The sequence below is a fragment of the Curtobacterium sp. PhB172 genome (assembly GCF_003752545.1).
Classification (GTDB): domain Bacteria; phylum Actinomycetota; class Actinomycetes; order Actinomycetales; family Microbacteriaceae; genus Curtobacterium.
On record NZ_RKIF01000012.1, the window covers coordinates 1 to 57,390 of the forward strand.

Annotated in this window: 54 protein-coding genes and 1 rRNA gene (1 of these 55 only partly in view); 27 read left to right on the plus strand and 28 right to left on the minus strand. The window is 69.1% G+C overall.

Annotation, left to right across the window (positions count from 1 at the left end):
• From rrf to EDF42_RS16970, 11 genes are all read left to right on the plus strand, one after another.
• Positions 1-87: ribosomal RNA gene (rrf, locus tag EDF42_RS16930) — 5S ribosomal RNA — on the plus strand; the annotation flags it as partial.
• 1,451 nt (positions 88-1,538) lie between these two features.
• Positions 1,539-2,348: a hypothetical protein gene (locus tag EDF42_RS19290; protein WP_132100937.1), complete on the plus strand. Its 810-nt coding sequence runs from the start codon at positions 1,539-1,541 to the stop codon at positions 2,346-2,348.
• A gap of 31 nt (positions 2,349-2,379) precedes the next feature.
• Positions 2,380-3,351 (plus strand): HAD-IIA family hydrolase, encoded by a 972-nt coding sequence (locus EDF42_RS16935; RefSeq protein ID WP_260235550.1) that lies wholly within the window; start codon positions 2,380-2,382, stop codon positions 3,349-3,351.
• A gap of 10 nt (positions 3,352-3,361) precedes the next feature.
• A complete protein-coding gene (locus EDF42_RS19085) occupies positions 3,362-3,529 on the plus strand; it encodes a hypothetical protein (RefSeq protein ID WP_159572718.1) in 168 nt (55 codons plus the stop codon).
• Positions 3,530-3,542: 13 nt separating this feature from the next.
• On the plus strand, positions 3,543-4,355 hold the full coding sequence (locus EDF42_RS16940; protein ID WP_260235551.1) for a TlyA family RNA methyltransferase: 813 nt from the start codon (positions 3,543-3,545) through the stop codon (positions 4,353-4,355).
• The gene (locus tag EDF42_RS16945; protein ID WP_111086586.1) at positions 4,352-5,281 is read left to right on the plus strand and encodes an NAD kinase; all 930 of its coding nucleotides are present in this window, start codon (positions 4,352-4,354) and stop codon (positions 5,279-5,281) included. Before EDF42_RS16940 ends, EDF42_RS16945 begins: the two co-directional genes overlap by 4 nt.
• Before the next feature lie 25 nt (positions 5,282-5,306).
• Complete coding sequence (gene recN / locus EDF42_RS16950) at positions 5,307-7,001, plus strand: DNA repair protein RecN (protein WP_123341250.1); 1,695 nt, start codon at positions 5,307-5,309, stop codon at positions 6,999-7,001.
• 197 nt (positions 7,002-7,198) lie between these two features.
• Complete coding sequence (locus EDF42_RS16955; RefSeq protein ID WP_173170571.1) at positions 7,199-8,914, plus strand: CTP synthase; 1,716 nt, start codon at positions 7,199-7,201, stop codon at positions 8,912-8,914.
• 227 nt (positions 8,915-9,141) lie between these two features.
• A complete protein-coding gene (locus tag EDF42_RS16960; RefSeq protein WP_185003234.1) occupies positions 9,142-9,717 on the plus strand; it encodes an NUDIX domain-containing protein in 576 nt (191 codons plus the stop codon).
• On the plus strand, positions 9,714-10,295 hold the full coding sequence (locus EDF42_RS16965) for a DUF1349 domain-containing protein (RefSeq protein ID WP_123341249.1): 582 nt from the start codon (positions 9,714-9,716) through the stop codon (positions 10,293-10,295). The genes EDF42_RS16960 and EDF42_RS16965 overlap by 4 nt, the downstream gene beginning before the upstream one ends.
• A gap of 19 nt (positions 10,296-10,314) precedes the next feature.
• Positions 10,315-11,367: a site-specific tyrosine recombinase XerD gene (locus EDF42_RS16970; protein ID WP_123341268.1), complete on the plus strand. Its 1,053-nt coding sequence runs from the start codon at positions 10,315-10,317 to the stop codon at positions 11,365-11,367.
• Positions 11,368-11,481: 114 nt separating this feature from the next.
• On the opposite strand, the gene EDF42_RS16975 is transcribed toward EDF42_RS16970, so the two are convergent.
• On the minus strand, positions 11,482-11,928 hold the full coding sequence (locus tag EDF42_RS16975) for a DUF2510 domain-containing protein (protein ID WP_221181043.1): 447 nt from the start codon (positions 11,926-11,928) through the stop codon (positions 11,482-11,484).
• A gap of 123 nt (positions 11,929-12,051) precedes the next feature.
• On the opposite strand from EDF42_RS16975, the gene EDF42_RS16980 reads away from it, so the two are divergent.
• Complete coding sequence (locus tag EDF42_RS16980; RefSeq protein ID WP_123673780.1) at positions 12,052-12,534, plus strand: ASCH domain-containing protein; 483 nt, start codon at positions 12,052-12,054, stop codon at positions 12,532-12,534.
• 9 nt (positions 12,535-12,543) lie between these two features.
• On the opposite strand, the gene EDF42_RS16985 is transcribed toward EDF42_RS16980, so the two are convergent.
• On the minus strand, positions 12,544-13,575 hold the full coding sequence (locus tag EDF42_RS16985) for an LLM class flavin-dependent oxidoreductase (protein ID WP_260096152.1): 1,032 nt from the start codon (positions 13,573-13,575) through the stop codon (positions 12,544-12,546).
• Positions 13,576-13,631: 56 nt separating this feature from the next.
• Here EDF42_RS16985 and EDF42_RS16990 point away from each other — a divergent pair, with 56 nt between their 5' ends.
• Complete coding sequence (locus tag EDF42_RS16990; protein WP_111086578.1) at positions 13,632-13,964, plus strand: TraR/DksA C4-type zinc finger protein; 333 nt, start codon at positions 13,632-13,634, stop codon at positions 13,962-13,964.
• 131 nt (positions 13,965-14,095) lie between these two features.
• Positions 14,096-14,551 (plus strand): TIGR02611 family protein, encoded by a 456-nt coding sequence (locus EDF42_RS16995; protein WP_260213618.1) that lies wholly within the window; start codon positions 14,096-14,098, stop codon positions 14,549-14,551.
• Positions 14,552-14,712: 161 nt separating this feature from the next.
• Here EDF42_RS16995 and EDF42_RS17000 read toward each other — a convergent pair whose 3' ends face one another.
• Positions 14,713-15,966 carry an MFS transporter gene (locus EDF42_RS17000; protein ID WP_123673782.1) on the minus strand — a complete coding sequence of 418 codons (1,254 nt, stop codon included), beginning with the start codon at positions 15,964-15,966 and terminating at the stop codon, positions 14,713-14,715.
• Between the two features lie 100 nt (positions 15,967-16,066).
• On the opposite strand from EDF42_RS17000, the gene EDF42_RS17005 reads away from it, so the two are divergent.
• Together EDF42_RS17005 and EDF42_RS17010 are read left to right on the plus strand one after the other, a co-directional pair.
• Complete coding sequence (locus EDF42_RS17005; RefSeq protein ID WP_123673599.1) at positions 16,067-16,432, plus strand: helix-turn-helix transcriptional regulator; 366 nt, start codon at positions 16,067-16,069, stop codon at positions 16,430-16,432.
• Between the two features lie 38 nt (positions 16,433-16,470).
• Entirely contained in the window at positions 16,471-18,048 is a 1,578-nt protein-coding gene (locus EDF42_RS17010) for a methyltransferase (RefSeq protein WP_395865880.1), read from the plus strand.
• Between the two features lie 22 nt (positions 18,049-18,070).
• On the opposite strand, the gene EDF42_RS17015 is transcribed toward EDF42_RS17010, so the two are convergent.
• Positions 18,071-18,931, minus strand: a complete 861-nt coding sequence (locus tag EDF42_RS17015) for an NAD(P)-dependent oxidoreductase (protein ID WP_111086594.1) — start codon at positions 18,929-18,931, stop codon at positions 18,071-18,073.
• A 110-nt stretch (positions 18,932-19,041) separates the two neighbouring features.
• A complete protein-coding gene (locus EDF42_RS17020; RefSeq protein ID WP_123341243.1) occupies positions 19,042-19,632 on the minus strand; it encodes a TetR/AcrR family transcriptional regulator in 591 nt (196 codons plus the stop codon).
• Between the two features lie 131 nt (positions 19,633-19,763).
• Here EDF42_RS17020 and EDF42_RS17025 point away from each other — a divergent pair, with 131 nt between their 5' ends.
• Both EDF42_RS17025 and EDF42_RS17030 read left to right on the plus strand, forming a co-directional pair.
• On the plus strand, positions 19,764-21,032 hold the full coding sequence (locus EDF42_RS17025) for an MFS transporter (RefSeq protein ID WP_260235552.1): 1,269 nt from the start codon (positions 19,764-19,766) through the stop codon (positions 21,030-21,032).
• 48 nt (positions 21,033-21,080) lie between these two features.
• Positions 21,081-23,147 (plus strand): glycoside hydrolase family 3 C-terminal domain-containing protein, encoded by a 2,067-nt coding sequence (locus EDF42_RS17030; protein WP_260235562.1) that lies wholly within the window; start codon positions 21,081-21,083, stop codon positions 23,145-23,147.
• A 324-nt stretch (positions 23,148-23,471) separates the two neighbouring features.
• Here the strand turns inward: EDF42_RS17030 and EDF42_RS17035 are convergent, their stop codons facing one another.
• Positions 23,472-24,488, minus strand: coding sequence for an LLM class flavin-dependent oxidoreductase (locus EDF42_RS17035; RefSeq protein ID WP_123673601.1), 1,017 nt, complete (start codon positions 24,486-24,488; stop codon positions 23,472-23,474).
• Between the two features lie 87 nt (positions 24,489-24,575).
• Here EDF42_RS17035 and EDF42_RS17040 point away from each other — a divergent pair, with 87 nt between their 5' ends.
• A complete protein-coding gene (locus tag EDF42_RS17040) occupies positions 24,576-27,200 on the plus strand; it encodes an RNA helicase (RefSeq protein ID WP_123673788.1) in 2,625 nt (874 codons plus the stop codon).
• On the plus strand, positions 27,200-27,712 hold the full coding sequence (locus tag EDF42_RS17045) for a GNAT family N-acetyltransferase (protein WP_123673603.1): 513 nt from the start codon (positions 27,200-27,202) through the stop codon (positions 27,710-27,712). The genes EDF42_RS17040 and EDF42_RS17045 overlap by 1 nt, the downstream gene beginning before the upstream one ends.
• A gap of 22 nt (positions 27,713-27,734) precedes the next feature.
• Here the strand turns inward: EDF42_RS17045 and EDF42_RS17050 are convergent, their stop codons facing one another.
• The 5 genes from EDF42_RS17050 to EDF42_RS18710 all read right to left on the minus strand — a co-directional run bounded on the left by EDF42_RS17050 (position 27,735) and on the right by EDF42_RS18710 (position 31,058).
• Positions 27,735-28,139: a PIN domain-containing protein gene (locus EDF42_RS17050; RefSeq protein ID WP_123673604.1), complete on the minus strand. Its 405-nt coding sequence runs from the start codon at positions 28,137-28,139 to the stop codon at positions 27,735-27,737.
• Positions 28,139-28,360 (minus strand): type II toxin-antitoxin system VapB family antitoxin, encoded by a 222-nt coding sequence (locus tag EDF42_RS17055; RefSeq protein ID WP_148067845.1) that lies wholly within the window; start codon positions 28,358-28,360, stop codon positions 28,139-28,141. Before EDF42_RS17055 ends, EDF42_RS17050 begins: the two co-directional genes overlap by 1 nt.
• A 4-nt stretch (positions 28,361-28,364) precedes the next feature.
• Positions 28,365-29,426 (minus strand): NAD-dependent epimerase/dehydratase family protein, encoded by a 1,062-nt coding sequence (locus EDF42_RS17060; RefSeq protein WP_123673606.1) that lies wholly within the window; start codon positions 29,424-29,426, stop codon positions 28,365-28,367.
• Positions 29,427-29,635: 209 nt separating this feature from the next.
• Positions 29,636-30,157, minus strand: coding sequence for a ribonuclease H (locus EDF42_RS17065; RefSeq protein ID WP_123294960.1), 522 nt, complete (start codon positions 30,155-30,157; stop codon positions 29,636-29,638).
• A 70-nt stretch (positions 30,158-30,227) separates the two neighbouring features.
• The gene (locus tag EDF42_RS18710; RefSeq protein ID WP_148067847.1) at positions 30,228-31,058 is read right to left on the minus strand and encodes a LysM peptidoglycan-binding domain-containing protein; all 831 of its coding nucleotides are present in this window, start codon (positions 31,056-31,058) and stop codon (positions 30,228-30,230) included.
• Positions 31,059-31,163: 105 nt separating this feature from the next.
• Between EDF42_RS18710 and EDF42_RS17080 the strand changes: the two genes are divergently transcribed.
• The gene (locus EDF42_RS17080; RefSeq protein WP_123294958.1) at positions 31,164-31,415 is read left to right on the plus strand and encodes a hypothetical protein; all 252 of its coding nucleotides are present in this window, start codon (positions 31,164-31,166) and stop codon (positions 31,413-31,415) included.
• Between the two features lie 22 nt (positions 31,416-31,437).
• Here the strand turns inward: EDF42_RS17080 and EDF42_RS17085 are convergent, their stop codons facing one another.
• Positions 31,438-32,256: an aldo/keto reductase gene (locus tag EDF42_RS17085; protein WP_123673612.1), complete on the minus strand. Its 819-nt coding sequence runs from the start codon at positions 32,254-32,256 to the stop codon at positions 31,438-31,440.
• Between the two features lie 185 nt (positions 32,257-32,441).
• Positions 32,442-33,647, minus strand: a complete 1,206-nt coding sequence (locus tag EDF42_RS17090) for an MFS transporter (RefSeq protein ID WP_123673613.1) — start codon at positions 33,645-33,647, stop codon at positions 32,442-32,444.
• A 333-nt stretch (positions 33,648-33,980) separates the two neighbouring features.
• Here EDF42_RS17090 and nrdH point away from each other — a divergent pair, with 333 nt between their 5' ends.
• The 4 genes from nrdH (at position 33,981) to nrdF (ending at position 37,958) form a co-directional block, all read left to right on the plus strand.
• Entirely contained in the window at positions 33,981-34,214 is a 234-nt protein-coding gene (nrdH, locus tag EDF42_RS17095) for a glutaredoxin-like protein NrdH (RefSeq protein WP_017886897.1), read from the plus strand.
• A gap of 108 nt (positions 34,215-34,322) precedes the next feature.
• Positions 34,323-34,739: a class Ib ribonucleoside-diphosphate reductase assembly flavoprotein NrdI gene (gene nrdI / locus EDF42_RS17100; protein WP_071291227.1), complete on the plus strand. Its 417-nt coding sequence runs from the start codon at positions 34,323-34,325 to the stop codon at positions 34,737-34,739.
• 17 nt (positions 34,740-34,756) lie between these two features.
• Positions 34,757-36,862: a class 1b ribonucleoside-diphosphate reductase subunit alpha gene (nrdE, locus tag EDF42_RS17105; RefSeq protein WP_123673615.1), complete on the plus strand. Its 2,106-nt coding sequence runs from the start codon at positions 34,757-34,759 to the stop codon at positions 36,860-36,862.
• Between the two features lie 94 nt (positions 36,863-36,956).
• Positions 36,957-37,958 carry a class 1b ribonucleoside-diphosphate reductase subunit beta gene (gene nrdF / locus EDF42_RS17110; RefSeq protein WP_111086559.1) on the plus strand — a complete coding sequence of 334 codons (1,002 nt, stop codon included), beginning with the start codon at positions 36,957-36,959 and terminating at the stop codon, positions 37,956-37,958.
• A 103-nt stretch (positions 37,959-38,061) separates the two neighbouring features.
• Here the strand turns inward: nrdF and EDF42_RS17115 are convergent, their stop codons facing one another.
• The 9 genes from EDF42_RS17115 to EDF42_RS17165 all read right to left on the minus strand — a co-directional run bounded on the left by EDF42_RS17115 (position 38,062) and on the right by EDF42_RS17165 (position 47,588).
• Positions 38,062-39,849, minus strand: a complete 1,788-nt coding sequence (locus EDF42_RS17115) for an AIPR family protein (protein ID WP_148067849.1) — start codon at positions 39,847-39,849, stop codon at positions 38,062-38,064.
• An 819-nt stretch (positions 39,850-40,668) separates the two neighbouring features.
• A complete protein-coding gene (locus EDF42_RS17125; protein ID WP_123673621.1) occupies positions 40,669-41,094 on the minus strand; it encodes a hypothetical protein in 426 nt (141 codons plus the stop codon).
• Between the two features lie 125 nt (positions 41,095-41,219).
• Positions 41,220-42,212 (minus strand): CPBP family intramembrane glutamic endopeptidase, encoded by a 993-nt coding sequence (locus EDF42_RS17130; RefSeq protein WP_123673623.1) that lies wholly within the window; start codon positions 42,210-42,212, stop codon positions 41,220-41,222.
• A gap of 421 nt (positions 42,213-42,633) precedes the next feature.
• A complete protein-coding gene (locus EDF42_RS17140; protein WP_123673627.1) occupies positions 42,634-43,596 on the minus strand; it encodes a sporulation-delaying protein SdpB family protein in 963 nt (320 codons plus the stop codon).
• Positions 43,587-44,141, minus strand: a complete 555-nt coding sequence (locus tag EDF42_RS17145; RefSeq protein ID WP_148067851.1) for an SdpA family antimicrobial peptide system protein — start codon at positions 44,139-44,141, stop codon at positions 43,587-43,589. The genes EDF42_RS17140 and EDF42_RS17145 overlap by 10 nt, the downstream gene beginning before the upstream one ends.
• Positions 44,141-44,686, minus strand: coding sequence for a hypothetical protein (locus EDF42_RS17150; RefSeq protein ID WP_123673632.1), 546 nt, complete (start codon positions 44,684-44,686; stop codon positions 44,141-44,143). Before EDF42_RS17150 ends, EDF42_RS17145 begins: the two co-directional genes overlap by 1 nt.
• Before the next feature lie 27 nt (positions 44,687-44,713).
• Positions 44,714-45,271 carry a hypothetical protein gene (locus tag EDF42_RS17155; RefSeq protein ID WP_123673634.1) on the minus strand — a complete coding sequence of 186 codons (558 nt, stop codon included), beginning with the start codon at positions 45,269-45,271 and terminating at the stop codon, positions 44,714-44,716.
• A 275-nt stretch (positions 45,272-45,546) separates the two neighbouring features.
• Complete coding sequence (locus EDF42_RS17160; protein ID WP_123673636.1) at positions 45,547-46,596, minus strand: methionine synthase; 1,050 nt, start codon at positions 46,594-46,596, stop codon at positions 45,547-45,549.
• A gap of 32 nt (positions 46,597-46,628) precedes the next feature.
• Positions 46,629-47,588 (minus strand): putative oxygenase MesX, encoded by a 960-nt coding sequence (locus tag EDF42_RS17165; RefSeq protein ID WP_123673638.1) that lies wholly within the window; start codon positions 47,586-47,588, stop codon positions 46,629-46,631.
• Positions 47,589-47,707: 119 nt separating this feature from the next.
• Between EDF42_RS17165 and EDF42_RS17170 the strand changes: the two genes are divergently transcribed.
• Entirely contained in the window at positions 47,708-48,649 is a 942-nt protein-coding gene (locus EDF42_RS17170; RefSeq protein ID WP_123673640.1) for a LysR family transcriptional regulator, read from the plus strand.
• Positions 48,650-48,723: 74 nt separating this feature from the next.
• Here the strand turns inward: EDF42_RS17170 and EDF42_RS17175 are convergent, their stop codons facing one another.
• Positions 48,724-50,211 carry a family 20 glycosylhydrolase gene (locus EDF42_RS17175; protein WP_148067853.1) on the minus strand — a complete coding sequence of 496 codons (1,488 nt, stop codon included), beginning with the start codon at positions 50,209-50,211 and terminating at the stop codon, positions 48,724-48,726.
• 89 nt (positions 50,212-50,300) lie between these two features.
• Between EDF42_RS17175 and EDF42_RS17180 the strand changes: the two genes are divergently transcribed.
• Complete coding sequence (locus tag EDF42_RS17180; protein WP_185041034.1) at positions 50,301-51,479, plus strand: GDSL-type esterase/lipase family protein; 1,179 nt, start codon at positions 50,301-50,303, stop codon at positions 51,477-51,479.
• A gap of 66 nt (positions 51,480-51,545) precedes the next feature.
• Here EDF42_RS17180 and EDF42_RS17185 read toward each other — a convergent pair whose 3' ends face one another.
• From EDF42_RS17185 to EDF42_RS17205, 5 genes are all read right to left on the minus strand, one after another.
• A complete protein-coding gene (locus EDF42_RS17185) occupies positions 51,546-51,773 on the minus strand; it encodes an SDR family oxidoreductase (RefSeq protein WP_123341215.1) in 228 nt (75 codons plus the stop codon).
• Positions 51,774-51,936: 163 nt separating this feature from the next.
• Positions 51,937-52,773 (minus strand): alpha/beta fold hydrolase, encoded by an 837-nt coding sequence (locus EDF42_RS17190; protein ID WP_123341214.1) that lies wholly within the window; start codon positions 52,771-52,773, stop codon positions 51,937-51,939.
• Between the two features lie 43 nt (positions 52,774-52,816).
• A complete protein-coding gene (locus EDF42_RS17195) occupies positions 52,817-53,533 on the minus strand; it encodes an alpha/beta fold hydrolase (protein WP_123341213.1) in 717 nt (238 codons plus the stop codon).
• A gap of 138 nt (positions 53,534-53,671) precedes the next feature.
• On the minus strand, positions 53,672-56,404 hold the full coding sequence (locus tag EDF42_RS17200; RefSeq protein ID WP_123341212.1) for a LuxR family transcriptional regulator: 2,733 nt from the start codon (positions 56,402-56,404) through the stop codon (positions 53,672-53,674).
• A gap of 55 nt (positions 56,405-56,459) precedes the next feature.
• Positions 56,460-57,390, minus strand: the 3' portion of a protein-coding gene (locus tag EDF42_RS17205; RefSeq protein WP_123673646.1) for an SDR family NAD(P)-dependent oxidoreductase. 536 nt of this gene lie beyond the right edge of the window; the window shows 931 of its 1,467 coding nt (coding positions 537-1,467); the start codon falls outside the window, past its right edge; the stop codon is at positions 56,460-56,462.

Genomic DNA, 57,390 nt, shown 5'->3' on the forward strand with positions numbered 1-57,390 from the left:
GGTCACATTCCGAACCCGGAAGCTAAGCCTCTCAGCGCCGATGGTACTGCAAGGGGGACCTTGTGGGAGAGTAGGACGCCGCCGGACTTAACGTAAGAAGATGTGGCCATCGGCCCTCCATCGTGAATTCGCAGGGGAGACCCTCGTTCACGGTGGTGGCCGGTGGCCATTTCTGTTTTGCCGCTCGTCGCTCGACGTCGGCTCCGGTTCATGATGGACTGGAGTTCGAACGTCGGTCCGACCGACGCGGCACCCAACACAACGACACAGCGGACGAACGCCCGGCCTTCGGCCCGGGCACGCGATGAGGAGCAACGGTGGCGAACGACGACGAGCGGCGGAACGACGGCGACCGGGGAGACCGACCCCGACGGGACGACCGAGCCCCTCGACGCGACGGGGGTCCGCGCGGAGACGCTGCGAGCGGAGGCCGTTGGTCGTCCGGTCCACGTGACTTCGAGCGCCGTGAGGGCGACCGCCGTGACCGTCCTGAGCGCTCCGACCGTCCGTTCCGCGACGGCGCTGCACGTCGCGACAGTGCGCCGCGGAGCGGTGGTGACCGTCCGTTCCGCTCCGGAGCCCGTGACGATCGTCCGTCGTGGCGGAGCGATCGCGGCGACTCCGGCCGTCCGCCGCGCGGCGACGGCCCCCGCGGTGCTGAGCGTCCGCGCCGCGACGGGGACCGTCCGTTCCGGTCAGACCGCCCCGCGCGTGACGGCGACCGTCCCGCCTACCGTGGTGGTTCGGATCGTCCGCGTCGCGATGGGGACCGCCCCTACCAGGGTGGTTCGGATCGTCCGCGTCGTGATGGGGACCGCCCCTACCAGGGTGGTTCGGATCGTCCGCGTCGTGATGGCGACCGTCCCGCGTACCGCGGTGGCTCGGACCGTCCCGACCGTCCCGCCCGTGATGGCGACCGTCCGGCCTACCGCGGTGGCTCGGACCGTCCCGCCCGTGACGGCGACCGTCCGGCCTACCGCGGTGGTTCGGATCGTCCGCGTCGTGATGGTGACCGCCCGTACCAGGGCGGCTCGGATCGTCCCCGTCGTGATGGCGACCGTCCCGCGTACCGCGGTGGTTCCGACCGTCCCGCTCGCGATGGAGACCGCCCGTACCGCGGCGGCTCTGACCGCCCGGCTCGTGATGGCGACCGTCCGTCGTACCGTGACGGTTCATCGGACCGTCCGCGTCGTGACGGCGACCGTCCCGCGTACCGCGGTGGTTCCGACCGTCCGGCCCGCGACAGCGACCGTCCGGCCCGCGACGGCGACCGTCCGCGCCGCGACGGTGACCGTCCGTCCTTCCGGGGTGCTTCGGACCGTCCGGCCCGCGGTGGCGACCGCTCGCGTCAGGACGGTGGCGACGATCGACGCCGTTTCGGCGACGGGACGCGTCACGCCGGCGCACGGTTCGGCGAGGCAGCCCGCGACGACTGGGAAGACCGCGACCCGTACGGCACGAAGTCGATCCGTCCGCGTCACGACGACCCGGACATCCCCGACGAGATCGATGCGCGCGACCTCGACCCCGCAGCGCGCATGGAGCTGAAGACGCTCAGCAAGGACAACGCCGACTGGGTCGCCCGGCACCTCGTGGCCGCGGCGCTGTTCGTCGACGAGGATCCCGCTCTGGCGAACGAGCACGCTCTGAGCGCCGCCCGCCGTGCCGGCCGCGTCGGTGTCGTCCGCGAGACCGCTGCGATCACGGCGTACCGCCTGGGCGATTTCGCGACCGCGCTGCGCGAGCTCCGCACCTACCGGCGCATCTCCGGCCGCAACGACCAGCTCCCGATGATGGTGGACTGCGAACGAGGCCTCGGCCGCCCGGAGCGCGCGCTCGAACTCGGCCGTTCGGTGGAGCGTGCCGCGCTCGACACCGCCGTGCAGGTCGAACTCGCGATCGCGATGTCCGGCGCACGCATCGACCTCGGAAACCCCACAGCTGCCCTGGGCGAGCTGGAGATTCCACAGCTGGACCCGTCGACGGCCTACACGTGGTCACCGGCGCTCTACAGTGCTTACGCGGCCACGCTCGAAGAGCTCGGCCGCCAGGACGAGGCCGACGAGTGGTGGGCCCGTGTCGACCGTGCGGCAACGGCTCTCGCCGAAGCCGCCGACGAGAACGCTTGGGAGACAGTTGATGTGGTCGAGGAAACGCTCGAAGTCGAAGAACACGGAGACGCCGGCGAGCTCGACGACACCGACCAGCTCGACGACGATGCCGACCTCGACGACGACGAGCCAGCCCTCGCCGAGCCCGACGTCGTCGGCGAACCCGGCGACGCCGACGAGCCCGGCGAGCTCGACGACGACAACCCCCGCGACGTCGACGGCTCCGCAGCCGACTGACGTCCCGACCGCGCCGACGGACGGCGTCGACGTGGTCCTCACGGACCTCGACGGCGTCGTCTACCGGGGGCGGAACGCCATCCCGCACGCGGTCGAGGCACTCACACGGGCCTCGCTGACCGCACGGGTCGGGTACATCACCAACAACGCGTCCCGACGACCGGTCGACGTCGCCGAGCACCTCGAGCGATACGGGCTCGAGGTGTCCGAGGACGACGTCGTCACGTCGTCGCAGGCGGGCGTGCAGCTCCTGTCGACGCTGGTTCCGGCAGGCGCGACGGTGCTCGTCACCGGTGGGCTGGGACTGTCGAGCATCGTCGAGGCCGCCGGCTTCAGGGTGACGACCAGTGCCGAGGACTCCCCGGCCGCGGTCATCCAGGGCTTCTCCCCGGACCTCGGGTGGAAGGAACTGGCCGAGGCGTCGTTCGCGTTGGCCGACCCGGCGATCCCGTGGGTCGCCACGAACATGGACTGGTCGATCCCGGTCGAGCGCGGCATCGCGCCCGGCAACGGCACGCTCGTGTCTGCGGTCCACCAGGCCGTGGGGCGGATGCCCGTGGTCGCCGGCAAGCCGGAGCGCCCGATCTTCGATGCCGCGGTCGAGCGGTTCGGCGGCGGGAGGACACTGTTCATCGGTGATCGTCTCGACACCGACATCAAGGGCGCGAACGACGTCGGGATCCCGAGCGTCCTCGTGCTCACCGGCATCGACCAGGCGAAGCAGGTGCTCGCGGCCGATCAGCGTTCCCGTCCGGTGTTCGTGCTCGAGGACCTCCGTGGTCTGTCCGAGCCCTACCCGGTGACCGTCCGTCGGCAGGACGACGACGGCACGCGGTACGTCACCGTCGGCAGCGCCACCGTGGCGATGCGGGGGCACGTGGTGCGGGTCCTCGACGCCGGCAGCGACATCGATCGACTCCGCGCCGGCGCAGCGCTAATCTGGGAGTCCGGGCTGGCCATCTACGGCCTCGACGTGGACCCGCAGCTCTACGGCGGCGAGTAGCGTGTCGGACGTGCCGAACCCCGAGCAGCCGTCCGCCGACCTGGAACCACAGGACGAGTTCGCCGCGCGCACCTCGGCGGCCGAGACCCTTCCGCTCGTCGAACGTGCAGACGCGTTCTCGGCACTCCACGACGAGCTGCGCACGCGGCTCGAGAGCGGCGGCACCGCGAGTGCCTGAACCGGACGGAGCCGTGCCCGACGCGACCCCGGTCCGCCTCGACGCCCTGCTCGCGACACGTGGCCTCGCGCGCTCGCGCACCGCTGCCACCAAGCTCATCCAGGACGGCCGGGTGACGGTCGAGGGTCGTCCTGTCGTGAAGCCCTCGACCCCGACCTCGCCGGCTGCCGACATCGTGGTCGACGCGGCCGACGAATGGGTCTCCCGCGCTGCCCAGAAGCTGGTCGGAGCGCTCGATGCGTTCGGCGTCGACCCGTCCGGCCGTGTGGTGCTCGACGTCGGTGCGAGCACGGGTGGCTTCACGCAGGTGCTCCTGGCCCGAGGTGCTCGCCGGGTCATCGCGCTCGACGTCGGGCACGGGCAACTGCACCCCACGATCGCCGTCGACGAGCGTGTCGCGGTGGTCGAGGGCACCAACGCCCGCAGCCTGACCCGGTCGGACTACCTCGCGCTCGACGGCGCCGCAGCCGAGACGACCCTGGTGGTCGGCGACCTGTCCTTCATCTCGCTCCGGCTCGTGCTGCCCGCCCTGGCCGAGGCCGTCCCCGCCGACGACTTCGTCCTGTTGGTGAAGCCGCAGTTCGAGGTCGGCCGCGGTGGGGTGCGCGAGGGCATCGTGCACGATGCGGCACTCCGCGACGACGCCCTGATGAACGTCCTGTGGGCCGCATGGGACCTGGGCTTCGGGACCACCGGGCTCGCCGCGTCTCCGATCATCGGGACGCACGGGAACCACGAGTACCTCGCGCGCTTCCAGCGTGGTGTCGGTGGCAATCCGACAGAATGGAGAGTCCGGGCAACCGAACTCACAGAGGGGACCGCATGAGCGACGACCGGCACATCCTGCTCGTCTCCCACACGGGTCGCCGTGACTCGATCGACGCTGCGGTCGAGGTCTGCGACCTCCTGCACGCCGCCGGTCTGATCCCGGTGATGCCGTTCGACGAGTACGCCGACATCCGGCGAGCCGAAGCCTCAGTGGGGCAGGTCGACATCCTGGGCGTCGACGTCCAGGCGGACCAGCTCGAGATCGTCATCGTGCTCGGCGGCGACGGCACGATCCTGCGCGCGGCCGAACTCGTGCGCGAGACGCGGGCACCGATCGTCGGCGTGAACCTCGGGCACGTGGGCTTCCTGGCGGAGAGCGAGCGGGACGCCCTCGCCGAGACCGTCGAGCGCGCCCTGTCGGGTGAGTACCACGTCGAGGAGCGCGTCACCCTGCAGGTCGACGTGGTCGTCGGCAACCAGATCGTCTACTCGAGTTGGGCGCTCAACGAGGCCACCATCGAGAAGGCCTCGCGCGAGCGCATGCTCGAGGTGGTGACCGAAGTCGACGGTCGTCCGCTGTCCTCGTTCGGGTGCGACGGCGTCGTCGTGTCGACCCCCACCGGGTCCACGGCGTACTCGTTCTCCGGCGGCGGTCCGATCGTCTGGCCGGACGTCGACGCCCTGCTGATGGTGCCGCTCAGCGCGCACGCCCTGTTCGCCCGCCCGATCGTGGTGGGCCCGGACTGCACGCTCGCGATCGAGGTCCTGCGGCGCACGAGCGGTGTCGGGGTGCTGTGGTGCGACGGCCGCCGGACGCACGACCTGCCGCCGGGGGCTCGGGTCGAGGTCCGTCGGTCGCCGGACCCCGTGCGGGTCGCGCGCCTCAAGGACGCTCCGTTCACCGACCGGTTGGTCGCGAAGTTCCGGCTCCCGGTCACCGGGTGGCGCGGGCCGCAGACCGACGAGGACGAGGACCACCTGTGACCGGCCGAGGCGAGGAGCACCACCGATGATCGAGGAGATCGCGATCCGTGACCTCGGGGTCATCGGCGAGACCACGCTCGAACTCGGTCCCGGGTTCACCGTCGTCACGGGCGAGACCGGTGCCGGCAAGACCATGATCGTCACAGCCCTCGGGCTGTTGCTCGGTGCTCGGGCGGACGCCGGCTCGGTCCGCCGTGGTGCCTCGAGCGCCGTGGTCGAGGGCCGCTGGAACGTCCCCGAGCACGCTGCCGTCGCCGAACGCGTCGAGGACGCCGGCGGCGCGGTGGAGGACGGCGAACTGATCCTCACGCGCACGGTCTCGGCCGAGGGGCGCAGCCGTGCGACCGTCGGGGGCCGCAGCGCTCCCGTCGCGGTGCTCGGTGAACTCGCTGACCAGCTCGTGACGGTGCACGGCCAGTCCGACCAGATCCGACTGACCTCGTCGACCGCGCAGCGTGCGGCGCTCGACGGCTTCGGTGGGGTGGCCCTCGAGAAGGCCCTGAACCGGTACGTCGCCGCGTACGACGCGTGGCAGCAGCACACGGGCGAACTCGAGACACTGACGCGCGACCGCGACGAGCGGGTGGCCGAAGCGGACCGGATCCGCGCTGCCTCGGACGAGATCGAAGCGGCCGACCCGCAGCCCGGCGAGGACGTCGAGCTCGCCGAGCGCGCTGACCGGCTCGGCAACCTCGAGGAACTCCGGCTGTCCGCGGCCCTCGCGCACGAGGCCCTGTCCAGCGAGTCCCTCGACGGCGTCTCCGACGTCGTCGGCCTGGTCGAGTCCGCCCGACGCGCCGTCGAGCGGGTCGCCGACTCCGACGCCGCCCTGCAGCCCGTGCTCGAACAGCTCACGGAGCTCGGCATCCAGGCGGCCGAGGCCTCGGCGAGCATCTCGAGCTACCTCGGCTCGCTCGAGCCCGAGGCCGGTCACGACCTCGAGCTCATCAACGAACGGCGCGCCCTGCTCGCCGGCCTCACCCGCAAGTACGGCGAGACCGTCGACGACGTCATCGACTACGGGCAGCGGGCGAGCGACCGCCTGCTCGAGCTGGACGGCGACGACGACCGCATCGCGGCGCTCCAGCAGTCCGTCGAACAGGACGAGCAGGCCCTCGGGGCGGCAGCGGCCGCGTTGACCGCTGCCCGCACGAAGGCAGCAGCGGACCTCGCGAAGCGCGTCACGACCGAGCTGAAGACGCTCGCGATGGCCGGCGCCACCCTGGTGGTCGAGGTCACCGACGCGGGCGAGTACCGCCGACACGGACGCGACCAGGTGTCGATCCTGCTGCAGCCGCACTCCGGCACCGACCCCCGACCGATCGGCAAGGGGGCATCGGGCGGCGAGCTCTCGCGCGTGATGCTCGCGATCGAGGTCGTGATGGCCGGCAGCACGACCGTGCCGACGTTCGTCTTCGACGAGGTCGACGCCGGCGTGGGCGGTGCGGCGGCGATCGAGATCGGCCGTCGGCTGGCGAAGCTCGCCGAGCGCACGCAGGTCATCGTCGTCACGCACCTGGCGCAGGTCGCGGCGTTCGCGAACAACCACCTCAACGTGGTGAAGGACGCCAGCGGCGCCGTGACCTCGTCGAGTGTGCGACGGCTCGAGGGCGAGGACCGCCTGCAGGAGATGGCGCGGTTGCTCTCGGGGCTCGGCGACAGCGCGAGCGGCGTGGAACACGCCCGCGAACTGCTCGACGTGGCCGGCCAGACGGCCTGACTTGCCACGCGGCCGCAAGGAAGCAAGCACGCACGCACGCACGCACGCACGCACGCACGCACGCACGCAAGCAAGCAAGCAAGCAAGCACGCGCGCCCACGCGCGCACGGCCCGAAGACCCGGCCGCCCACCCCGCGCAACGCCCACGGCGAACCGAGGTCGCGCCTCCCGGCAGTTCTGACGTACGATGGAATCCCGTGGCGGACACTCTCAGCAGCGGTACCCAGGCAAACACCCCGACCCCGAAGGTGACGAAGCAGATCTTCGTGACCGGCGGGGTCGTCTCGTCTCTCGGCAAGGGCCTGACGGCAGCCAGCCTCGGCAATCTCCTGACGGCTCGCGGCCTCAAGGTCGTCATGCAGAAGCTCGACCCGTACCTCAACGTGGACCCGGGCACCATGAACCCGTTCCAGCACGGCGAGGTCTTCGTGACCGACGACGGTGCAGAGACGGACCTCGACATCGGGCACTACGAGCGTTTCCTCGACATCAACCTGGCGCAGTCGGCGAACGTCACGACCGGCCAGGTGTACTCGACGGTCATCGCCAAGGAGCGTCGCGGCGAGTACCTCGGTGACACCGTGCAGGTCATCCCGCACATCACCGACGAGATCAAGCGTCGGATGCGCGAGCAGGCGGAGAACGACCCGCAGCCCGACGTCATCATCACCGAGGTCGGCGGCACCGTCGGCGACATCGAGTCGCAGCCGTTCATCGAGTCGGCGCGCCAGGTGCGCCACGAGCTCGGCCGCAACAACGTGTTCTTCGTGCACGTGTCGCTCGTGCCGTTCATGAACGCCTCGGGTGAGCAGAAGACGAAGCCGACGCAGCACTCGGTCGCCGCGCTCCGCTCGATCGGCATCCAGCCCGACGCCCTCGTGCTGCGGTCGGACCGCCCGGTGTCGGACTCGAACAAGAAGAAGATCGCCCTGATGTGCGATGTCGACGAGGACGCCGTGGTGAACGCCGTGGACGTCCCGTCGATCTACGACCTGCCGACGCTGCTGAACAACCAGGGCCTCGACCAGGTCATCGTCGACGCGCTCAAGCTCGAGGCCGGCCCGGTCGACTGGACCGCGTGGACTCCGGTGCTCCGTGCCGTGCACGAGCCGAAGAAGGACGTCACTATCGCCCTCGTCGGCAAGTACATCGACCTGCCGGACGCGTACCTGTCGGTCACCGAGGCGCTCCGTGCCGGTGGCTTCGCGCACGACGCGAAGGTGACGCTGAAGTGGGTCGTCTCCGACGACTGCACCACGCCCGAGGGCGCTGCGAAGCAGCTCGGCGACGTCGACGGCATCTGCATCCCCGGCGGGTTCGGCGTGCGCGGCATCGAGGGCAAGCTCGGCGCGCTGCGCTTCGCCCGTGAGCAGGGCATCCCGACGCTCGGCCTGTGCCTCGGCCTGCAGTGCATGGTCATCGAGTACGCCCGCCACGAGGCCGGCCTGACCGACGCGTCGAGCACGGAGTTCGACCCGGAGACCTCGACGCCGGTCATCGCGACCATGGCGGAGCAGGTGGACATCATCGCCGGCGGCGACCTGGGCGGCACCATGCGCCTCGGCCTGTACCCGGCGACGTTCAGCTCCGGGTCGTTGGCGGAGTCGCTCTACGGTGCGCCCGAGGCGTCCGAGCGCCACCGTCACCGCTACGAGGTCAACAACACGTACCGGCAGCAGATCGCGGACGCCGGCCTGGTGTTCTCGGGCACGTCGCCCGACGGCAGCCTGGTCGAGTACGTCGAGCTGCCGCGCGACGTGCACCCGTTCTACATCGCGACGCAGGCGCACCCGGAGCTGCGCTCGCGTCCGACGAACGCGCACCCGCTGTTCGCGGGGCTCGTCGCGGCCGCGATCGAGCGCCACGAGGCGTCCAGCCTGTTCGACCCGCAGAACGAGGAGCAGGTCGCGTAAGCGCAGCCCAGCCACGAGCGGACGGGAGGTGGGCCCCGCCAGCCGGTACCGGCGCACCGCGCCAGCGGGGTGACGGCCGTGCCTGGAGGGACGGTGCCAGCTGGCACCGCGCCTCCCGTCCGTCTGTGGTCGCGTTCACGGCACCTGGTTCCGACACGCAACCGCGGAACGACGCGGCGCTGTGTCCGGAGCCTTGTTCCGCGACGGGCGCGTGCTTGGATGGTTCCGTGACTGACGCACCCATCGCTGACGAAGCCGCCTCGTTCGAGGTCACCGAGTCCACCGTCGTGTACGAGGGCGCCGTCTGGGACGTGCGCCGCGACGCGATCGCGTACCACGACGAGACGATGGTGCGGGAGTACATCGACCACACCGGTGCCGTCGCGGTCTACGCCGAGGACGACGAGGGCCGTGTCCTCGTGATCCAGCAGTACCGCCACCCGGTGCAGGTGCGCGACTGGGAGCTGCCGGCCGGGCTGCTCGACGTCGAGGGCGAGGACCTCCAGGTCGCTGCCGCCCGAGAGCTGGCAGAAGAGGCCGACCTCGAAGCGGACACCTGGAAGCCGCTGGTCCGGTACAACACGTCGTCCGGCGGGAGCAACGAGTTCCTGCAGGTCTACCGCGCCCGGGGCGTGCGGCCCACGACGACGGCGTTCGAGCGCGAGGCCGAGGAAGCCGACATCGTGAAGCGGTGGGTGCCGCGGGCCGAGCTGGTGGAGGCGATCCTCGATGGTCGGCTGCACAACTCCGGGCTGGTCGTGGCCGTGCTCGCGGTGGATGCGCTCGAGCGAGGCCGCGCATGAGCCTGCGAGAACTGGTCGACGCGGCGACGTGGACGCACGAGCCCGAGGCCGTGGAGCTCGACGGCGATGTGCTGCGGGTCACGGCGGCCCGGGGCAGCGACGCCTGGCGGACCACGTCGTACGGGTTCGTCCACGACTCCGAGCACGCGCTGGTGCAGCCCCTCGACGGGTCGTTCTCGGTCGAGGCATCGTTCGTCCTCGACTACACGGAGCAGTTCGACCAGGCCGGCGTGTTCCTGCGCGTCGACGAGCGGAACTGGATCAAGGCCGGTGTCGAGGTCTCCGACGGGACGCCGCAGCTCGGCGCCGTGGTGACCCGTGACTCCTCGGACTGGTCGGTGGCGCCCGTGCCGGAGTGGGTGGGACGCGTGGTGACGGTCCGGGCCAGCCGCGAAGGTGATGCCGTGACCGTCCGGGCCTGGGCCGAGGACGAGCAACCCCGGCTGGTGCGGGTCGCGTACCTCGATCCCGATGCCGCCGTGTCGGCGGGACTGCTGTGCGCTGCTCCGACGCGTGCCGGCCTGACCGTGACGTTCACCGGGTACCGGGTCGGAGCGCCTGACGAGGCGCTGCACTGACCGTGCGCCTGCTGTCGTGATTCCCCTGGACCGTGCCACGGAGACGTACCTGCGGCACGTCGCGATCGAGCGCGGGCTGTCGCAGCACACGCTGTCGGCGTACCGGCGTGACCTGGCGGTGTTCACCTCGTGGCTGGCGACGGCTCCGGTCGTCGAGTCCGACGGTGCTGACCGAGCCGGTGGGGCGTCTGCGATCGACGACGTCGGGCGGCTCGCTCGGGCAGACGTCTCGGAGTTCGTGACCTACCTGGCGACGAAGCCGGACGGTCCGCTGGCACCGAGGTCGATCGCCCGGATGCTCAGTTCGGTGCGCTCGTTCACGGCCTTCGCGGCGGGCGAGGGCTGGCTGCCGCTCGACCCCGGCACCGCCGTCCGGCCACCGAAGGCCCCGATGCGGCTGCCGAAGGCGATCTCGGTCGAGGACATGGAGCGGCTGCTCGGCGCGGTGTCGACGGGCGGCTCTGCTGACGGCCCCGCGGGTGGCTCCGCGGATGGCTCCGCGGGCGGCTCCGCCGGTGTGGACGACCCCGTCCGGCTGCGGGACAAGGCGTTGCTCGAGCTGCTCTACGCCACCGGCGCGCGGATCTCCGAGGCGGTGGGGTTGTCGGTGGACGACGTGACCACGCTGTCCGATGGCTCGGCCCCCGACGCCGATGGCCTCGCCGTCGTGAAGGTCACCGGCAAGGGGAACAAGCAGCGGGTCGTGCCGCTCGGCAGTTTCGCGCGGGCGGCGATCGACGCCTACCTGGTGCGGGCGCGGCCGGTGTTCGCGGCACGAGGGACCTCGACGCCGGCGCTGTTCCTCGGCGCACGCGGTGCCCGGCTGTCACGACAGAGTGCGTGGCTCGTGATCCAGTCGGCTGCCGAGGCGGCGGGCCTCGAGGCGCACGTGTCGCCGCACACCTTCCGGCACTCGTTCGCCACGCACCTGCTCGAGGGCGGTGCCGATGTGCGTGTGGTGCAGGAGTTGCTCGGGCACGCGAGCGTCGCGACGACCCAGATCTACACGATGGTCACGGCGGACATGCTGCGGGACGTGTACCAGACGGCGCATCCGCGGGCGCGGCGGTAGGGCTCGTCGTTCGGCGGGTGCGGGCGTGCACTTCGTGAGCAGAAATGGTCGGGTCGCTGGTCGGCACCCGACCATTTCTGCTCACGAAGTCGGACGGTGACGGCCCCCGTCGGGTCAGAAGAGGTGGAACTGGGCCGACGCCGCCACCGCGCCCGTCGCGACTGCCACCACCACGGCGCTCGCGGACGCGCTCCGCGCCAGGACCGCCCAGCCGCCGGTCGCACCGGGGTGGATGGCGCCGACGAGCCCGCACACGAGAGCGAGCGCGCTGCAGACACCCAGCGGGTTGATGAGGATCGATGTCAGGGCCAGCAGCACCGCGAGCACCGTGAACACGCACAGCCGTCGATCGCGACCGCCGCCGGATGCCCACGCTCGGGTCCGGATCGATGCCGTGTGCACCGAGAACGCTGGGCCCACGGGTGCGACGACGATTGGCACGACCGGTTCCGGGGCACTCGGCAGGACACGGGTCGCGGCGCCCCAGGCGTGACCGTCCCACCAGCGGAGACGACTGGCGTCCTGCGGGTCCGGGAACCAGCCTGCGGCCGGCAGTGTCACGGGGACTCCTCGAGGTGCGGGGGACGGTGCTCCTCGAAAGTAGGGGACGCCGCCCCGCCGCCACAGTCCCAAGGCGGGTGTCGGCACAAGTGCGGACACACGGCGGTGCGCTACGGTCGGCTGATGACCACGACCCTCGACGGCTTCTGGAACGCACGGCGAGACGAGGCTCCGGAACTGCCGGCCGAGGTGCCGGAGGCGTGGTCGTTCGGTGCCACTCCGGAGCAGGCCGACGAGTTGCTCGGCCTGGTGCTCCGCGGGGTCAAGGACGGCACAGCGTCATCGCTCTGGGACTACGAGTCGACGGGTGACCCGCTCCCCGCGACCGGTGAGCGCAGCATCGTGACCGACGGCGCCGGTGTTCCCCGGGCCGTCATCGAGACGACGGACGTCCGGATCGTCCCGTTCGACACCGTCGGGGCCGAGCACGCGCGCGCCGAAGGCGAGGGCGACCGGAGCCTCGAGCACTGGCGGACGGTGCACGAGGCGTACTGGCGTGAGCACTCCGAGAACCCGCGCGGCTTCGAACCGGACATGCCGGTGGTCTGCGAGCGCTTCCGGCTGATCTGGCCGACGCCGACGACACCGCCGACCGTCAGCGCCTGACCGAGCAGATCAGGCCGGCACGGGCGCCGCGTCGACCTCGGTGAACACGTCCTTCACCGCGGCGAGCAGCCGCGCGTTGAAGTCGACGCCGAGCTGGTTCGGCACCGTGACGAGCACGGTGTCGGCAGCGCGGACCGCCTGGTCGGCCGCCAGCTCCGCGACGAGGTCCTCGGGCGAGCCGATGTACGAGCGGCCGAAGCGTGCGAGCCCGCCGTCGAGGTGCCCGACCTGGTCCTGTCCCTCGACCTGTGCGCGCACGCCGAAGTAGTGCCGCGACTCGTCGTCGATGATCGGGATGATGCTCCGCGAGACCGACACCCGAGGGGTCCGGTCCCAGCCCGACTCCGCCCAGACCCGTCGGAAGCGCTCGATCTGTTCGGCCTGCAGTTCGTCGAACGGCACGCCGGTGTCCTCGGTGAGCAGGGTCGACGACATCAGGTTCATGCCCTGCTCGGCGGTCCACTCGGCGGTGGCTCGTGTGCCGGCGCCCCACCAGATGCGGTCGCCGAGCGAGTCGGAGAGCGGGGAGATCGGCAGCGATCCGACCGAGCCGGTCATCTGCGGGTTGGCGTTCGCCATCGGTTCGCCGGCGACGGCGCGGCGGAACACGCTGGTGTGCGCGCGGGCCATGTCGCCACCGTTCTCGTCGGACGCGTCCGGCACGTAGCCGAACTGCTGGTAACCGGCGAGGGCGGTCTCGGGTGAGCCACGGGAGACGCCGAGCTGCAGTCGTCCGCCGGAGATCAGGTCGGTCGCCGCGGCCTCCTCGGCCATGTAGAGCGGGTTCTCGTAGCGCATGTCGATCACGCCGGTCCCGATCTCGATGCGGCTGGTCTTCGCGGCGATCGCGGACAGCAGGGGGAACGGTGCCGCCTGCTGCGGTGCGAAGTGGTGCACGCGGAAGTAGGCGCCGTCGACGCCGGCCTCTTCGGCAGCGACCGCGAGGTCGATCGCCTGCACCAGGGACTCACGCCCGCTGCGCACCTTCGACCCCGGCACGTCGCGCCAGTGTCCGAACGACAGGAACCCGATCTTCGTCATGTCGATGCGAACGCATCCGGAGAGTCGGGCATTCCGTCACGACTACGGTGTCCGCCATGGACGACCCCCGCACCGCGCTCGACACGGAACGCGCTCGCAACGAACGGCTGCTCGCCGACGTCGAGCGGAGCATGCGCGACGTCAGTGACGCCCGCCAGGACGCCAACTCCGACGACGAGCACGATCCCGAGGGCGCGACCCTCGCGTGGGAGCGCGGCTCGCTCGGCGCCGTCCGCGACGCGGCCCGGCAGCGGATCGAGCAGGTGGACGCCGCGCTCGCGCGGCTCGACGCCGGCACCTACGGAACCTGTGCGGTCGGCGGCGAACCGATCCCAGCGGCCCGATTGGCCGCCGTCCCGTGGGCCGCGACGTGCGTCGCCCACGCGTGACGGGCCTCCCGGCTGACACCCGCTGACGGACGGGAGGCACGGCGCATCCCCGCCACGCGTCGTCCGTCACGCGCACCGCGCGTCCACCGCGTGCGCCGCGGATTCCCAGCCGCACGCCCTACGTTTTCGGCATGGACGGCGACGCGAACGACGGACCCGGCGAGAGCCGGACCGACGGTGCGCCGCGTCAGCGCTTCCAGTGGTTCCACGACATGCGGACCTGGATCCACGCCAGGCCGCACCTGCACCTGTTCTACAAGGTCCTCGTCGGCATCGTCGGCGGGCTGGTCGTCATCATCGGACTCATCCTGGTGCCGCTGCCCGGGCCGGGGTGGCTCGTGGTGTTCATCGGCCTCACGGTGCTGGCGAGCGAGTTCCACTTCTTCCACAAGATCATCGTGTGGCTCAAGGCGCAGCTGCACCGCTTCTGGGACTGGGCCAAGCGGCACGGACCGAAGCGCCTGCGCGATGCTGCCGACCGGGGCAAGGCCGACGTCGACGCAGCCCACACGGGTGCCGCTCGGACGGTCGGGGTGCGCGGTCGTGGACGGGCGCGCGGCGCGAACTCGGCGCACCCGGGCCACTGAGTCGGCCCGGCGTGTCCGGCACCGTGCCGTGTTGGTCACTGCGTGCGAGGTTGATGGCTCCGTGCGGCGCTGTACGCGCGCACTGAGCGAGCAACCTTGCACGGGATGACCAACCTCGCACCGTGCGCCTGGCGCGCGCCGCCCGCCGGGCGGACGGCCCGCTACTCCGCAGCGACGCGGATCGAGCCGGTGGCGGTGCGCTCGATGACCTCGGCGGCCTGCTCCTCGACGGCGGCCGCGTCCTTCGACGTCAGCTGCAGCACGAGCGCGACGACGGCCGCGAGGACGATGAACCCGCCGTACCCGGCGATGACCGGGACGAGTCCGATCGACGGTTCGAGCAGCCCACCGATCACGGCGGGGACCCCGAACGCCAGGTAGCTGACGACGTAGATCGTCGAGAGCAGTCCGGCGCGGTGGGTCGGTGCCGCGGTCGCGAGCAGCATCCGCAGCGGCGCCTGGAACCCGGCACCGAAGCCGACGCCGGCGATCGCACTGCCGACGACGAGGCCGGGCAGGGAGTGGGCCATCACGAACGCCACGGTCACGATCGGGCCGAGCACCAGGGCGACGAGCCCGACGAGCACGGCGCGACGAGCGTCCATCCGCTGCGTCGCGAGTCCGGTCAGCGCGCCGACGCCCGTGACGACGGCGATGAGTGCGCCGGCCGCGAAGTGGTTCGTGATGCCGAACACGGCACCGAGGGCCGAGGGGACGAGTGAGAGGAACATGCCGCCGAGGGCCCAGCTGGCGACGAGCGAACCGACGACCCCGCGGAACAAGCGACGCGAGCTCCGCGGCACGCTGATCGTCGGGCGCAGCGAACGGAGTGCTCCGGGGCGCCGTTGGACCTGCTCGGGCACCACGAACAGCGCCAGCACGAGGAGCACGAGCAGTGCGCCGAAGACCAGGTAGACGAGCTGCTCCGGCGCCGGACCCCACTGCACGAGTGCACCGCTCGACATCGCACCGGTGGCGAGTGCGATCGGCGGGATGACACCGTTCAGCACGCCGGCCAGGGTCGGGTGCCGCTCGAGCGAGTTGTCGATGAGGGCCGCCCCGAGCGCACCGATCAGGAGTCCGACGGAGACGCCCTGCACGATGCGGTCGACGATGAGCGCGCCGACGCCGTCCGCGATCGCGAACAGTCCGAGCGACAGGGCGACGCCCAGACCGCCGGCGACGAGCACGGGTTTGCGGCCGACGTGGTCCGACAGCCGTCCGGCGATCAGCAGGCTCGCGAGCAGCCCGGCGACGTAGATGGCGAAGACGCCGGTCAGCATGAGCGGCGTGAGGTGCCACTCGGCGGCGTAGACCGGGTAGATCGGCGAGGGGACCGCGGACGACGCGACCGACACCAGGAGCATCGCCGCGAGGATCCAGAACCCGGCGACCGAGCGAGCTGACTGCTGCATGAGCATCCTTCCGATGGTCCGTTGTACGACTGCATTCGTACCGCAGTCCGCAGTACGACGCAAGTCGTACAGCAAGCCGAACGGTGGTAGCGTCCCGTCCATGCCCGCGCACGTCGATGCCCCCGAGCGGCTGCCCCAGCCGTCCGTGGCCGAGATGGACCTCCCCGTCGTCCTCGATGCCCTGAGCGACCCGATCCGGTTGGCGATCCTGCACCGCTACCTCGTCGACGCCGCCGGTGGTGAACGGAGCTGCGGCTGGGTCGGCATCGACCGACCGAAGTCCACGCTCACCCATCACTTCCGGGTCCTGCGCGAGGCCGGACTGCTCGAACAGCACCTCGAGGGCCTGACCCGCATCAGCCGGGTCCGCATCGAGGACGTGCAGCAGCGGTTCCCGGGGCTGCTCGACCTGGTGCTCGACTGGCAGGTGCCCGCGGCGCTGCTCCGCGAGGGGATCGAGTCGTGAGCGCGGTGCCCGGCGCGGGTGCCGACGCCGGCGCCGAGGTGGCCGTGCACACGCTCCCCGACATCGGTGCTGACCCGGCCGTGACGACGGCGCTCGCCGCGGACCTCGACGCCGCCGGCTTCACCGTCGACCGGGTCGACGCACTCTGGGGGACCGAAGCGGCCGCATCGCTGCACCGGGGGTCGCGAGTGGCGGCCCTCCGTGCCCTGGCTGCTCGTGAGACATCCCCGCTCGGCACCCTCGCCACCCTGTTCGTGCTCGGGCTGCCGACGTCCCGCGCGGACGCAGCTGCCGCGTTCCCGACCGCCGGGCTCGACGCCGTGGTCGCGGCAGGCCTGCTGCGGGTCTGTGGCACTGACACCGACACCGACACCGACACCGACGCCGCAGTCGTGGAGCCGACGGTGGACCTGCGTCCCTACGCCTTCGTCGACGACCTCGGTGCCGGCAGCTGGTGGATCGTCTCGGACCTCGGCGAGCTCGCCCTCGGTCACGCGATCAGCGAGGAGCACGTCCTCGGCATCGGCGGTGCCACCACCACGCTGAGCGGTCTGCAGGTGCCCGTTCCCGTCCGCACGGTGCTCGACCTCGGCACCGGGTGCGGGATCCAGGCCATGCACGCCCGACGCTTCGCCGAGCACGTCGTGGCCACCGACATCTCGCGCCGCGCCCTCGACATCGCCCGCTTCAACGCGCAGCTCAACGGCATCGACGGCATCGACTTCCGGTACGGCTCGCTGTTCGAACCCGTCGCCGGTGAGCGGTTCGACCGCATCGTGTCGAACCCGCCGTTCGTCATCACACCCCGCCGGCCGGGCGTCCCCTCGTACGAGTACCGCGACGGCGGCATGGTCGGCGATGCGCTGGTCGAGACCGTGCTCCGTGGCCTGTCCGAGCACCTCGAGCCCGGTGGGACCGCGCAGTTGCTCGGCAACTGGGAGTACCACTGGGGCGTCGACGGCCTCGACCGCGTGCGCAGCTGGTTCGCGGACACCGACCTCGACGCGTGGGTCATCGAGCGTGAGCGCCAGGATCCGACGTCGTACGCCGAGACCTGGATCCGCGACGGCGGCACGAAGCCCGGGACGCCCGCGTTCGACACGCTCATGGGCGCCTGGCTCGACGACTTCGCGGACCGCCGCGTCACCGGCGTCGGTTTCGGCTACGTCGTGGTGCGTCGAGCTCTGCCAGGAGGAACGGCGAGCCTCCGCCGGTTCGAGCGCGTCCCCGAGACGCTCGGCTCCAACCCCGCCGGGCTCGGCGCCACGGTCGCTCGCGTCCTGGACGCGGCCGCGTGGCTCGCCGCGCACGACGACGCCGCGCTCGCCACGGCGCACCTGACGGTGGCGGGCGACGTCACCGAGGAGCGCTACTACTGGCCGGGCAACGACGACCCCACGGTGATGACACTCGTGCAGGGCGGCGGACTCGGACGGCGGGTGGACGCGGACACGGCGCTCGCCGCGTTCGTCGGAGCCTGCGACGGGGACTTGTCCGTCGCGGCGATCGTCGGCGCGCTCGCGCAGATCACGGGTGTCGACGAGCAGGTGCTCGCCGCCGACCTGTTGCCGGCGGCGCGCGACCTGGTGCTCGACGGGCTGCTGCTGCCGGCCTAGCGAACGGACGGCGCCGGCGCTGTCAGCGGCCGTCGCGCCAGCTGTGCTCCGGGGCGTAGCCGAGCAGCTCGCGAGCCTTCTCGGACGACAGCAGCGAGCTGACGCCGTCGATGTCCGCGCGACGCTCGATGTCGGGCACGTAGCGCTCGACGAGCTCGATCGTCGGGGTGTCCATCACGGTGTCGGGGCTCGCGATGACGAACGCCTCGAACCCGGTGAGCTCGGCCTCGACGGCCTTGCGGACCGCCTGGGCACCGTCACGCGAGTCGATGTAGGACCACAGGTTGAAGGTCTTCGCCTCGGGGGTGGCGTCCCACGGGAACGCCGGGTAGTCGGTCTCGTCCATCACGTTCGAGAACCGCAGGCCGATCATCTTGAGCTCCGGGTCCCAGCGGGTGAAGTGGCGGGCCATCTCCTCTTCGACCGCCTTGCCGAGCGAGTACGACGACTGCGGGCGGACCGCGAACTCCTCGTCGACGGGCAGGTAGGGCGGGTGGTGCTCGCCCATCGGGATGCCGAGCAAGGTCTCGCTCGACGCCCACACCAGGTTCTTGATCTTCGCGGCGCGTGCGGCGTGGAAGACGTTGATCGACGCCGTCACGTTGTTCGTGATGAGCGCCACGTCGGGGACCTGCCCCGGAGCGGGCACGGCCGCGAGGTGCACGACGGCGTCCACGTGGTCGTACCGGTCGTCGATGCCGAGCAGGGCGTTCAGCACCTGGCCGTAGTCGGTCAGGTCGATCCGGACGAACTGCACGCCCTCGGGCTGGTCGGGGGAGGGCACGCGGTCGAGCAGCACCACGTCGTACCCGTGCGCATCGAGGTCGCGCACCACCGCTCGTCCGAGCTTGCCGCTGCCGCCGGTCACCACTACACGCGTCATCGCGTCACTCCACATCGTCGTCGGGTCGCCCTCCGGGCACGCCCCATCCTGCCCGGCGCCGCCTGACCCGACCAGGCCCTGTCCGTACCCCGCTGTCCGGCGGGGGAGCGTCAGGCGGTGGGGGCGACCTGGGCGATCGCGAGCCGGGCGACGAGCTCGACGTGCTGCGCCATGTCCCGCGACGGGTCGAACAGCCACTGGATCTGCATGCCGTCGGACACCGCGAGCAGCACGCTCGTCAGTTCTTCGGCATCGACGTCGGCGCGGAGCCGTCCGTCCTGCTGCATGGTGCGGAAGTCGGCTGACAGGTCGCGACGGCTGCGCTCGTAGCGCTCCTGGAAGTACGCGTGCGCGGGGTGCTCGGGGTCGGTCGCAGCGGCGGCGGAGAGGTTGACGAACATCTGCACCAGGCCCGGGACCTCGGCGTTGTGCCGGACGATCGCGGCGAGCAGTGCAGCGGGGTCGGGTGCCTGCCAGTCGTGGGCGAGGTCGAGCTCGTCGCGTCGTCGCAGGATCTCGACCCAGAGCTCGTCCTTGGAGTCGAAGTAGTGCAGCAGGCCGGCCTGGGTCAGCCCGACGGCGTCGGCGATGTCCTTGATGCTGGTGCGGCGGAACCCCTGCGAAGCGACGAGGTCGAGCGCGACCGTGAGGATCTCCTCGCGCTTCGCGATGCCCTTCGCGTACGAACCCCGTCGTGCCATGGCAGGACTGTACCGCTCGGAGTGCACACAGAAAACCTAGCCGCACTTGGTTTTGGTGTTACCGTGGTCGGAGCCGCCGACGAAGGCGTGCGAGTCACCGGTGCAGGTGGCGTCCCCGAGAAGAGGTTGCAGTGGCCAACGACGCCCTGACCGTCAACGACACCCCGACCGCAGTCGCACCCACGCGCGGCCGAGGTGCCCCGCTCATGTACACGCTCGGCATGCCGATCGCGATGCTCGGCCTGTACATCGCGCTGCTGCCGCCGGTGTTGGTCGCCATGGCGCTCAAGGTCGCCGAGATCGCGCCGGACAACCAAGCGGGCGTGCTCGGCCTGGCGCTCGGTGTCGGCGCGTTCGCCGCGATGGTCGCCAACCCCCTGGCCGGTCGCTTCAGCGATCGGACTGCCGGGAGGCTCGGCATGCGTCGTCCGTGGATCATCGGTGGCACCGTGGTCGGCTTCGCGGGCCTCGTGGTCGTCGCGACGACGACCTCGACCGTCGTGCTGGTGATCGCGTGGGGCGTCACGCAGATCGCCTACAACGCCACGATCGCCGCCATGACCGCGGTCCTGCCGGACCACGTCACGCGGTCCCAGCGCGGCCGGGTCGCGGCGCTGCTCGGGCTCTCCCAGAACCTCGCGCTCGTCGGCGGCACGTTCCTCGTGCAGCTCTTCTCGACCTCGGCGACGCAGATGATCATCCCCGGTGCGATCGGGTCGATCGTCGTCGTGCTCTACGCGCTCGTGTTCCGCGACCGCGTGCTCACCCACCGGCCGACGTCGAAGCTCGGCATCGGGCAGGTCTTCGGCTCGTTCGTCTTCAACCCCGTGAAGCACCCGGACCTCGGCTGGGCCTGGCTCACCCGGTTCCTGATGGTCGCCGCGCAGTACACCGCGGTGAGCTACCTGACGTACTTCCTGCGGGACGACATCGGCGTGGACCCGGACCACGTCGCGAACGCGGTGTTCCAGGGAACGCTGTGGAACGTCGTCGGCATCGTGCTCACCTCGCTCATCGCCGGCTGGCTGTCGGACAAGCTCGGCCGTCGCAAGCTGTTCGTCGCGATCGCGGGCATCGTCGGCGTGGTCGGGCTCGTGATCATCGCGCTCGCGCCGTCGCTCGGCATGGTCCTGGTCGGCGAGTTCGTGATGGGTGCCGGCATGGGCGTCTTCTACGCCGTCGACCTGGCGCTCATCACCGACGTGCTGCCGTCCGACGAGGACAACGCGAAGGACCTCGGCGTCGTCAACATCGCGCAGGCCCTGCCCCAGTCGATCGTGCCCGCGGCGGCCCCGGGCGTCATCGCCCTGACCGGCGGGTACAGCGGCTTCTTCATCACCGGCGCCGTCGTCGGACTGCTCGGCATCGTCTCGGTGTCACGCATCCGCGGCGTGCGCTGACCACGCTTCCCCAGGCTCTGAACGAAAGGACCGACCATCGTGACTACCGTGAACGACGTGACCGCTGCCTCCAGTACGGCCGAGCGCATCGACGCGCTCGTCGACCAACTGACCACCGACGAGAAGGTGCAGCTCCTGACCGGGCGCGACTTCTGGACCACCTGGCCCATCGAGAAGATCGGGCTGCGCCGGATCCTGATGTCGGACGGCCCCTCGGGCGTCCGTGGTGAGGTCTGGGACGAGCGCGACCCGTCGCTGAACCTGCCCTCGGCGACCGCGCTGAGCGCGTCGTGGGACCGCGCGATCGCGAAGCGCTACGGCGCCGCAGCAGCCGTCGAGGCACGCCGCAAGGGCGTCGACGTCGTCCTCGGCCCGACCATCAACCTGCACCGCTCGCCGCTCGGCGGCCGGCACTTCGAGGCGTTCAGCGAGGACCCGGTCCTGACCGGTGACCTGGCTGCGTCGTACGTCGACGGTGTGCAGGAGAACGGCGTGGCCGCGACCCCGAAGCACTACATCGCGAACGACTACGAGACCGACCGCTTCACCGCGTCGACCGAGGTCTCCGACCGGGCCCTGCGCGAGCTGTACCTGCTCGCGTTCGAGAAGGCCGTGACCGAGGCGCACGCCTGGGCGATCATGTCGTCGTACAACTCCATCAACGGCGTCACCGCGTCGGAGCACGACCTGCTCGAGACGCCGCTGAGCTCCGAGTGGGGCTTCGACGGCATCGTCGTGTCCGACTGGACCGGCGTGCGCTCGGTCGACTCGGCGAAGGCGTCGCAGGACGTCGCGATGCCCGGCCCGAACCAGTGGTGGAGCGAGGGTCCGCTGCTCGCCGCCGTGCAGTCCGGTGACGTGCCGATCGAGGCGATCGACCGCAAGGTCCGCCGCATCCTGACCCTGGCCGCCCGCGTCGGCGCACTCGAGGGCTTCGAGCCCGTGGCCGCGCAGCCGGTCCACGTCGAGGACGGCGTCGCCTTCGTCCGCGAAGCCGAGGCCGAGGGCACCGTCCTCGTCCGCAACACCGGCGTGCTGCCGCTCGACGCGCCCGCAGTCTCCCGCATCGCCGTCATCGGCCACAACGCCGACCAGGCCCGCACGCAGGGCGGTGGCTCGGCCACGGTCGTGCCGTCGCAGGTCGTCTCGCCGCTGGACGGCATCCGCTCGGCGTTCCCGGGCGCCACGGTCGACTACGCGATCGGTGCCGTCGTGCAGGAGGGCATCGCGGAGTTCCCGCTGTCCACGATCACGAACCCCGGCACCGGCGAGCCCGGCGCCCGCGTCGCCTTCGTCAAGGACGGCGAGGAGCTGTACGTCGAGGACCGCCGCGCCACGGCACTGTTCTGGTTCGGCGGCGACGCCCCCACACGCGAGGCCGACCGGCTCGACATCACCACGACCTACACCGCGCCGTCCACCGGCACCGTGCGGATCGGCATCGGGGCGGCCGGCCGGTCGCGGATGTGGATCGATGGGGAGCTCGTGCTCGACGAGGACGTGCCGTTCGAGGGCGACCAGCTCGGCGCGGCGTTCCTCAACCCGCCGGCGCGGTCGGTGCCCGTGTCGGTGACCTCCGGGCAGCAGGTCGCGATCCGCATCGAGTACGACGTCATCCAGGACGAGACCCTCGGCGGGGTGCTCGCGTACCAGTTCGGCACCGAGCCGTCCGACGAGGACCCGTCGGTGCTCATCGATGCCGCCGTCGAGGCTGCCCGCACGGCTGACGTCGCCGTGGTGGTCGTCGGCACGAACTCGAAGGTCGAGTCCGAGGGGTACGACCGCTCGTCGCTCGCGCTGCCAGGCCACCAGGACGACCTGGTGCGCGCGGTCGTGGCGGCGAACCCGAACACGGTCGTCGTCGTGAACGCCGGCTCGCCCGTGGAGATGCCGTGGCGGAACGACGTCGCCGCGGTCCTGCTCACCTGGTTCGGTGGCCAGGAGTACGGCAACGCGCTCGCCGACGTCCTGACCGGCGCGCAGGAGCCCGGCGGTCGACTGCCCACCACCTGGCCGGTCGCGATGGCCGACGTGCCCGTGCTCGACGTCACCCCCGTCGACGGCAAGGTGTCGTACGACCTACGGGGTCGCTGGTTGTGCGACTCAGCCTCCTGATCCGGCTGACGATGCCCCAGCTTCCCCGGTGCGTCCAGAATGCGTCCCCGCGTCCGCGCGGGGGCGCATTCGTTCGTCCCGACTGTTTCCGTCCTGGAAGGGGTTCGGCGAACCGGTTGACGGACTTCGTGCGATCCGGGCAAAACGGGTGACGGATGATCAACTTTCTCGTCCTGAGGGCGCAACTCAGTGTGACAAACCGCTCGGTAGGTGGAACGATGGTCCCACCATCCCGTGCGGATCAGGGACGAGATGGTCATCCGGCAGGGTTCTCGAGCATCACCGACTCGATCTGAGCCCCGCCGGATGTCCTGATCCGCTCTCTCAGGCCCGCAGTGTCGGCGCGATCTCCTCGGCGACGATGCGCAGGATCCGCTCGTGGGCGGCCACGTCCCCGTTCGCGGGCAGGGTGATCACGAGCTCGTCCGTGGCGGTGACGGCGGGGTCGGCGAGCAGGGCGTCGACGATGGCGGCCGGCTCGCCGGACAGCACCTTGCTGAACCGGAACGGCGGACCGGAGAGCGGTCGGCCCTCGTCGTCCATGCCCGAGGCGTACCCGGTCAGGAACTCCTCGTGGACCGCGCGGTCGTGGTCGTCGAGCAGCGGGACCACGATGCGGCCCACCGCGACCTTCGCCGTGCGGCCGGTCCCGCCGTGCAGCTCGGTGAACCGCTCCCGGTACGCCGTGATCTGGTCGGCCTGTGCCTGGGCGAAGGGCGCACCGGTGTCCTCGGTGTTCAGGGTCGAGCAGTGCAGGAGCAGTCCCTTCTCGGCCGTGCGCACCGCCGTGCCCATGCTGCCGCCGCCCCACCAGACGCGGTCGCGCAGGCCGGGGCTGAGCGGCTGCAGGGTCAGGTCCGCACCGGCCGGGATGCTCTCGTAGCCAGAGCCGGCGCTGCCGAGTGCGTCGCCGTCGAGCACCTCGAGCAGTCGGGCGGCCCGGGCCTCGGCCTCGTCGCGGAACGAGCGGTCGACGGCGCCGAACACCGGGTCGAGGATCGGCCCGTACCCGGCGATGCCCGTGCTGATGCCGAGCTGCACCCGCCCGCCGCTCAGCAGGTCGACCGTGCTGGCGTCCTCGGCGAGGCGCACCGGGTCCTCGTAGCGCATGCCGAGCACCGCGGTGCCGAAGGCGATGGTGCTCGTGCGCTGGGCCGCGGCGGCGAAGAAGGTCATCGGGCTCGTCAGGAAGGGCTCGAAGTGGCGACCGCGGACCCAGCCCGTGCCGTAGCCGAGGGTCTCGGCCGTCTCGAACAGCCGCAGTCCGTCCTGCAGGGCGCTCGCCGCACCCGCAGTGCCGCCGTGGTTCGGGACGAAGGTGAGGAAGCCGAGTTCGCGCATGACGCGAGTCTATGCGCGCGTATGGAGCCGGGCCTCCCGGTCGTCCGTACCGACCACCTCGTCACCGCAGCCTGGGAGGATGGGGCCATGACCGACGTCACCACCGTGCCCCCGCTCGTCGCCGCGATCCCGGCGGCGGTGGACGGCGTCGTCGACGCCGACGAGGTCTACGAGGCCTTCGCGGCCTGGGCCGAGGAAGGCGGCCGGCCCCTGTACCCGGCACAGGACGAAGCGGTCATCGAGCTCGTCTCCGGCGCGAACGTCGTGCTGAGCACCCCGACCGGCACCGGCAAGTCGCTCGTCGCGGCCGGCGCGCACTTCGCCGCGCTCGCCGAGGGCAAGCGGAGCTACTACACGGCACCGATCAAGGCGCTCGTCTCCGAGAAGTTCTTCCAGCTCGTCGAGCTGTTCGGCGCGCAGAACGTCGGCATGGTCACCGGCGACTCCAGCGTGAACGGCGACGCCCCCATCGTCTGCTGCACGGCCGAGATCCTGGCGAACCTGGCCCTGCGCGAAGGACCCGACGCCGACGTCGACGTCGTCGTCATGGACGAGTTCCACTTCTACGGCGACCCCGACCGCGGGTGGGCCTGGCAGGTGCCGCTGCTCGTGCTCGAACGTGCGCAGTTCCTGCTGATGTCCGCCACCCTCGGCGACGTCACGACCATCGCCGATGACCTGTCCCGGCGGACCGGCCGACCCACCGCCCGCGTGACCGGCGTCAGCCGACCGGTGCCGCTCGAGTACGAGTACGTGATGACGCCCGTGCAGGAGACCGTCGAACGGCTGCTGGAGGAGGGCAAGGCGCCGATCTACATCGTGCACTTCGCCCAGGCGGCTGCGCTCGAGCGGGCGCAGTCGCTGATGTCGGCGAAGGTCGCTGATCGGGCGCGTCGAGACCAGATCGCGGAAGCGATCGCGGGCTTCCGCTTCAGCGCCGGCTTCGGACAGACCCTGTCCCGCCTGATCCGCGCCGGCATCGGCGTGCACCACGCCGGCATGCTGCCCAAGTACCGACGGCTCGTCGAACAGCTCGCACAGCGCGGACTGCTGCCCGTCATCTGCGGCACCGACACCCTGGGCGTCGGCATCAACGTGCCGATCCGCTCCGTGCTGTTCACCGGGCTGACGAAGTTCGACGGCACGAAGATGCGACAGCTGTCCGCACGCGAGTTCCACCAGATCGCCGGCCGCGCCGGACGCGCCGGGTACGACACCGAGGGTGACGTCGTCGCCGAGGCCCCCGAGCACGACGTCGAGAACGCCCGCGCGGTCGCCAAGGCCGGGGACGACCAGAAGAAGAAGAGCAAGATCAAGCGGAAGAAGGCGCCGGAGGGGTTCGTGTCCTGGGGCCAGGCCTCGTTCGACCGCCTCATCGGTGCCGAACCGGAACCGATGGTGTCACGCATGCGCATCACGCACGCGATGGTGCTGTCGGTGGTGGCCCGCGGCGGTTCGGCGTTCGACGAGGTGCGCTCGCTGGTGTTCGACAACCACGAACCGCGCTCCCGCCAGCTCGCGATGGCCCGACGTGCGCTCGTCATCGCCCGGACGCTCATCAACGCGCAGGTCATCGAGCGGGTGCCGGGGCCTCCGGTCTCCTACCGGCTCACGGTGGACCTGCAGTCGAACTTCGCCCTCAACCAGCCCCTGTCGCCGTTCGCGCTCGCCGCGTTCGAGCTGCTCGACCCGTCTTCGCCGACGTACGCCCTGGACATGGTGTCGATCGTCGAGGCGACACTGGACGACCCGCGAGCGATCCTGTCGCAGCAGCAGTTCAAGGAGCGCGGCGAAGAGGTCGCCCGCATGAAGCGCGAGGGCATCGAGTACGAGGAGCGGATGGAGCTGCTCGAGGAGGTCACCTGGCCTCGCCCGCTGTCCGAGCTGTTGGAGGCGGCGTACGAGGCGTACGCGGCGGAACAGCCCTGGGTCCTCGACTTCCAGCTCTCGCCCAAGGCCGTCGTGCGCGACATGTACGAGCGCGCGATGACCTTCGGCGACTTCGTGCGGTTCTACCAGCTCACCCGGTCCGAGGGGCTCGTGCTCCGGTACCTGTCCGACGCCTACCGGACCATGCGGCAGACCATCACCGAGGAACAGCGGAACCAGGAGCTCGACGACCTGATCGAGTGGCTCGGCGAGGTCGTGCGGCAGACCGACTCCTCGCTCGTCGACGAGTGGGAGGCGTTGCTCAACGGTGACGTGCTGCTCGCCCTCGCCGAAGAGCAGGAGATCGCGCCGCCGCAGCCGGCGCGGCTCACCGGCAACGTGCGGGCCTTCACCGTGCTCGTGCGGAACGCGCTGTTCCGGCGGGTGCTGCTCGCCGCACGCGACGACGTCGACGGACTCGGGGCGCTCGACGCGGCAGCCGGGTTCGACGGTGACGCGTGGGACGCGGTGCTCGAGGAGTACTACGAGTCGCACGACGAGATCCGCACCGACGCCGACGCCCGGTCGATGTCGTACCTGGTGCTCGACCAGGCGGGGGCGACGGGTGCTGGGGCGACGGGTGCAGGGGCGACGGGTGCGGGAGCGGCGGGCGTGGCGCGCGTGTGGCGCGCTCGGCAGATCTTCGCGGACCCGTCGGGCGACAAGGACTTCGGGTTCTCGGCGACGATCGACCTCGACGCCTCGGACGAAGCCGGCGAGGCCGTGGTCCGGGTCACCGAGATCGGTCGGTTCGACGGGTGGGCCGACGTGGACGTGGACTGATGCCGGCGGGGGCCGGCTCCTTCGTCGTTCGAGCGCTCGGTGCGGAGGACGTCGACGCGCTGCAGGTGCTGCTCGAGACCGTGCCGGACTACGCCGAGCGGATCACCGGCTACCCGCCGGGGCCGTCCGACGGGCTGAGCGCACTGGTGTCGGTGCCGGACGGCTTCGACCCGGCGGGCAAGCACGGGATCGGGCTGTGGGTCGGCGACTCGCTCGTGGCGTTCGCGGACGTGCTGCTCGGGTACCCGGCACCGACCACGGCGTACATCGGACTGCTCGTCGTCCGCGGCGATCGGCAGGGTTCCGGCCTCGGACGGGTCCTGCACGAGGCCGTCGTGTCCCTGGCGGCCGAGGCCCGCGCCGACCGATTGCGACTGGGGATCGTGGCGACGAACGCGGGCGGTGCCGAGCCGTTCTGGCGGGCGCTCGGGTACGCGCCGACGGGGGAGCGGAAGCCGTACCGGTACGACGGGCTCGAGAGCACGGTGGCGCTGTGGGAGCGGGCGGTCTGATCCTCGTGGGTCAGCGGTGCGTTCAGTGCTCCGGTAGGTATTCGTGCCGGAACTCAGCGACGGCCGATGCGATGTGTTCGTAGTCACGGTCCGAGCTCAGAACCGTCGCTCCGTTGCAGACGGCGTACGCGGCAATGTGGACGTCGACCGGCCCGGCTCCGCGAACGTGTCCGTTGCGCCACAGTGCGTTCTGGATACTCGTCACCGCCGTCACATCGGGGTGGCTCGACGCTTCGAGGAAGGCCGCCATGTCGTCGCAATGGCCGTCGTGGTCGGAGCTGGACCGCGCCGAGTGGCAGTACTCGAGCACCTGCGGAGGGCATGTCAGGATGAGGTCCTGAGTCGCGATCTCCCGCAGGCGCCGAGCGATCGCCGGGGAACGATGCGCTTTCCACCAGACCGAGTTGTCGACGATGTACGTCGCCATCAGGGGTGCAGTTCGTCCGCGGCCGTCGGGTCTGCGGCGAAGTCCCGGGCGATGATCCGCTCGACCGCCGCCGGCTGTCGTCGCACGGCGATGAGCGTCTCGAGCGCGCGCTGAACGACTTCTCTGTTCGAGCGTGCTCCGGTGAGCTGCTTCGCGTCCTCGAGAACGCGCTGATCGAGGTCGATCGTCGTCACCGCCATGAGCACCTCCAGTTTATACAAGCCACTATATACGCTGGCCGGCCGGTCCCGAGCGGCCGACGAGGCCCTTCGCCACCAGGCTCCGGGCCGCCGCCACGATCGCCTCGTGCGGATCACGAGGTGTCCAGCCGAGCACGGTGCGGGCGCGCTCGTTCGAGGTGCGCTTGGCGTAGCCGAGGTCGGGCACCATCGCGCGGAACTGCGGCTGCGTCTCGGCCGCGGTCCGCACGACGTCGTCGGGCAGCGTCTGCGTCGGGACCGCCTGGGCGTCGTCACCGAGGTGCTCGCGCAGGGTGGCGGCGATCTCGGCCATCTCGAGCGCCGGACCGTTCGACAGCAGGAACCGTTTGCCCGCTGCATCCGGGGCGGTCGTCGCGGTGGCGTGGGCAGCAGCGACGTCACGCACGTCGACGATGGGGATGAACAGTCGCGGGGTCGCGGGCATCGCTCCGGAGAGCATGGACTGCAGGATGTGGTTCGCACCGGACACCGCGTGCCCCATCGCCGGACCCATCACCGCGACCGGCATCGTCGTGACGAGCTCCGGCGCACCGGGCTCGGACGCGACGAAGTCCCACGCGGCGCGTTCGGCACGGGTCTTGCTCGTGCCGTAGGCGTCGACCCCGGGCCCGTCGAGCACCGTCCAGTCGGCCTCGGTGAACACGTGGTCGGAGTGCGGGTGGCCCCAGCTGACCGCGTGGAAGGCCGAGGTCAGCACCACGCGATCGACTCCGGCCGCGTGTGCGGCGCGCAGCACTCGCAGCGTCCCCTCCACCGCCGGACGGATCACGGTGTCCTCGTCCTCGACGTGGCCCGGCATCACCGGCGAGGCGACGTGGTGCACGACCTCGATGTCCGCGACCGCCTGGGCCCATCCGTCATCGGACGTCAGGTCGGCGGCGACGAACTCCAGCCGGTCGTCGGCGGTCAGGCCGGCCTCGGCGAGGACCGCACGGACCTCGGGTGCACGGTCGAGGGACCGGATCGTGGTGCGGACGCGGTGCCCGGCGTCGAGCAACTGCAGGATCAGGTGGCCGGCGATGAAGCCGGAGCCGCCGGTGACCAGGACGTGTTCGGTGTTCTCCATGCACCCAGCATCGTCCCGGGGTCGGATGCGGACCAGAGCCTCGGTGTTCCTGGGTCTCCCAGACCCAGGCTGACCGCGCTCGTCGGACGCGCTGGCCCGAGACTCGTGCGCGCTGCCGCGAGACTCGTGGTGAGCGACGGTTCTCGGTCGAGCGGCCGCGAGATCAGTCGCTCAGGCCGAGACTCGGCCACCGGCCAGGCGTGGCCGCGTCAGAAGAGCGTGGCCGGCGGGGTCGCCTCGGGCAGTGCGGACGGCTCGGTGACCTCGACGCCGGGCCAGCCCGGACCGTGCGGCACGTCGGTGTGGTTCTGGTAAGCGGTGGCCGCACCACGGGCGCGGACGTCAGCGGCCTCGTTCATCTCGTGGCCGACGTGCCCGCGGACCCACTCGAACGTGACCTTGCGGCCCTGCAGTTCGGCGTCGAGCTCCTTGATGATCTCGACGTTCATGACCGGCTTGCCGTCGGCCTTGCGCCAGTTCTTCCGCTTCCACCCGGCGAGCCACTCGGTGCAGGCCTTGATGGCGTACTGGCTGTCGCACAGGATGTGCAGCGGCTCGCCGGAGTCCTTCGTCGCGCGGAGCAACTGCAGGACGGCCGTGAGCTCGCCGATGTTGTTCGTCGCCCGGGGCCAGCCACCGGCGGCCCAGCGGTCGTCGTCGACGTACCAGGCCCAGCCAGCGGGGCCGGGGTTGCCGAGGGCTGAGCCGTCTGCTGCGGCGACGATCGTCACGAGGGGACCTCCTGGTCGGGGCTGGTGCCCGTCGAGCGTAACGGACGGTCGAGTGCCGTCCGCGCCGAGGTCAGCGGCGCGCAGGGTCGAGGTTCAGCGTGCTGCCCTCGAGCAACCAGTCGTCGGCGCGGGTCTCCGTGTACGGGTTGAGCCACTGCACCTCGGCCGGCGTGATGCCGAACCGCTGCGCGACCGTGGTCAGCTCGTCGCCGTGCGCCACCAGGTAGTCAGCCGGTCGTCCGTCGGCGTCCGTGACGATGCCGTACGCCCCCGGCCGGTCCTTGCCGACGGTGATGCGCAGGTCCGGGTAGGGGTTCGGGATCTTCCAGTCCAGGGCGCCGGCGGCCAGCACCGATCCGACCCACGGACGCTTCGACGGGTCTTCGTCCGGCACCGAGGCAGGGACGAGGACGACACTCTGCAAGTAGTCCGGCCGAGCCCCGGCGTCGTGCATGACCACCGTCTTCGGCGGCCCGGAGACGGCGGTCCACTCGGTCGTGTCCCGCGCCGATGCGTCACCGCCGTCGAGCGGGCTGGCGGTCCGGTGCCGGAACTGCAGGCTCATCTGCTGCGGGGTGGTCGTGCGGTAGCCGGACAGCTGCGCGGTGAACGTACCCGTGTCGTTCGCCACGATGCGTACGTGGATGCTCGTGTCACCGCTCGGGGACGTGACGTCGGTCTCCGCCGCGACCGTGCCCGTGGGCAGGGCCTGCTCGACCTCGTCCGTGTCCCCGTCGACCTGCTCGGTCGTGAGCGTGGGATCGGGGATCGGCTCCGCAGTGCGCTCGGTGGCCTGTCGGGTCGGCTTCGGCAGAGTGCCGTCCCCGCCGAACGCCGTGCAGCCCGTCAGCAGCAGCCCCACCATCGCCGTACCGATGACCGCGCTCGCCGCGGTCCACATCCGTGTCATCGTTCCCCCACGGCAGGGAGCGTACCGCCGGGGTCCGGCCCGATCGACCGCCGTGACCGAACTGGTACTCGGGGCACACGGACTACCGTCAGGGTCATGAGCGACAGCATCCCGGAGACGCCGGATCCCGACTCGACCGACACTGCGTACAGCCCGTCGAGCGAGCGGGAGACCGAGGCGTCGCAGACCGACCAGCGCAGCGACGCCGAACTGGAGGCGGACGGCATCGACACGTCCAAGATCACCGCTGCACCGGGAACCGGAGGCGCGGACGACGCCGGCGACGTGGAGCCTGCGCCGGGTGACCTGCACCTGCCGTGGCAGTCGGAGGAGGACCGCCGGGGCTGAACGCGTCCGCGGCCGGCCGCGGTCAGGACACCGAGTCGGGGTGCGAGCCCGTCCGCTGCCCGGACTCGAGCGTGGCGATCGCCGCGAGCTCGTCGTCGCTGAGCACGAAGCCGTCGACGTCGAGGTTCGACCGGATCCGCGACGGCGTCACCGACTTCGGCAGCACCACGACCCCCTGCTGCACGTTCCACCGGACGAGGACCTGCGCGACCCTCACCCCGTGTGCGTCCGCGATGCCGGTGAGGATCGGTTCGTCGATCAGCCGACCGCGACCGAGCGGCGACCACGCTCCGGTGACGATGTCGTGCTGCTGGTGGAAGGCGATGAGTTCCCGCTGGGGGAGCCACGGGTGCCGCTCGACCTGGTTGAGCGCCGGGACCTCGCCCGTCTCGTCGATGAGTCGCTGCAGGTGCGGCACCTGGAAGTTCGAGACCCCGATGCTCCGTGCCCGGCCGGAGTCGCGCAGTTCGACGAGCGCGCGCCAGGTGTCGACGTAGCGGTCGTTCGCCGCGGCCGGCCAGTGGATCAGGTACAGGTCGACCGCGTCGAGCCCCAGCCGCTCGAGGCTGCCGTCGAAGGCACGCAAGGTCGCGTCGCGCCCCTGGTGGTCGTTCCAGACCTTGGTCGTCACGAAGACGTCGTCACGGTCGATCCCGGAGGCCCGGACCGCCTTGCCGACGCCGGTCTCGTTGCCGTACATCTCAGCCGTGTCGACGTGCCGGTAGCCGGCGTCGAGCGCGAGACCGACCGCCGTCTCGGCCTCGGTGTCGTCGACCTTGTAGACGCCGAACCCGATCGCGGGGATCGCGGCGCCGTCACGCAGGGGAAGTGAACTGACCATGCACCCATCCTGCCGGTGCGTGGCGGGCGCGCGCCGGGCCTCCCGGCCATCTGTGGAGAACGCGACCCGCTCGTGGGAGGCACGTTCCTTCCCCTGCCGGCCGCGATCGCAAACGCAAACGGGCGTACCTGGTCAGAACATTCGACCAGGTACGCCCGATCCGACCAGGTACGCCAAAAGCGCGCTCAGGTCGGCAGGACCACCGGCTCCGTGTCGGGGATGGGGCTGGCGTCACGGCCGCGCAGGTCGGGCAGCCAGCGCTTGGCCCCGAGCGCGACGACGACGCCCACCCCGGCCATGACCGCACCGACGGTGAAGCCGCCCACCGGGCCGCTGCTGTCGATCAGGAAGCCGGCGACCGCGGAACCGCCCGCTGCGCCGATGAGCTGGCCGGTGCCCATCCATCCGTAGGCCTCGGCGGTGTCGGAGAACTTGACCGTGGCCGAGACCGAGCCGAACATCACCGCGAGTGCCGGCGCGATGCCGATGCCCGCGATCACGAGGGCGATGCAGAGCCACCAGAAGTTCGTGCCGCCCAGGGCGAGCGCGAGACCGACGAAGACGATCGCCATGCGCGTCCACAGGGTGTTGGGGGAGATCGGACGGTGGCCGAAGGCCAGGCCGCCGAACAGGGACCCGACCGCGAAGACGGCCAGGACGATGCCGGCGTTCGGGCTGCCCTCGCCGAAGACGCTGGTGACGCTGGCCTCGACCGCGGCGCACGCCCCGATGAGCAGCAGACCGGTGAGGGTGGCGACGACGACCGACGGCCGCTTCAGCACGACGCCGAACGCGCGCTTCGAGCGGGGGATGCGGACGCGACCGAGCTCGGGTGAGGCGATGAACCAGATGCCGCCGACCACCAGGAAGACCATGGCGACGACGATCGCCTCGACCGTGCCGACCTGGGTCGCGACGAAGGTGGTGATGACCGGTCCGGCGACCCAGATCAGTTCCTGGGCGCTGGCATCGAGTGAGAACAAGGGCGTGAGCTGCGACGAGGTCACCATCTTGGGGTAGATGGTGCGCACCGCCGGCTGCACGGGCGGGACCGCGAGACCGCCGAGGAACCCGACCACCACGTAGCCCCAGAGCGGCATGAGCACGAACCCGATGACCCCCATGCTCACGAGCGCGACGATGCTCGTCAGGATGAGGACGGGGCGCATGCCCCAGCTGCCCATCCAGCGGCTCGTGAGCGGGCCCGCCAGCGCCTGCCCGACACTCGTCGTCGCGAGTACGAGGCCGGCGGCGCCGTAGGAGTGGAAGACGTGCTCGACGTGCAGCAGGTAGGCCAGCGAGAGCATCCCGAACGGGAAGCGCGCGGTGAGCTGTGCAGCGATGACACGACCCACGCCGGGGGTCTTCAGGAGGGGGCCGTACGTGCTCACGAGACGAGTGTACGGACCGGACGGATCGGGGTGTCACCCGTCCGGGGGAGGTGTGGAGGAGGTCCTCGTCGACACCGTTCTCAGACACGCCGACGGGAGGTGTCGAGAACTTCCGTCCACAGCTTGTGGAGAGTGTCGGTGGTGGGTGCGAGAGTGGCGGAAAACCGGGCCTCCGGGAATCCACAGTCTGTGGATCGGGTTGTGGAAACTACAGGCGTGTAACACTTTCTCTTGTGGTCGACGGGTCCGCCGGGCACAACATGTAGTAGCGTCGTCCTCAGCACCGCACACGAACTTCGGACCTGGAATCAGGCCCAGAAACCAGGGGAGAACATGGCCGTCACCGTCTACACCAAGCCGTCCTGCGTCCAGTGCACAGCGACGTACCGGGCCCTCGACAACAAGGGCATCGAGTACGAAGTGCACGACGTCTCCACCGACGAGGCAGCCCTTGAGCACGTCAAGAGCCTGGGCTACATGCAGGCCCCCGTCGTCGTCACGGACGACGACCACTGGTCGGGCTTCCGCCCCGACAAGATCGCGACGCTCAGCGCCGAACTGGCGTAGTCGCCTCCCGTCCTGTGGACGGTCACCCGGTTCCGTTCAGGAGGCCCGGATCACCGCCCACAGGACCCCCCGGTCCGTCTGTCCGCACCTTCCACCGAGGAGCGCGCCATGAGCCGATTGGTCTACTTCTCGAGCGTGTCCGGGTACACCGCGCGCTTCGTCGAGAAGCTCGGCCGCGACGCGGACCGGATCCCGCTCTACCCGAGCGAACCCTTCCTCCACGTGGATGAGCCCTACGTCCTGTTCCTGCCCACCTACGGTGGCGGCAACGGCGAGGGTGCGGTCCCCAAGCAGGTCATCAAGTTCCTCAACGACGCGCACAACCGCTCGCTCATCCGCGGTGTGGTCGTCGGCGGCAACACGAACTTCGGCGAGGCCTACGGCCTGGCAGGGGACGTCATCGCGCGGAAGTGCAACGTCCCCCTTCTCTACAGATTCGAACTCTTCGGGACCCCTGACGACGTGTCGGCGGTCAACTCAGGATTGGATGCATTTTGGACGCAGCAGTTGCAGACGTCGATCTGACGTCGCCGCAGACGGGGATGGACTACCACTCCCTCAACGCGATGCTCAACCTCTACGACGCGGACGGGAACATCCAGTTCGACAAGGATCGTGAGGCCGCCAAGCAGTTCTTCCTGCAGCACGTCAACCAGAACACCGTCTTCTTCCACAACCTGAAGGAGCGGCTCGACTACCTGGTCGAGAACGAGTACTACGAGCGCGAGACGATCGACATGTACTCGCTGGACTTCATCCAGCGACTCAACGACCTGGCGTACTCGAAGAAGTTCCGGTTCCAGACGTTCCTCGGTGCGTTCAAGTACTACACGAGCTACACGCTCAAGACGTTCGACGGCAAGCGCTACCTCGAGCGCTTCGAGGACCGCGTCGTCATGACCGCTCTCGGCCTGGCACAGGGCAACGAGCAGCTCGCGATCGACCTCGTCGAGGAGATCGTCGCCGGCCGCTTCCAGCCCGCCACCCCGACGTTCCTCAACACGGCGAAGGCCCAGCGCGGCGAACTCGTCTCCTGCTTCCTGCTCCGCATCGAAGACAACATGGAGTCGATCTCGCGCGGGATCAACTCGTCGCTGCAGCTCTCGAAGCGCGGCGGCGGCGTGGCCCTGCTGCTCTCCAACATCCGTGAGGCCGGCGCCCCGATCAAGCAGATCGAGAACCAGTCCTCGGGCATCATCCCCGTGATGAAGCTGCTGGAAGACTCCTTCTCCTACGCGAACCAGCTCGGTGCGCGTCAGGGCGCCGGCGCGGTCTACCTCAGCGCCCACCACCCGGACATCATGAAGTTCCTCGACACCAAGCGCGAGAACGCCGACGAGAAGATCCGCATCAAGACGCTGTCCCTCGGCGTCGTCGTGCCGGACATCACGTTCGAGCTGGCGAAGAACAACGAGGACATGTACCTGTTCTCGCCGTACGACGTCGAGAAGGTCTACGGCGTCCCCTTCGGTGACGTCCCGATCTCGGAGAACTACCGTGCGATGGTCGACGACTCGCGGATCAAGAAGACGAAGATCAAGGCGCGTGACTTCTTCACGACCATCGCCGAGATCCAGTTCGAGTCCGGCTACCCGTACATCGTGTTCGAGGACACGGTGAACAAGGCCAACCCGATCAAGGGTCGGATCAACATGTCCAACCTGTGCTCGGAGATCCTGCAGGTCAACACCCCGACGACCTTCAACGAGGACCTGTCCTACAAGGAGATCGGCAAGGACATCTCCTGCAACCTCGGGTCGCTGAACATCGCGCTGACGATGGACTCGCCGGACTTCGGCAAGACCATCGAGACCGCGATCCGTGGCCTGACGTCCGTGTCGCAGATGTCGCACATCGCCTCGGTGCGTTCCGTCGAGGACGGCAACGACAAGTCGCACGCCATCGGTCTCGGCCAGATGAACCTGCACGGTTACCTGGCTCGTGAGCGCGTCTACTACGGCTCCGAAGAGGGCATCGACTTCACGAACATCTACTTCTACACGGTGCTGTTCCACGCCCTGCGCGCCTCGAACAACATCGCCATCGAGACCGGCGAGACCTTCGACGGGTTCCGTGACTCGAAGTACGCGTCGGGTGAGTTCTTCGACAAGTACACCGACCAGGCGTGGACCCCCGCGACCGCTCGCGTCGCCTCGCTGTTCGACAACGCGAACATCACGATCCCGACGCAGGAGGACTGGAAGGCGCTGAAGGCGTCCGTCCAGGAGCACGGCATCTACAACCAGAACCTGCAGGCCGTCCCGCCGACCGGTTCGATCTCGTACATCAACCACTCGACGTCGTCGATCCACCCGATCGCGTCGAAGATCGAGATCCGCAAGGAAGGCAAGCTCGGCCGCGTTTACTACCCGGCGCCGTTCATGACGAACGACAACCTGGACTACTACCAGGACGCGTACGAGATCGGTGCCGAGAAGATCATCGACACGTACGCCGCGGCGACGCAGCACGTGGACCAGGGCCTGTCCCTGACGCTGTTCTTCAAGGACACCGCTACCACGCGTGACATCAACAAGGCCCAGATCTACGCATGGCGCAAGGGCATCAAGACGATCTACTACATCCGTCTGCGCCAGCTCGCCCTCGAGGGCACCGAGGTCGAGGGCTGCGTCAGCTGCATGCTGTAGAGCTGCTGCTCTCTTCCTGGAGGCGCGGGGCGGGCCCCGCCCCGCGCCTCCAGTCCGTCATCAGATCACCATCTCGAATCCGGAAGACAATCCCATGACCCTCACCGACCCGGTCCACGCCACGGGCAAGTCCATCCCGCTGATCAGCTCGGTCAGTGCCATCAACTGGAACCGCATCCAGGACGACAAGGACGTCGAGGTCTGGAACCGGCTGGTCAACAACTTCTGGCTCCCCGAGAAGGTGCCGCTGTCGAACGACGTGCAGTCGTGGAACACGCTGACGCCGGCGGAGCAGCAGCTCACCATGCGGGTCTTCACCGGCCTGACGCTGCTCGACACCATCCAGGGCACCGTCGGCGCGATCAGCCTGATCCCCGACGCGATCACCCCGCACGAAGAAGCCGTCTACACGAACATCGCGTTCATGGAGTCGGTGCACGCGAAGAGCTACTCATCGATCTTCTCGACGCTGGCCTCGACGCCCGAGATCGACGACGCCTTCCGCTGGTCCACCGAGAACGTGAACCTGCAGAAGAAGGCCCAGATCGTCCTCGACTACTACACCGGTGACGACCCCCTGAAGCGCAAGGTCGCCTCGACGCTGCTCGAGTCGTTCCTGTTCTACTCCGGCTTCTACCTGCCGATGTACTGGTCGTCCCGCGCCAAGCTCACCAACACCGCTGACCTGATCCGCCTGATCATCCGCGACGAAGCCGTCCACGGGTACTACATCGGGTACAAGTTCCAGAAGGGCCTCGAAGGCGCTTCCGAAGAGCGCAAGCAGGAGATCAAGGACTACACGTTCAACCTGCTGTTCGAGCTCTACGAGAACGAGGTGCAGTACACGCAGGACCTCTACGACCAGGTCGGGCTGACCGAGGACGTCAAGAAGTTCCTGCACTACAACGCGAACAAGGCGTTGATGAACCTGGGCTACGAGCCGATGTTCCCCAAGGAGACGACGGACGTGAACCCGGCGATCCTGTCGGCGCTGTCGCCGAACGCGGACGAGAACCACGACTTCTTCTCGGGGTCGGGGTCGTCGTACGTCATCGGCAAGGCGGAGAAGACCGAGGACGAGGACTGGGACTTCTGATCCTGGTCTGACTCGTGGGGACGCCCCGCTGGCTTCGGCCGGCGGGGCGTCCCTGTATTGCGGCGCGCACGTCCACGAACGGTGTCTTAGCTGCGGTCGGCCTTTAGGATTTGGCTGCAGCCTTCGTTCTTGCTTTCTGTAGCAAGACTTCCTGATTCCGACGACTGCGTACATCGTCCTTTCGAAGGCTCCTGCCCTCGCTCAGAACAGATCGGAATTGTCCACTCGCGAGCTCTACAGCGGTAACGATCGCTGCTTCGATCTTGTCTGCGGACGCTGGGGCTGAGACTTTGAAGTTCAGCCTTTTTGGGGCTTTCAGTCGCCTGCTCGACTCCTCGAGGTCGGAGGCCTCGAAAATCGGAGTTAGCTCGGTATTAACTAGCAAAGACACCATCATCGCTATGTGGTATTTGGCGGCTTTCAAAGTATTCGCCTCTGGAGTTCGTGCGAAGAAGCGGTCAACGCGATAAAGGATCCACGCGGCGTAATAGAACGCCTCGATGGGATAGTCACCCCAAACGAAGGAACCTTCGGCCTCCAGTTCTTTTGGTGAGCCGATAGCGCGGGATGACTCCCCGAAGAGAGTCGCGGCGACGGCGCGATTCAGCTCCGGCGTAGTCACGACACGTGTCCGCGGGAAATCGAGCGCGGCACCTTGGTTTTGTCGCAAGTAACGCAATCCGTCAATGCCAGATTGCCCAAAGTATTCCTCAACGTTCTTGGCGACCTGCGAACTTGCCTGGATATCGGAAGCGCCGATAGGTGTTTGGAGGTTCGTCGCAATAGCGACGCTCGTCCGCACCCCCGGGTCACTGGAGCTAACAATTTTAACCGGAATCCAGAGCTCGGCGAGGAGCATCGGGTTCGACTTGACTGTATCGCTATTTGCCCAGCGAACCAATTGGTGACTCGTCTGTCCGCCGTTGACTATCTGGTAGCCGGAGATGAAGAACCTGTCGCCCGACCCCCGCAGGGCCGTAGCGATGATCGTAAGGCCGTTGTTCAAGAACGGGAAATGCTCACGGTCAACGCTCTGTAGGGTGCTGATGATGCGGGTGTTCACCGGGTTGTGTGCGCCGAGGTCGAGGCGGACGTTGTCATCGAAGATGCCGGGCCGCATTTCTCCGGAATCATCGGTGAGCAGCTTCATCGCTTCCGTGCCGGAAATCAGTCCGATGTACGCTTCGCTCACTCGGTCGGTAGCGGGTATGGTCTGCCGCTTTTCGAACTCAAATCGGATGTTTTGAGGTCCGTGCCGCTCTTTGAGTTTAGCGGCGAGTGCGTCGTGCCCATGTGTCCGTAGTTGTAGGTCCTCGGAGTAGATTCCGAGTTCTTGAATACGGCCAACCCCTTGAGAAACCTGGAGTTCCCTCCGTGCGCTTTCGCCCTCGTTTGAGCTTGTCGTTACGTAGTACAGTTCGCAAGGTATGCGAGTGTCCTGGAATTTGTCGCCGCTTTCAGCAATGTGGTCGATCAGGTTGGCGAGATCGACCAATGGCGCGGGGAGTTTTAGGCTCTTGGGTTTGATTGCGTATTTGGTGACGGCCTCGACTCCGTGGAGGAACTTCGCAATCAACTTTGAATCGTACGATTCGCTAGTTTTAGCTTGAATAAAGATCGCTTTTGCAGAGTTCGATACCTGATCTGCAATCAGCTCGTCGATCTCCCCGGGCTCGAACACGATCTGGCCGTTGACAATGATCGCGGCGATGTCGATGCCCTCGTCGTTGCCTCCGCCAAGCACGGACCGCTCTATCTGCTCCACATCGTCCCGTACATATGGGAAGAGGTAGTTAGCGGCGACGTAGCGCTCGAATTGTTCTGCTTCGTTGCCTTCGAATCCGAAGTCCCTTGCAAACTTCGCGACTCGTTTCCCCGTAAGTGTGTGCACGTGTTCCTCCCCTTGATCAGCGGCGTCGCTGGTCTGCTGTACGACATCATACTGACGAAATCGGGACTAGCTGACTTAGGCTCACGAAAGGGGTCCTGCTTGCGCGCAGGCTTCTTCCGTAGCCTCTTCGCCGACAGTGGTCGATGACGCGACCGCCGCGTCTGGTTCGCTTCTGGTCGCGCCGCGGAGGCCTTCTGATGCACCCTCGAGCGCGGCCATGATCCCAGTCCTGCAACTCGTCGTGGAAGACGGTGCAGGCGGGCTCGTTCCGATGCGCTGAGAGCTGTTGCTGCTCTCAGGCATGTCGCGCAAGTGCTTCCACGATCGTACGGTTGTGACTGCAACACGGTGTCCCGGGGATTGGGGGTCTCATGGCTGGGGAACTGAAGCTCGACGAGGGCGGGATCGCGTCGCTCGTTCGTGAGCTGCACGTGCACGGCGCTGGCAGTGACGAGCATGCCGCGCAGGCGGACGCCGCACTCGCAGCGGCGGCCGGGGCGGTGTCGTCGGCCCCGCTCGCAGCGGCGGTGAACAGCTGGCCGCTCGCTTTCGCGGCGGATTCGACGACACAGGCGTCAGAACGACCAGTCTTGGGGGCGCGCTGACTGCCGTGTCGTCGGCTCTCACTGCCCGACAAGACTGAGGAGCAGGGGAGCCGACGTCGGACGAAAACGGGCATGCTTCTCAGAGAAACCCGCGTGTGGCGCGCTCAGAGCAGCGCGCATCAACGAGGGAGCACGCACCCGCCAGAGGACTGGCCGCTGCCTGGCTTGGTGTGGGCGAAAGCCTCGGTTTCGGCGTCGTTCACTCCGATGGCGTTCAGGCCGGCGGGGTCGTCCCTGCGCCTTCGGTGTCGTCCGCGCCCGCAAGACCTGTCCCAGCCTGATCGAGGTTCTCGTGGGGGTCGCCCATGTCGCCGGTCGCTGCGCCGATGGGGGACAGCCCGAAGTGTTTGCGGACGGCGTTCGCCTCGGCGGGGGACAGGGTACGTCCGGCTCCGAGGGACGGCGCGTCGTTGATTGCGTCCTTCGTGTACCCGACGTGCACGTCCGTGCTGTCGAACGTGGCGTCGTCGGCGGGGACGAGCGCCTGGTGTCGCCCGAGCAGGCCGGTTGCGACACAGACGTAGGCCGCACTGCCGTCCTCGTCAGAGGGGAACACCTGCACGACCTTGCCGACTGATACGCCGTTGCGATCCCGGACAATCGCACTCTCGACCTGGTGGATGACGCCCTTGGTGATCATGACCGTAGTCAACGCCCTCGAGTCTGACGCTTCGCAGACGCCGTCCTCCAGGCCGGCGGTCAGGACCCGACCCTCGGGGTCCTAGGCTGCGGTGGTCCGGTCAGTTCCCTTGGACGCTCGGCCGGCTACTGGGACAGCTCGGTGTTGCGGACCCCGGGGCTGCCCAGTTGCGACCCGCGTCGCTGGCGAAGTCGAGTTGCCCGCAACACGCACGCCACGATCAAGAGCGCCATGACGATCCAGCCGGTGATGGCGAGCGGCCCGACAAGGCGTTCGTCGAAAGGCGGGAAGAGAATGGACTGGTACGAGGCGAAGCTGTTGAGTGCCGCATGGGCGAGCACGCAGGGCAGAAGCGATCCGCTCGCAATCCGGAGCCAGCCGATCAGCACGCCCGCGCCGACACAGCCGATCATCATCATGATGATCCCGAGGGGATTGCGTTGCTCGTAGTTCAGGCCGATCAGGATCGCGGGAGCGTGCCAGAGACCCCAGATTGCGCCGCTGACGCTCAGCGCCCATCCGGGACCGAGCGGCAGTAGTTTCGGGAGGAGCCAGCCGCGCCAACCGACTTCTTCGCCGGTCGCAGCGATCGCGGTGATTGCAATCCCGATCGGGAGATTCACCAGCTGAAGGAGCGCCAGGAGCGCCATCGGCATCGGCGGTTGCTCGCCCGTGACTCGAACGATGAGTTCTTTCGCCACAGATTGTTCGGGGTCGAGCTGCACCCACTCGAACAGCATCCCGAGGCCCCAACTGCCGGAGATCAGCACAAAAGCTCCGGTGACGCCCACGAGAGCGAAGCGCCAGGCTTGACGCGTGAAGAATCCCGTCAGCCCAAGCTCAACCAGGATCGCTTTCCCACGGCGACGTTGGAGCGCGACCGCGACCAGCAGTGCTGCGAGACCCGGTGTGAACATCATCGCCACGGTCCCGATGTACGCACCGGGGCTCCCGACGGGGTCCGAGAGGTCCGCGCTTGCCTGGATTGCTGGCCAGAGCAGCACCCACGGCGCAACGTAGGCCAGGGACACGAACACGCTGATCGCACCCCATCGTGTGCCCCGCGAGCTCCCAGCTGTGGTCTCCCTTTCGTCCTTTCGCGCCGTGATCTGCCTCATGTTGCCTCCTTGTCGGGTCGTAGCAGCCAGTAGGGAACGACTGCCCACGCCGGGCCCGCCAGGATTGCCCACCACGCTGCTGGTGCCACGGTCGAGGCCGCGACTCCCGCGATGATCAGCCAGCTGATCGCCACGGTGGCGATGAATCCAGCGGTCGCCGCGCAGGCGATCCGACCTTTTCGCCGATCTCGAGCGAAGGCAGATCCGACCGCCGCGATGAGAAAGGGTGTTTGCACGGCAGCGAGAAGGCTCACCGTCCCCAAGGGGGTTCCGTACCCGCCTGGGCTGCCGTCTGGACCGAAGGTTGTAGCGATCCGGTCAGGCAGCCGATCCCACCACATGCTGGAGAGAGCTATCTCGATGAGGACTGGAACGGCCGCGGCGAGGGAGCCAAGAGACGCGATACGCACGTGCTGCGCGCTCACCGGACGCCAGTGCCATTCACGCTAGGGCTGTTCCTGGTGGCGTGGTGCCTTCTACCGAGGCGGGTCCAGACCTGGTGCGTCTGCTCATGCGGCGTATACGGCATCGCTGCGATGCCGACGATCGCAATCATGATCAGCCCGAAGCTCCAGAGCCCCATCGTGATGATGATCGCTCCGTGCAGCGTCACGCACAGGACCAAGGCGATCGACCGACTCCGCGCGCCACACAGGATCAGTACACCGATCACGATCTCGGCGATCACCGCGCCCCAGGTCGCGCCCACCGTCACCGCGGGGAGAGTCGTTGCAGCTTGCAGCACAGGAGCAAGGGACCCGCTCGCCCCGAAGAACGGGTCCCGAAGAACGTAGTACTCGGCAGTGCCGTTGGCCCATTCGGGCGCGAACAGCTTGGCTATCGCGGCGTTGAAGTAGATCGCAGCGACCTGAACCCGCATGACCATGAGGCCTGCGAGCGCCACTTGCCGGCGCCAGTTCCCAACGGTCTGCGGCGGATCGAGCAGCCAGCGACGTTGGTCGGCGAGACTGACGGCGACGAGGAGCAGGGTGCAGACCGCAGCGGCTTGGTCGCCGCCGTCGGGGAGCGAGATCGACGCAGCGATCGAGAACGCAACCCACGCGTGCAGGATCGACATGACGGTTGGTGCAATCCCGGCCGCAGCCCCGATGAGCATCATGACCATGGCGGACGTGACGAGTCCATCGGGCAGGGAGCGCCCAAGGCAGTACGTCGAAGCGTTTCGAAGCCCATCACAAACCGGTCCGGCTCCGCTTCCCACCAGAGTCTGCATCAACGCGTCGTACGGCGTTGCCACGAGGATCGTGAGTTGAGCCAGCACGAGCGTCCCGCGAAAGCCGCTGAAGCGGAGCGTCTGAAGGTCCAACCCGCGGAGAGTGCGCCGCAGCCGGGGAGCGCTCACCTCAGCGAAGATCAGTTGCACGACACCTCCACACGTGCAGCCTGCAGCACCCGGAAATTCGGGAGATCGAAGCTACGGAACTCGAACGGAGTCGCCTTCTCCTGAGAGAGGAGGAGATCTCCGCAGAGAGTCTTCCGCTTCGCCCCATTCCTCAGAGCCTGCGGTCGCTCTTCGGCTGCCTGCCGGATGCACTTCTGAGACGCAGATTTGTCTACGCACTTCTTCCAGTTCGCCACCTGCTGATGCAGCGCTGCTAGCTCAGGACCCTGCGCACGCTGCGCGCGCGAGACGCCGAACATGTTCGCTGCTTTGCCTTGCGGCAGCGAAAGCGCCGCTTCGCTTGTCTGCGTGCGGTAGGCGACGTACTGCCGACCCTTGGACGACGCAGTGAAGAACTCCCAGCGCTGTGGCGCTATCGCCAGCACAGCATCTCGGGCCGCCACGGCGACAGGTTCACGACTCGACAACGCGTGTGGAGACAACGACTGCACGATGGTGAGCGCCGTCCAACTCATCAGCACCACGACCGTCGTGGCGAACGGCCAGACCGCTCGTTCCGAACCCATCACCGCAGGGCGAGAGTCAGCTCCGAGGCAAAGGCAGCACTCGAATCGCGGTTTCCTGACTTCGGCCACAACTTTACCTTCACGGAAACTGCCGCCCAGACCAGGACGCCGACTGCGACGACGACGAGGCACTTGCCGTCGCCGGTGACGGTGGCAGAGTCCGAGGTGGCGATGAGCTTGGTCGCGGTTTCAAATGCGTGCAGCGCGTCGAGCACTCGGTACGGGTCGCCGCTCTGTAGTGGGACGGTGATGTTGTCGTGGAACTGCGGGTAGGCGTTCTGGTACTCCGTGGTTAAGGAGGAGATTTGCGCAGCTGTCAGCTTCTGTTCGCCGCTTGGTACGTATTTTGCAAGCTCCGGGTGCTCGGCGATGATCTGCCCCTGCCCGGTGAACAGCTCGATCACGTTCCGATCGGAGAGCGGGGCTCGCTCGGCGGCGAGGTGATGCGTCGTCGGTGTTGCTGCCTGGGCCGGCAGCGCCGGCACTGTGATTGCAGCGGATACGGCTACCATCACGGCCGCAGCCGCGATCATGATCTTCGACATCGAAGGTTTTTCCTCTCGAGGTTCTTGTCAGTTGCTCGACGGCAAAGCAGCTGCCAGCTCGGCCGCGAACTGTTCATCGGTCAGGGCGGAGCCGGATCGGCCCGCAACCCAGACAAGGACGCCCAACCACAGCGTTGCAGCGACCGCGACGGCGATGAGCAGGGCGCACTTGCCGTCGCCGGTAATGGTGGCGGAGTCCGAGGTTGCGATGCTTTCGGTTGCGTTTTCGAATGCGTGCAGCGCGTCGAGCACTCGATACGGGTCGCCGCTCTGCAGCGGGACGGTGATGTTGTCGTGAAACTGCGGGTAGGCGTTCTGGTACTCCGTAGTCACGGCGGAGATCTGCGCAGCTGTCAGCTTCTGTTCGCCGCTTGGTACGTACTTTGCAAGCTCCGGGTGCTCGGCGATGATCCGCCCCTGGCCGGTGAACAGCTCGATCACGTTGCGGTCAGAGAGCGCAGCCCGCTCAGCAGCGACCTGATGCTGCGTTGTCGGTGACGTTGCGTGGGCCGGCAGCGCCGGCACTGTGGTTGCAGCGGAAACGGTGACCATCACGGCCGCAGCCGTAATCATGAACTTCGACATCGAAGCCCCCTTCTCGCGCGGCCCCTCCGCGCTCGGGTATCAACGTACACGCTGTGAAGTGTGAAGCGCAAAATATCAAACGGTGGAAAGTGTGACCCCTGCAGAACCCACTTACGCTGTTCGAGTTCTGGTCGTGACGCCAGTACCAACGCGACCTGTCAGCCGGACGGAAGCCGCGCCTCCAGGCCGGATCGAGAGCCGAGTACGCGGCGGACGCAACACGAACGGCGGCCCTCCTCCTTCCGGAAGAGAGCCGCCGCGGTGTCTCGCAGTGGTCAGCGCGCCGACGGCACCGCCGCGCCCACGAGCTCAGCCCGCACGATGTCCGCCCCAGCGGACAGCGCCCCGAGCTTGTCCAGCGCGGCCCCACGCGCCAGCGGAGCCATCCCGCAGTTGGAACTCGGGATGAGCTTGTCCGCGTCGACGAACTCGAGCGCCCGACGCAGCACCTCCGCGACCTCTTCCGGGTTCTCCACGGTCTCGGTCGCGACGTCGATGGCGCCGAGCATGACCTTCTTGCCACGGATGAGTTCGACGAGCTCGAGCGGGACGTGTGAGTGGATGCACTCCAGCGAGACGATGTCGATCGACGACTGCTGCAGCAGCGGGAAGGACTGCTCGTACTGCCGCCACTCCGCTCCGAGCGTCTCCTTCCACTTGTTGTTCGCCTCGATCCCGTAGCCGTAACAGATGTGCACGGCGGTCTCGGCGCGCAGGCCCTCGGTCGCGCGTTCGAGTGCGGCCACGCCCCAGTCCTGCACCTCGTCGTGGAAGACGGTGAAGGCGGGCTCGTCGAACTGGATGATGTCGACACCGGCGGCTTCGAGCTCGCGCGCTTCCTGGTTGAGGATCGTCGCGAACTCCCACGCCAGCTTCTCGCGGCTCTTGTAGTGCTGGTCGGAGAGGGTGTCGATCATCGTCATCGGGCCGGGGAGCGCCCACTTGATCGGCCGGTCGGTCTGGGCGCGCAGGAAGCGAGCGTCGTCCACGAACACGGGCGCCCGGCGGCTCACGGCACCGACCACTGTCGGGACGGCCGCGTCGTACCGGTCACGGATCCGGACGGTCTCCTTGCGCTCCAGGTCGACGCCATCCAGGTGCTCGATGAACGTCGTGACGAAGTGCTGGCGGGTCTGCTCGCCGTCGCTGACGATGTCGATGCCGCGGCGCTCCTGCTCGTGCACGGCGGAGCGGAGTGCGTCCTGCTTGCCCTCGGTGAGTGCTGCGCCCTGCAGGTTCCAGGGGGACCAGAGCTTTTCGGGCTCGGCGAGCCAGGACGGCTTCGGCAGGCTGCCGACGATCGAGGTGGGGAGGAGGGACGTCATGCGGGTGCGGGTCCTGTCAGGAGGGAACGAGGTCAGAGGGAAACGGCGGCGTCGGCAGCGAAGCGCGAGAGGAGCGCGTGGTGCGGCGTCACGAGGTGCTCCTCGGTCCACCGACCCTGGGTGATCCCGAGGCGGCTGCGCTCCTCACGGTCGTAGGTGACCGGGGTGGGGGTGAAGTCGGTGTGGTCGAGGGTGGGGCGGTAGGTGCTGCCGGCCGGGGTGTTCGCGGCGTAGATCTCCGGGCGGTAGATCTTCTGGAACGTCTCCATGGTGGCGATCGTGCCGATGAGCTGCAGGTCCGTGTAGTCGCCGGTCAGGTCCCCGCGCGTGTAGAACGCGAGCGGGGCCGACGCTCCGGCGGGCTGGAAGTACCGGACCCGCATGCCCATCCGACCGAAGTAGTCGTCGGTGAGCGATGAGTGCTCGTGCTCGTACTCGGCGCCGAGGACGGGGTGGTCGTACCCGGTCTGGCGGTAGGTCTGGCTCGTCGAGACGCTGATGCAGACGACCGGCTCGGCACCGAACCCGTCGCGGAATGCCGGCGACGAAAGGAACCGCTGGAAGAGCGCCCCGTGGAGCACACCGAAGTCGGACGGCAGGCCCTCTGACGACGGCAGCAGCACCGAGAAGTCGTAGTCGCGCAGGTACGACGAGAAGTTGTTGCCGAGGATGCCGTGGTGGTGCTCGCCGGTGTGCTGGTCGACGATCGTGACGTCGAGCATCTCGAGCAGCGGGAACTCGGCGTCCGCTCCATCGTCGGAGAACTGCAGCGAGGCCGAGACGATGTCGAGCTCCAGGCGGTAGCGGTCCCCGGCAACCAAGAGGTCGTTCGCGCGCCCGTCGATCATCGCCAGCGCAGCACGGAGGTTCTGCTGACGGTGCTCGCCGCGCGCCAGGTTGGCGAAGTTCGTGGTCAGCCGTGAGCTGTCGGCGGGGGAGTAGTCCTCGTCGAAGCGGGTCCGGGTGATGCTGAAGGTGAGGTCGTTCGCCATCGTCGGCAATCTGTTCGTCGAGCGCCCGAGGGCACTGGGGAAGGGGTTCCTTGATCATGACGGGAACCACAGGCCATCAGGTAATACCGAGACGCTATGCACCGGTATAGCCTGCGCCTATGGCCCGAGTCTCGAACGACATCACCCTCCAGCAACTCCGGTACTTCATCGAGGTCGCGACCGAGGGTTCGATCAGCGCAGCGGCGGATCTGCTCTACGTGTCGCAACCGACGATGTCCGCGGCGATGAAGGACCTCGAGACCCGGATCGGGCGTCCCCTGTTCGTCCGATCGGCCAGAGGAGTCGTGCTCACCGTCGACGGCGTCGAGTTCCTCGGGTACGCCCGGCAGGTCGTCGAGCAAGTCTCCCTGCTCGAGCAGCGGTACGTCGGCCGGCAGCGGTCGCGTCGGCTGCTCGGGGTGTCCTCCCAGCACTACTCGTTCGCCGTGGAGGCCTTCGTCCGCATGGTCGAGGGCGCTGCTGCAGACGAGTACGAGTTCTCGCTGCGCGAGACACGCACCTGGGACATCATCGAGGACGTTCGCACGCTGCGGAGCGAAGTGGGCATCCTCTACCGCAACGACTTCAACAAGCAGGTGCTCGGCAAGCTGCTGCGGGACGCCGGGGTCGTCTTCACGCCGCTGTTCGTCGCCGAGCCGCACATCTTCGTGGCCCGGCGGAACCCGATCGCGTCACGGGAGCGTGCGACGCTCGAGGACCTCGCCGACCTGCCTCGGCTGACGTTCGACCAGGGCGCGAACAACTCCTTCTACCTTGCGGAGGAGATCCTGTCGACGATGTCGAGCAAGCGGGAGATCCGTGTGTCGGACCGGGCGACGATCTTCAACCTCATGATCGGCCTCGGCGGGTACACGATCTCCACCGGGCTCATCAGCGACGACCTCGACCCCGAGATCGTGGCCATCCCCCTCGACGTCGACGAACGCATCGAGATCGGCTGGATCGCGCACGCCTCGGTTCCCCTCACCGTGCAGGCGCAGACCTACCTGGACGAGTTGCGCGCGGTGGTCATCAGTTACGGCGTGGAGCCGCTCGGGTAGGCAGGCGGTGGATCCGGTGGATCCGGCGGGTCCGGTTGTTCCGGCGGTCGGCCTGGAGGCACGACATGCGTCCGTCAGGAGGCTGCGGTCTCGATCATCGCCGTCACGTGCGGCGCGCTCCACCGCAGGAGCGCGTCAGCAGGTGGACTCTCGAGGTCCTCGCCCCAGATCGCGACGGCCGCGCCCGACATCGGAGCAGCGAGACGAGCTCCGGAATCGCCGTCCCACGTCCGGAGCGACCAGTGCTCGCGGAGATCGGCGACGGTGTACTCGCTGTCGGCCGGGTCGAGGTCGGTCGGCACCTCGTACAGGTAGTACGAGTTGTAGTTGAGCAGGTCGATCCCGGCCTGCTGCAGGTCGCCCGCACTGGCCCGGCGTGCTCGGCGTTCGCGGCGCTCGGCTGCGTCCTCGGTGTCACCGTCGAAGCTCCAGTACGTGACGTGGATGCGCGGGTCCAGCCGCCCGACCGCGGCGCGATCGATCCCGTCGTTCCAGGCCCACACCTCGCGGTTGCCGAGCGCGGCCGCCATCGCGTTCATCCACGCGACGCGTTGGGCGGCGGTGACGTCGCCGCCCCATTCGTCCCCACCGATGTGCACGGTGCGGCTGGACGGGAAGGTTCGCTGCACCTCGGCGTACAGCTTCGTCGCCAGCGCGAGACTGCCGGGCGCCGACGGGTCGAGCTCGCTCTCGCCCGAACGGATGCGGTCGACCCACTTCGTGCCGTGTTGCGCCTCGAGCAGGGCGAAGGCGGCAGCCATGTGGCCGGGAGTGTCGATCTCGGGCACGATCGCGACGCGCCGCTTCGCCGCGTAGTCGGCGATCGTGCGTGCCTGTGCGGCGCTGAGGAACGGACGGCCGGTCACGCGGCTCGTGTAGACGCCGTGGTCGAGGTCCGCGTTCGCGAGGGTCTGACCGAGCACCTTGCTCTCGATCCCGACGTTCTGGTCATCGGTGAGGTGCAGGTGCAGGAAGCGGCCGCCGTTGCCGGCGAGCAGGTCGATGTACCGCTGGATCAGTGCCACGGGGTAGTAAGCGCGAGCGACGTCGAGCATCACGCCGGTCTCGGGACGTGGGCGGGGCGTCGGCTTGGCGGTGACGGTCGAAGCGGACGTCCGGCAGTGCTGCCCGGAGTACGTACCCACGCAGGCGAGGACCGAGTACTTCCCGGCTCGTGCACGGGGCGGCGTCTTCTGGGTGGCGTGCACCGTCGTGCTCGCGCCCGCAGCGAGAGTCGGCACAGCGACCGAGCCGACCGAGTACTTCTTGGTGCCGGCGGACAGGGAGAGCCAGGCGGAGGACGCCGGCTTCCGCACCGAGGTGGTGTTCTCGACCCGCAGCGTGGTGCGCACGGCGGTGCCGCTCGAGATGGTGGTCGCGGTGACCCTGGTGACCGTCACCGGCGACGCTGCGGTGTCCGCTGATCCGGCGACCGCCTCGATGCCGATCAGGGCTGCTGCCGACACGGCGATCGCCACGCCGACCGCGATGGTCCGTCTGACGGAGTGCCGCGCGGTCGCTGGACCGGCAGTCGGGTCCGCAGTTCCGGTGGAGGAGGGCACGGAGACGACGGTAGTTCACCAGGATGCGCGGTTAGCATTCGCCGACCCGGCGCCCGGTCGCGGACCACATCTCACCCAAGGGAGACAACGTGAACGGCCACGAGCGCACCACCGATCGCGGTCGGCGTCGAGGGGCGCTCTGGCTCGTCGCCGGCCTGGTCGTCGCACTCGTGTCGATCGTCGCGACGGGGTGCTCCGCGGCGAAGACCCCGGAGGTCGCCGAGCCGCTCGCGACCTGGAACGCCGCCGTGGCCGACCGGGCCGAGGCGCCCGCGAACTGGGTCGCCCTGGGGGACTCGATCACCGAGGGGCAGGGCGCCTCGTCACGCTCCACCCGGTGGATGGGCCTCACGCTCGACCAGCTGCGCACGGAGCACCCGACGGACGGGGTCACCGGAGGGGCCGGGTACCTCCCCGCCCAGTTCGCCGTGTACGCACCGGATTCGACCTGGGGTGACTGGGCGACGGCGCGCACGGGGGAGAGCCAGTTCGACATCACCACCCCCGACCTCGGCTACCGATCGGTCGGCATGCAGGCGGGCGCCTCGCGGAGCTACGGCTTCACGGGCACCGGGATCGACATCTGGTGGGCGCGCTACCCCGGGTCCGGTGACTTCACCTACAGCGTCGACGGAGCCGCACCGACGACCGTCGCCACGACCGGGACTGCCAGTACCGGGACGATCACGACGGTGGACGGACTGTCGAGCGGGGAGCACACGGTGACCGTCACCGCCGTCGCGCCGTTCTCACTGCTGGGGTTCACGATCTACGACGGCGACCGGGACGCGGGCATCCACCGCTACGACTCCGCGCACTCGGGATCGACGATCGCGACGTTCACGAAGAACCAAGAGGGCTTCCTGACGGCGATGCGTCGTGCTGCTCCGGACCTCATCACCATCACGCTGGGTGGCAACGACGCGGCGAACCTCACACCCGACGAGCTCGGCGCCCAGTACGTGGCGTTCCTCGAGACGCTTGCGGCGCTGCCCACGAAGCCCTCGCTGCTCGTGATCGGCGAGTTCACGCCGGCGTCGAGCATGACGGACGGCATGGCGGAGCCGTGGTCGAGCTACCTCGCCGAGATCAAGCGTGCCGCAGCGAAGGGCGGAGCCGCGTACGTCAGCATGGCCGACACTCTCCCCGAGGCCGACACTTCCGGGACGGGGATCTACTCGACGGACGGCATCCACCCGAACGACGAAGGGCAGCGTCGGATCACGAAGCTCGTCCTCGCCACCCTGGCTGCGCACGAGGGTGACTGACGGAGTGACGGACGGGAGGCGCGGCGCCATCTTGCACCGTGCCTCCTGTCCGACCCGTGTCCCGGTTCAGGCGATGGTGCTGCCGCCGTCGACCAGGAGCTCGCTTCCGGTCATCCCGGAGCTCTGGTCGGACACGAGGAAGAGGACTGCGGCGGCGACCTCGTCGGGTCGGAGGAGACGACCGAGGGGCATCCTGCTGGCCATCTGTTCCAGCAGATCGTCGCCGTTGCCCGGAGCGAGACCCTTCAGCCCGGGCGTCTCGGTGGGCCCGGGGACGACCGTGTTGATCCGGATGCGCCCGGAGTAGTGCCGTCACGACCCCGATCAGCTTCCGTACCGCCGGCCGGTCCGCTGACGCACGGTGGGCATCGGACTGGAGGCGCGGTGCAGGTGAGTCGATCGAATCACCCGCACCGCGCCTCCAGTCCGGGTCGCTGCGAACGCAGCGTCAGCGACGTCAGCCGCGGATGAACGCGAGGATGTCGGGGTTGATGACGTCCGCGTGGGTCGTCAGCATGCCGTGCGGGTAGCCCTCGTAGACCTTCAAGGTCGAGTCGCTGAGGAGCTCGGCCTGCTTCAGCGAGGCGTCCGCGTAGGGCACGACCTGGTCGTCGTCGCCCTGCAGGACGAGGACGGGCACGGTGATCGCGCGCAGGTCCTCGGTCTGGTCCGTCTCCGAGAACGCTTTGATGCCCTCGTAGTGCGCGACGGCACTGCCCGTCATGCCCTGACGCCACCAGTTGGCGATGACCGGCTCGGACGGAGTCACGCCGTCACGGTTGAAGCCGTAGAACGGGCCGGAGGCGACGGCCTGGAAGAACTCGGCGCGGTTGGCGGCGAGTGCCTGGCGGAACCCGTCGAAGACCGAGATGTCCGTGCCCTCGGGGTTCGCGTCGGTCTTCACCATCAGGGGCGGCACGGCGGACACGAGGACGGCCTTGGCGACCCGGCCCTGCGGCTGACCGTACTTCGCGACGTAGCGGGCGACCTGGCCACCACCGGTGGAGTGTCCGATGTGGATCGCGTCGTGCAGGTCGAGGTGCTCGACGACGGCGGACACGTCACTGGCGTAGTGGTCCATGTCGTGGCCGGTGCCGATCTGCGAGGAGCGCCCGTGGCCCCGTCTGTCGCTCGCGATCACACGGAAGCCCTCGGCCAGGAAGTACAACATCTGCGCGTCCCAGTCGTCGGAGGACAGCGGCCAGCCGTGGTGGAACACGATCGGCTGCGCATCGGCGTTGCCCCAGTCCTTGAAGTAGATCTCTGCACCGTCGTCGGTGGTCACGTAACCCATGGTCGGTCTCCTGTGGCTGGTGTTCGGTTGTGGTGGTCGGTGGTCAGCCGAGTTCGGCGATGGCGTCGGTGATGAAGGCCGCGACCTCGGTGGGGTGCGTCTGCATCACCAGGTGTGGTCCGTCGATCTCGACCACCTTGCGGACCCCGGCGCGCTGGTAGCCGAAACGCTCGACGTCCGGGTTGATGGTGTGGTCGGCGCTGGAGACGATGCCCCAGGACGGCTTGGTCTTCCACGCCGCGACGGATGCGGGTTCGCCGAACGCAACCGCGGACAGCGGGCGCTGCGACACTGCGAGGACCTTGGCCTTCTCGAGGTCGAGGCCGCCCGCGAAGACCGCGGGGAAGGCGTCGATGGCCACCGAGACGTCGGTGCCGGGCTCGGCGCCATCGACGGGGTAGGGCGCGTAGACGAGGTTCGCCGCGAGGTCGCTGTCGGGGAACCCGCCCTGGAGGGCGCCGAGGCTCTCGCCTTCCTCGAGCGCGTAGGCGGCGACGAACACGAGCCCGACGACGTTCTCGGCGATACCCGCGACGGTGAGGATCGCGCCGCCGTAGGAGTGCCCGGCGAGCAGGACCGGTCCGTCGATCTGCTCGACGAACGACTTGATGTAGGCCGCGTCGCCGGACAGGCTGCGGTTGAACACGGGCGGAACGAGGACCTCGTGCCCCTGATCGAGGAGGAGCTTCGTGACGGGCGCCCAGCTGGCGGCGTCGGCGAAGGCTCCGTGGATGAGCACGATGGTGGGCGATTCGGTCACGGTGCGGTCCGTCCCGGTCCGCAGCCGGTGCCGCGGACCTCCGTCGGTAGTGGAAGCGTCTGCTTCCGTCCGTGACGCTAGGGCCGCGGGCCGGCGGTGCACATCGGTCACGATGACCGAGATGTGGCGTCGTGTGACTTAGTCGTCCGCCGCGGTCGCCCCGGGTGTCAGGACCGACGGCAGCTGCTGCCTGGTCGAGATGCCGAGCTTCTGGAACGCCGCGTACAGGTGGGCGCCCACCGTCCTGGGGGAGACGAAGAGGTGTTCGCCGATGGCGCGGTTACTCAGGCCCTGGGCTGCGAGCGTGCAGACGCGGAGCTCCTGCGGGGTGAGCAGGTCGATGCTGCGTTGCCCCGTCGTCGGCAGGCGCTCGCCCGTGGCCCGGATGGCGTCTCGTGTCCGCTCTGCCCAGATCGGTGCGGGCATCGCCTCGAACAGGTCCAGGGCTGCGTGCAGGACTGCTCGGGCGGTGGTGCTCCGCCCTGCACGACGCAGACGGCGACCGAGTCGGAGGAGCGCTCGCGCTTGCACGTACGGGACCGGCCAACGATCGTGCTGCAGGGTCGCCCACGCCGACTCGAGGTCGTCGTCCGACAGGAGCGCGGTCCGGGCGGAGTGGACGGCCGTGCGCACCAGGGGAGCGTGCCACCGCTCGTGGAGCCACTCGAGGTCCGCCAACCGCTGCTCGGCGTCCGGTCGGTTGCCGGACTCCAACGCGGCATCGACGTAGTCGTGGGAGGTCAGCACGGCGAAGGTCGGGTTGAACGCGTCGTCGTCGGGGTCGAAGAGACGTCGCAGGGGCTCGAGTGCGTCCGCCGCCCGGCCGGAGATCAGGTGCGCCAACCCGGTCGCGCCGAGCAGCGTTGCGCGCATCGCACTCGAGCGGAGCACCTGCGCGCCCGCCTCGGTCCCGCCAGCGATCCGCTCGGTGTCGGGCTGTTCGCCCTCGAGGGCGTCGAACCAGGCGAGCGCGCACCGCGCCGCGGCGGAGAACCCGGCGTCGCCCAGGTCCCGTCCGAGCGACGCGGCCTGCTGCGCGAGGGCGCGCGCCCGGGCGACGTCCCCGGCGAGGTACGTGGTCATCGAGGTCCCCATGAGGGCCTGCGGGAACGTCCGCAACTCGCCACGCGTCTGCATGCTCGCGAGGGCACGATCGAGCAGGACACGAGCCGTGTCGATTTCGCCCACGAGGTTGAGCGCGTACCCGAGGAGCCACGCTGTCTCTTCGTCCAGGGCCGCGGGCGCCGCCGCCAACGCGAGCTCCAGCACACGATCGCCCCGGGCCAGCGGCTCGGTCCGGGCGGCCAGCAGGATCGACCGCGGGTCGTCCTCTGGAAGCGCGAGGGCTTCGACGACGACGAGCATCGGGTCGCCCGGGTCCGCCTCGGCAGTGTGGTCCCAGGCGATCGCGGCCAGGTGGAGCAGTGCGGCGGTGGCGTGTTCGACCCCGCCTGCCAGCTGCATCTCGGAGACGGCGTGGAGCGCCGGTCCGAGGTCGCCGACTGCCAGGCCCGTCCGACCAGTGGGCAGGGTCTCGGCGACCCACGCTGCGCGCGCCGCGAGCAGCCCAGGAGGCGCCTCGTCGCGAGCCCGTTGCACCAAGAGCGACGCGTCTGAGGTCCTGCCGGACAGCCCGGCGAGTTCCGCCGCGACGATGCGACGCTCGACGCGTCGGGCCACGTCCGACGTCAGCTCGGCGGCACGCTCGTACGCCCGGCTCGCGACGAAGGTGTCGGACATCGCGGTCCGTTCGTCGCCGAGCGCGGCGATCTCGTCCGCGAGGGGATCGTCGTGACCGGTGGCGAGCTCGGCGCGCCACCAGATGGTCCGCGCCGGGTCGTCCTGGTGCTCGAGCACGAGCGACCGGAGGACCGCGGTGCGCTCCGGCGGTGACGTCACCGACAGGACCGCCGACTGCACGAGCGGATGCCGGAACCGGATTGCACGGGGTGCGACCCACTCGAGGAGCGAGGCCGCTGATGCCTGCTCGGTCCAGGTCGGCGTCGGGAACCTGCCGATTGCGCGTGCGGCGACTCGGGCGGCTTCCTCGGCGACGGTGCCGCCGGACAGCGCCACGGCGAGGATCGCCAACCGGACCCCTTGGTCGAGCTCCGTGTACCGATCCGCGAACTCCTGCTCGACCCGTCCGACGACGGGTCGTTCCCGCGTGCGCTCGGCCGCCGCAGTAGACCGGCCGAGCTCGTGCAGCGCCAGGGGGTTGCCCTCGGCGCGGAGCACGAGGTCGCGTCGCGCCTGCCCCGTCGGCGCTCCAGGCACTCCGTCGAGCAGTTCGTCGGCAGCGGACTGGTCGAGTGGACGGAGGTGCAGGCGTCGGATGCCCGGGTTCTCCACCGCATCGGTGTTCCGCGTGGTCATGACGATGACGACCGGGTCCTCACCGACGCGACGGGCCATCATGCGGAGCGCCCACTCGGAGGGTGCATCCATCCAGTGCAGGTCCTCGGCGACGATCAGGAGCGGACGTTCGGCCGCCGCGTCCGAGAGCAGGGTCAGCGCGGCGAGCCCGGCGAGGAGCGGCGACGGCTGGATTCCCGTGGCGACCCCGAACGCGACGTCCAACGCCCGTCGCTGCGGCGACGGCAGGTTCGCGATGCCGCCGCGCAACGGGTACAGGAGCATGTGGAGCGCTGAGTACGGCTCCGCCGACTCAGCGAGGGTGCCGGTCGTCGTGAGTGTCCGCAGTCCGCGGCGGCTCGCGTGCTCGAGCACGTCGGCGACCAGTGACGACTTGCCGATGCCCGCTTCGCCGTCGATCACGAACGCGGAACCACCGCTGTCCACGTGACCGACCGCGTCTCGGAGAGCCGAGGTCTCCCGCTCACGCCCGATGACGGGCTGCGCCTTCGTCACGTCGTCAGTATGGCAGCGCTGCTGGACCGGAGTGAAGCGGCTCCGGCCGCCGAGCTCACCAGGAACTGGGCTTGTAGTCCTTCAAGAACACGCCGAACACGTCCTCGCCCGCCTCGCCCCGAACGATCGGGTCGTACACGCGTGCAGCCCCGTCGACGAGGTCGAGCGGCGCGTGGAAGCCCTCTTCGGCCAGCCGGACCTTCGTCGGGTGCGGTCGCTCGTCGGTGATCCACCCGGTGTCGACGCTCGTCATCAGGATGCGGTCGGTCTCGAACATCTCCTGCGCACTCGTGCGGGTGAGCATGTTCACGGCAGCCTTCGCCATGTTCGTGTGCGGGTGCCCCGGTCCCTTGTAGGCACGGCCGAACACCCCTTCCATCGCGCTGACGTTCACCACGTAGGTGCGGTGCGCCTCGCTCGCGGTCATCGCGGGACGGAGCTTCGAGATCAGGATGAACGGCGCGGTGGTGTTCGCGAGCTGGACCTCGAGCATCTCGAGCGGGTCGACCTCGTCGACGGCCTGCGTCCACGAGTTCACGTCGTGCAGGTCGGGCACGAGACCACCGGCGTCGATCGCGGTGCCCATGGCCAGACGCTCGAGCGAGCTCGACCCCGGAGCCATGGCCTGCTCGGTCAGCTCGTCGGCGCGGGCTGCGGCGGCCGCGAGGATGGGGTGCGCCGTCACCGAGCGGGCGAGCGCCTGCGGGTGCTGGTCGTTCGTGTGCCCGAAGGTCACGAGCTCGGGCAGTGGGCCGTCCGGCAGCGGCGCGAGTTCGGCGTCGACGAGGGGCTGGTACGCGCCGGGCGACCGGCGAACCGTCTGTGTCGCGTTGTTGATCAGGATGTCGAGGGGGCCAGCAGCGGCGACGTCCTCGGCGAGACCGATGACCTGGGCCGGGTCGCGCAGGTCGATGCCGACGACCTTGAGGCGCGAGATCCAGTCGGCGGAGTCCGGCAGGCTCGTGAACCGGCGCACGGCGTCGCGG

Excerpts from the sequence above, each read along its gene's own strand:
- EDF42_RS16985 (WP_260096152.1), bottom strand. The coding sequence starts at position 13,575 with ATGACGAAGATCGGGTTCCTGTCGTTCGGACACTGGCGCGACGTGCCG.
- EDF42_RS16945 (WP_111086586.1), top strand. The coding sequence starts at position 4,352 with ATGAGCGACGACCGGCACATCCTGCTCGTCTCCCACACGGGTCGCCGT.
- EDF42_RS17155 (WP_123673634.1), bottom strand. The coding sequence starts at position 45,271 with ATGTCGAAGTTCATGATTACGGCTGCGGCCGTGATGGTCACCGTTTCC.
- EDF42_RS17050 (WP_123673604.1), bottom strand. The coding sequence starts at position 28,139 with ATGGCGACGTACATCGTCGACAACTCGGTCTGGTGGAAAGCGCATCGT.
- EDF42_RS19290 (WP_132100937.1), top strand. The coding sequence starts at position 1,539 with ATGGAGCTGAAGACGCTCAGCAAGGACAACGCCGACTGGGTCGCCCGG.
- EDF42_RS17170 (WP_123673640.1), top strand. The coding sequence starts at position 47,708 with ATGGCCCGAGTCTCGAACGACATCACCCTCCAGCAACTCCGGTACTTC.
- EDF42_RS16965 (WP_123341249.1), top strand. The coding sequence starts at position 9,714 with ATGAGCCTGCGAGAACTGGTCGACGCGGCGACGTGGACGCACGAGCCC.
- EDF42_RS18710 (WP_148067847.1), bottom strand. The coding sequence starts at position 31,058 with ATGTGGACCGCGGCGAGCGCGGTCATCGGTACGGCGATGGTGGGGCTG.
- EDF42_RS17035 (WP_123673601.1), bottom strand. The coding sequence starts at position 24,488 with ATGCGCGAACTCGGCTTCCTCACCTTCGTCCCGAACCACGGCGGCACT.
- EDF42_RS17040 (WP_123673788.1), top strand. The coding sequence starts at position 24,576 with ATGACCGACGTCACCACCGTGCCCCCGCTCGTCGCCGCGATCCCGGCG.
- EDF42_RS17005 (WP_123673599.1), top strand. The coding sequence starts at position 16,067 with ATGCCCGCGCACGTCGATGCCCCCGAGCGGCTGCCCCAGCCGTCCGTG.
- EDF42_RS17085 (WP_123673612.1), bottom strand. The coding sequence starts at position 32,256 with ATGGTCAGTTCACTTCCCCTGCGTGACGGCGCCGCGATCCCCGCGATC.
- EDF42_RS17145 (WP_148067851.1), bottom strand. The coding sequence starts at position 44,141 with ATGGGTTCGGAACGAGCGGTCTGGCCGTTCGCCACGACGGTCGTGGTG.
- EDF42_RS17015 (WP_111086594.1), bottom strand. The coding sequence starts at position 18,931 with ATGACGCGTGTAGTGGTGACCGGCGGCAGCGGCAAGCTCGGACGAGCG.
- EDF42_RS17125 (WP_123673621.1), bottom strand. The coding sequence starts at position 41,094 with ATGATCACCAAGGGCGTCATCCACCAGGTCGAGAGTGCGATTGTCCGG.
- EDF42_RS16990 (WP_111086578.1), top strand. The coding sequence starts at position 13,632 with ATGGACGACCCCCGCACCGCGCTCGACACGGAACGCGCTCGCAACGAA.
- EDF42_RS17060 (WP_123673606.1), bottom strand. The coding sequence starts at position 29,426 with ATGGAGAACACCGAACACGTCCTGGTCACCGGCGGCTCCGGCTTCATC.
- EDF42_RS17160 (WP_123673636.1), bottom strand. The coding sequence starts at position 46,596 with ATGACGTCCCTCCTCCCCACCTCGATCGTCGGCAGCCTGCCGAAGCCG.
- EDF42_RS17130 (WP_123673623.1), bottom strand. The coding sequence starts at position 42,212 with ATGAGGCAGATCACGGCGCGAAAGGACGAAAGGGAGACCACAGCTGGG.
- EDF42_RS17045 (WP_123673603.1), top strand. The coding sequence starts at position 27,200 with ATGCCGGCGGGGGCCGGCTCCTTCGTCGTTCGAGCGCTCGGTGCGGAG.
- EDF42_RS17165 (WP_123673638.1), bottom strand. The coding sequence starts at position 47,588 with ATGGCGAACGACCTCACCTTCAGCATCACCCGGACCCGCTTCGACGAG.
- nrdF (WP_111086559.1), top strand. The coding sequence starts at position 36,957 with ATGACCCTCACCGACCCGGTCCACGCCACGGGCAAGTCCATCCCGCTG.
- EDF42_RS16980 (WP_123673780.1), top strand. The coding sequence starts at position 12,052 with ATGACCACGACCCTCGACGGCTTCTGGAACGCACGGCGAGACGAGGCT.
- EDF42_RS17190 (WP_123341214.1), bottom strand. The coding sequence starts at position 52,773 with ATGGGTTACGTGACCACCGACGACGGTGCAGAGATCTACTTCAAGGAC.
- nrdH (WP_017886897.1), top strand. The coding sequence starts at position 33,981 with ATGGCCGTCACCGTCTACACCAAGCCGTCCTGCGTCCAGTGCACAGCG.
- EDF42_RS17000 (WP_123673782.1), bottom strand. The coding sequence starts at position 15,966 with ATGCAGCAGTCAGCTCGCTCGGTCGCCGGGTTCTGGATCCTCGCGGCG.
- EDF42_RS17080 (WP_123294958.1), top strand. The coding sequence starts at position 31,164 with ATGAGCGACAGCATCCCGGAGACGCCGGATCCCGACTCGACCGACACT.
- nrdE (WP_123673615.1), top strand. The coding sequence starts at position 34,757 with ATGGACTACCACTCCCTCAACGCGATGCTCAACCTCTACGACGCGGAC.
- recN (WP_123341250.1), top strand. The coding sequence starts at position 5,307 with ATGATCGAGGAGATCGCGATCCGTGACCTCGGGGTCATCGGCGAGACC.
- EDF42_RS16995 (WP_260213618.1), top strand. The coding sequence starts at position 14,096 with ATGGACGGCGACGCGAACGACGGACCCGGCGAGAGCCGGACCGACGGT.
- nrdI (WP_071291227.1), top strand. The coding sequence starts at position 34,323 with ATGAGCCGATTGGTCTACTTCTCGAGCGTGTCCGGGTACACCGCGCGC.
- EDF42_RS17150 (WP_123673632.1), bottom strand. The coding sequence starts at position 44,686 with ATGTCGAAGATCATGATCGCGGCTGCGGCCGTGATGGTAGCCGTATCC.
- EDF42_RS17020 (WP_123341243.1), bottom strand. The coding sequence starts at position 19,632 with ATGGCACGACGGGGTTCGTACGCGAAGGGCATCGCGAAGCGCGAGGAG.